Annotated in this window: 56 protein-coding genes, 1 tRNA gene and 1 riboswitch (2 of these 58 cut by a window edge); of the genes, 29 read left to right on the top strand and 28 right to left on the bottom strand. The window is 71.7% G+C overall.

Features of this window, described 5'->3' with window-relative positions:
- Positions 1-256, bottom strand: partial view of a nicotinamidase gene (locus HZS56_RS06660; protein ID WP_216719762.1) — the 5' portion only. The gene continues 332 nt to the left of window position 1, outside the view; 256 of the gene's 588 nt are visible here — the first part of the coding sequence; the start codon lies at positions 254-256; the stop codon falls past the left edge of the window.
- Between the two features lie 95 nt (positions 257-351).
- Complete coding sequence (locus HZS56_RS06655; RefSeq protein WP_216719775.1) at positions 352-1722, bottom strand: nicotinate phosphoribosyltransferase; 1371 nt, start codon at positions 1720-1722, stop codon at positions 352-354.
- Positions 1723-1838: 116 nt separating this feature from the next.
- Here HZS56_RS06655 and clpS point away from each other — a divergent pair, with 116 nt between their 5' ends.
- The 7 genes from clpS (at position 1839) to HZS56_RS06625 (ending at position 6826) form a co-directional block, all read left to right on the top strand.
- The gene (clpS, locus tag HZS56_RS06650; RefSeq protein ID WP_216719761.1) at positions 1839-2156 is read left to right on the top strand and encodes an ATP-dependent Clp protease adapter ClpS; all 318 of its coding nucleotides are present in this window, start codon (positions 1839-1841) and stop codon (positions 2154-2156) included.
- 81 nt (positions 2157-2237) lie between these two features.
- Positions 2238-2846: a DUF2017 domain-containing protein gene (locus HZS56_RS06645; protein ID WP_216719760.1), complete on the top strand. Its 609-nt coding sequence runs from the start codon at positions 2238-2240 to the stop codon at positions 2844-2846.
- 400 nt (positions 2847-3246) lie between these two features.
- Positions 3247-4674, top strand: a complete 1428-nt coding sequence (locus HZS56_RS06640; RefSeq protein ID WP_216719759.1) for an amino acid permease — start codon at positions 3247-3249, stop codon at positions 4672-4674.
- 219 nt (positions 4675-4893) lie between these two features.
- Entirely contained in the window at positions 4894-5316 is a 423-nt protein-coding gene (locus HZS56_RS06635) for a M67 family metallopeptidase (protein ID WP_216719758.1), read from the top strand.
- A gap of 79 nt (positions 5317-5395) precedes the next feature.
- Positions 5396-5491, top strand: coding sequence for a putative leader peptide (locus HZS56_RS39040; protein ID WP_374201092.1), 96 nt, complete (start codon positions 5396-5398; stop codon positions 5489-5491).
- Positions 5492-5590: 99 nt separating this feature from the next.
- Positions 5591-5869: a MoaD/ThiS family protein gene (locus tag HZS56_RS06630; protein ID WP_216719757.1), complete on the top strand. Its 279-nt coding sequence runs from the start codon at positions 5591-5593 to the stop codon at positions 5867-5869.
- Between the two features lie 6 nt (positions 5870-5875).
- Positions 5876-6826 carry a PLP-dependent cysteine synthase family protein gene (locus HZS56_RS06625; protein ID WP_216719756.1) on the top strand — a complete coding sequence of 317 codons (951 nt, stop codon included), beginning with the start codon at positions 5876-5878 and terminating at the stop codon, positions 6824-6826.
- Between the two features lie 51 nt (positions 6827-6877).
- Here HZS56_RS06625 and HZS56_RS06620 read toward each other — a convergent pair whose 3' ends face one another.
- Positions 6878-7360 (bottom strand): type II toxin-antitoxin system PemK/MazF family toxin, encoded by a 483-nt coding sequence (locus HZS56_RS06620; RefSeq protein WP_216719755.1) that lies wholly within the window; start codon positions 7358-7360, stop codon positions 6878-6880.
- A gap of 203 nt (positions 7361-7563) precedes the next feature.
- Between HZS56_RS06620 and HZS56_RS06615 the strand changes: the two genes are divergently transcribed.
- The gene (locus HZS56_RS06615) at positions 7564-8316 is read left to right on the top strand and encodes an MBL fold metallo-hydrolase (RefSeq protein ID WP_216719754.1); all 753 of its coding nucleotides are present in this window, start codon (positions 7564-7566) and stop codon (positions 8314-8316) included.
- 123 nt (positions 8317-8439) lie between these two features.
- Here HZS56_RS06615 and HZS56_RS06610 read toward each other — a convergent pair whose 3' ends face one another.
- Entirely contained in the window at positions 8440-9705 is a 1266-nt protein-coding gene (locus HZS56_RS06610) for a PTS transporter subunit EIIC (RefSeq protein ID WP_216719753.1), read from the bottom strand.
- Positions 9706-9891: 186 nt separating this feature from the next.
- Positions 9892-11187 carry a PTS transporter subunit EIIC gene (locus tag HZS56_RS06605; RefSeq protein ID WP_216719752.1) on the bottom strand — a complete coding sequence of 432 codons (1296 nt, stop codon included), beginning with the start codon at positions 11185-11187 and terminating at the stop codon, positions 9892-9894.
- A 172-nt stretch (positions 11188-11359) separates the two neighbouring features.
- Here HZS56_RS06605 and HZS56_RS06600 point away from each other — a divergent pair, with 172 nt between their 5' ends.
- From HZS56_RS06600 to rdgB, 4 genes are all read left to right on the top strand, one after another.
- Positions 11360-11593 (top strand): PTS sugar transporter subunit IIB, encoded by a 234-nt coding sequence (locus HZS56_RS06600; RefSeq protein ID WP_216719751.1) that lies wholly within the window; start codon positions 11360-11362, stop codon positions 11591-11593.
- 123 nt (positions 11594-11716) lie between these two features.
- Complete coding sequence (rph, locus tag HZS56_RS06595) at positions 11717-12454, top strand: ribonuclease PH (RefSeq protein WP_216719750.1); 738 nt, start codon at positions 11717-11719, stop codon at positions 12452-12454.
- Positions 12455-12627: 173 nt separating this feature from the next.
- Entirely contained in the window at positions 12628-13035 is a 408-nt protein-coding gene (locus tag HZS56_RS06590; protein WP_216719749.1) for a hypothetical protein, read from the top strand.
- A gap of 73 nt (positions 13036-13108) precedes the next feature.
- Complete coding sequence (gene rdgB / locus HZS56_RS06585; protein ID WP_216719748.1) at positions 13109-13711, top strand: RdgB/HAM1 family non-canonical purine NTP pyrophosphatase; 603 nt, start codon at positions 13109-13111, stop codon at positions 13709-13711.
- A 54-nt stretch (positions 13712-13765) separates the two neighbouring features.
- Here the strand turns inward: rdgB and HZS56_RS06580 are convergent.
- The 4 genes from HZS56_RS06580 to bcp form a co-directional block, all read right to left on the bottom strand.
- Positions 13766-13849 (bottom strand) — tRNA-Leu (locus tag HZS56_RS06580).
- Positions 13815-14525, bottom strand: a complete 711-nt coding sequence (locus HZS56_RS06575; RefSeq protein WP_216719747.1) for an HNH endonuclease signature motif containing protein — start codon at positions 14523-14525, stop codon at positions 13815-13817. Before HZS56_RS06575 ends, HZS56_RS06580 begins: the two co-directional genes overlap by 35 nt.
- Positions 14522-15175, bottom strand: a complete 654-nt coding sequence (locus HZS56_RS06570; RefSeq protein ID WP_216719746.1) for an HNH endonuclease signature motif containing protein — start codon at positions 15173-15175, stop codon at positions 14522-14524. Before HZS56_RS06570 ends, HZS56_RS06575 begins: the two co-directional genes overlap by 4 nt.
- A 131-nt stretch (positions 15176-15306) precedes the next feature.
- A complete protein-coding gene (gene bcp, locus HZS56_RS06565) occupies positions 15307-15774 on the bottom strand; it encodes a thioredoxin-dependent thiol peroxidase (protein ID WP_216719745.1) in 468 nt (155 codons plus the stop codon).
- Between the two features lie 92 nt (positions 15775-15866).
- On the opposite strand from bcp, the gene HZS56_RS06560 reads away from it, so the two are divergent.
- The 3 genes from HZS56_RS06560 (at position 15867) to HZS56_RS06550 (ending at position 17071) form a co-directional block, all read left to right on the top strand.
- Positions 15867-16199, top strand: a complete 333-nt coding sequence (locus tag HZS56_RS06560) for a DUF3618 domain-containing protein (RefSeq protein ID WP_216719744.1) — start codon at positions 15867-15869, stop codon at positions 16197-16199.
- 77 nt (positions 16200-16276) lie between these two features.
- Complete coding sequence (locus tag HZS56_RS06555) at positions 16277-16579, top strand: GroES family chaperonin (RefSeq protein WP_167307483.1); 303 nt, start codon at positions 16277-16279, stop codon at positions 16577-16579.
- 72 nt (positions 16580-16651) lie between these two features.
- Positions 16652-16717: riboswitch (guanidine-III (ykkC-III) riboswitch) on the top strand.
- A gap of 33 nt (positions 16718-16750) precedes the next feature.
- Positions 16751-17071, top strand: coding sequence for a DMT family transporter (locus tag HZS56_RS06550; protein WP_216719742.1), 321 nt, complete (start codon positions 16751-16753; stop codon positions 17069-17071).
- Between the two features lie 13 nt (positions 17072-17084).
- On the opposite strand, the gene HZS56_RS06545 is transcribed toward HZS56_RS06550, so the two are convergent.
- Positions 17085-19589 carry a transglycosylase domain-containing protein gene (locus HZS56_RS06545; protein ID WP_216719741.1) on the bottom strand — a complete coding sequence of 835 codons (2505 nt, stop codon included), beginning with the start codon at positions 19587-19589 and terminating at the stop codon, positions 17085-17087.
- Positions 19590-19910: 321 nt separating this feature from the next.
- Between HZS56_RS06545 and HZS56_RS06540 the strand changes: the two genes are divergently transcribed.
- The 4 genes from HZS56_RS06540 to HZS56_RS06525 are packed head-to-tail and all read left to right on the top strand — an operon-like array spanning position 19911 to position 23581.
- Positions 19911-20717 (top strand): ABC transporter permease, encoded by an 807-nt coding sequence (locus tag HZS56_RS06540; protein ID WP_216719740.1) that lies wholly within the window; start codon positions 19911-19913, stop codon positions 20715-20717.
- A complete protein-coding gene (locus HZS56_RS06535) occupies positions 20710-21597 on the top strand; it encodes an ABC transporter permease (RefSeq protein WP_374201090.1) in 888 nt (295 codons plus the stop codon). The genes HZS56_RS06540 and HZS56_RS06535 overlap by 8 nt, the downstream gene beginning before the upstream one ends.
- A 16-nt stretch (positions 21598-21613) precedes the next feature.
- Positions 21614-22690, top strand: coding sequence for an ABC transporter ATP-binding protein (locus HZS56_RS06530; protein ID WP_374201089.1), 1077 nt, complete (start codon positions 21614-21616; stop codon positions 22688-22690).
- Between the two features lie 33 nt (positions 22691-22723).
- Positions 22724-23581 (top strand): DUF1707 SHOCT-like domain-containing protein, encoded by an 858-nt coding sequence (locus tag HZS56_RS06525; RefSeq protein WP_216719738.1) that lies wholly within the window; start codon positions 22724-22726, stop codon positions 23579-23581.
- 176 nt (positions 23582-23757) lie between these two features.
- On the opposite strand, the gene HZS56_RS06520 is transcribed toward HZS56_RS06525, so the two are convergent.
- The gene (locus HZS56_RS06520) at positions 23758-25053 is read right to left on the bottom strand and encodes a sulfatase-like hydrolase/transferase (protein WP_216719737.1); all 1296 of its coding nucleotides are present in this window, start codon (positions 25051-25053) and stop codon (positions 23758-23760) included.
- A 196-nt stretch (positions 25054-25249) separates the two neighbouring features.
- Here HZS56_RS06520 and HZS56_RS06515 point away from each other — a divergent pair, with 196 nt between their 5' ends.
- Complete coding sequence (locus HZS56_RS06515; protein ID WP_216719736.1) at positions 25250-26467, top strand: ROK family transcriptional regulator; 1218 nt, start codon at positions 25250-25252, stop codon at positions 26465-26467.
- Between the two features lie 28 nt (positions 26468-26495).
- On the opposite strand, the gene HZS56_RS06510 is transcribed toward HZS56_RS06515, so the two are convergent.
- Entirely contained in the window at positions 26496-27866 is a 1371-nt protein-coding gene (locus HZS56_RS06510) for an SGNH/GDSL hydrolase family protein (protein WP_216719735.1), read from the bottom strand.
- Between the two features lie 200 nt (positions 27867-28066).
- Here HZS56_RS06510 and HZS56_RS06505 point away from each other — a divergent pair, with 200 nt between their 5' ends.
- The 3 genes from HZS56_RS06505 (at position 28067) to HZS56_RS06495 (ending at position 31546) form a co-directional block, all read left to right on the top strand.
- Positions 28067-29491 carry a DUF445 domain-containing protein gene (locus HZS56_RS06505; protein ID WP_216719734.1) on the top strand — a complete coding sequence of 475 codons (1425 nt, stop codon included), beginning with the start codon at positions 28067-28069 and terminating at the stop codon, positions 29489-29491.
- A gap of 110 nt (positions 29492-29601) precedes the next feature.
- A complete protein-coding gene (locus HZS56_RS06500) occupies positions 29602-31128 on the top strand; it encodes an MFS transporter (protein ID WP_216719733.1) in 1527 nt (508 codons plus the stop codon).
- A 58-nt stretch (positions 31129-31186) separates the two neighbouring features.
- Positions 31187-31546, top strand: coding sequence for a VOC family protein (locus tag HZS56_RS06495; protein ID WP_216719732.1), 360 nt, complete (start codon positions 31187-31189; stop codon positions 31544-31546).
- Positions 31547-31631: 85 nt separating this feature from the next.
- Here HZS56_RS06495 and HZS56_RS06490 read toward each other — a convergent pair whose 3' ends face one another.
- The gene (locus HZS56_RS06490) at positions 31632-31934 is read right to left on the bottom strand and encodes a hypothetical protein (protein ID WP_216719731.1); all 303 of its coding nucleotides are present in this window, start codon (positions 31932-31934) and stop codon (positions 31632-31634) included.
- A gap of 244 nt (positions 31935-32178) precedes the next feature.
- Here HZS56_RS06490 and HZS56_RS06485 point away from each other — a divergent pair, with 244 nt between their 5' ends.
- Positions 32179-33060, top strand: coding sequence for an alpha/beta fold hydrolase (locus HZS56_RS06485; RefSeq protein WP_216719730.1), 882 nt, complete (start codon positions 32179-32181; stop codon positions 33058-33060).
- Between the two features lie 114 nt (positions 33061-33174).
- Positions 33175-33648, top strand: a complete 474-nt coding sequence (locus HZS56_RS06480) for a carboxymuconolactone decarboxylase family protein (protein ID WP_216719729.1) — start codon at positions 33175-33177, stop codon at positions 33646-33648.
- A gap of 58 nt (positions 33649-33706) precedes the next feature.
- On the opposite strand, the gene HZS56_RS06475 is transcribed toward HZS56_RS06480, so the two are convergent.
- The 7 genes from HZS56_RS06475 to HZS56_RS06445 all read right to left on the bottom strand — a co-directional run bounded on the left by HZS56_RS06475 (position 33707) and on the right by HZS56_RS06445 (position 40692).
- Positions 33707-34936, bottom strand: coding sequence for a cytochrome P450 family protein (locus tag HZS56_RS06475; protein ID WP_216719728.1), 1230 nt, complete (start codon positions 34934-34936; stop codon positions 33707-33709).
- On the bottom strand, positions 34933-36201 hold the full coding sequence (locus tag HZS56_RS06470) for a cytochrome P450 (protein ID WP_216719727.1): 1269 nt from the start codon (positions 36199-36201) through the stop codon (positions 34933-34935). Before HZS56_RS06470 ends, HZS56_RS06475 begins: the two co-directional genes overlap by 4 nt.
- Positions 36198-36827: a GTP-binding protein gene (locus HZS56_RS06465; protein ID WP_374201088.1), complete on the bottom strand. Its 630-nt coding sequence runs from the start codon at positions 36825-36827 to the stop codon at positions 36198-36200. The genes HZS56_RS06470 and HZS56_RS06465 overlap by 4 nt, the downstream gene beginning before the upstream one ends.
- Positions 36805-37158: a DUF742 domain-containing protein gene (locus tag HZS56_RS06460; RefSeq protein ID WP_216719726.1), complete on the bottom strand. Its 354-nt coding sequence runs from the start codon at positions 37156-37158 to the stop codon at positions 36805-36807. Before HZS56_RS06460 ends, HZS56_RS06465 begins: the two co-directional genes overlap by 23 nt.
- The gene (locus HZS56_RS06455; RefSeq protein WP_031038921.1) at positions 37155-37577 is read right to left on the bottom strand and encodes a roadblock/LC7 domain-containing protein; all 423 of its coding nucleotides are present in this window, start codon (positions 37575-37577) and stop codon (positions 37155-37157) included. Before HZS56_RS06455 ends, HZS56_RS06460 begins: the two co-directional genes overlap by 4 nt.
- A 2-nt stretch (positions 37578-37579) precedes the next feature.
- Positions 37580-39469: an ATP-binding protein gene (locus HZS56_RS06450; RefSeq protein ID WP_216719725.1), complete on the bottom strand. Its 1890-nt coding sequence runs from the start codon at positions 39467-39469 to the stop codon at positions 37580-37582.
- A 530-nt stretch (positions 39470-39999) separates the two neighbouring features.
- Positions 40000-40692 (bottom strand): TetR/AcrR family transcriptional regulator, encoded by a 693-nt coding sequence (locus HZS56_RS06445; RefSeq protein WP_216719724.1) that lies wholly within the window; start codon positions 40690-40692, stop codon positions 40000-40002.
- Positions 40693-40945: 253 nt separating this feature from the next.
- Here HZS56_RS06445 and HZS56_RS06440 point away from each other — a divergent pair, with 253 nt between their 5' ends.
- The gene (locus tag HZS56_RS06440; protein WP_216719723.1) at positions 40946-41827 is read left to right on the top strand and encodes an NmrA family NAD(P)-binding protein; all 882 of its coding nucleotides are present in this window, start codon (positions 40946-40948) and stop codon (positions 41825-41827) included.
- 30 nt (positions 41828-41857) lie between these two features.
- On the opposite strand, the gene HZS56_RS06435 is transcribed toward HZS56_RS06440, so the two are convergent.
- On the bottom strand, positions 41858-43492 hold the full coding sequence (locus tag HZS56_RS06435) for a hypothetical protein (protein WP_216719722.1): 1635 nt from the start codon (positions 43490-43492) through the stop codon (positions 41858-41860).
- A 197-nt stretch (positions 43493-43689) separates the two neighbouring features.
- Entirely contained in the window at positions 43690-44361 is a 672-nt protein-coding gene (locus HZS56_RS06430; RefSeq protein WP_216719721.1) for a type 1 periplasmic-binding domain-containing protein, read from the bottom strand.
- Between the two features lie 326 nt (positions 44362-44687).
- Between HZS56_RS06430 and HZS56_RS06425 the strand changes: the two genes are divergently transcribed.
- Together HZS56_RS06425 and HZS56_RS06420 are read left to right on the top strand one after the other, a co-directional pair.
- The gene (locus tag HZS56_RS06425; protein ID WP_216719720.1) at positions 44688-46661 is read left to right on the top strand and encodes a purple acid phosphatase family protein; all 1974 of its coding nucleotides are present in this window, start codon (positions 44688-44690) and stop codon (positions 46659-46661) included.
- 77 nt (positions 46662-46738) lie between these two features.
- A complete protein-coding gene (locus HZS56_RS06420) occupies positions 46739-47818 on the top strand; it encodes a WxL protein peptidoglycan domain-containing protein (RefSeq protein ID WP_216719719.1) in 1080 nt (359 codons plus the stop codon).
- A 395-nt stretch (positions 47819-48213) separates the two neighbouring features.
- Here the strand turns inward: HZS56_RS06420 and HZS56_RS06415 are convergent, their stop codons facing one another.
- On the bottom strand, positions 48214-48426 hold the full coding sequence (locus tag HZS56_RS06415) for a hypothetical protein (protein WP_216719718.1): 213 nt from the start codon (positions 48424-48426) through the stop codon (positions 48214-48216).
- A gap of 248 nt (positions 48427-48674) precedes the next feature.
- On the opposite strand from HZS56_RS06415, the gene HZS56_RS06410 reads away from it, so the two are divergent.
- Complete coding sequence (locus HZS56_RS06410) at positions 48675-49496, top strand: CPBP family intramembrane glutamic endopeptidase (RefSeq protein WP_216719717.1); 822 nt, start codon at positions 48675-48677, stop codon at positions 49494-49496.
- A gap of 124 nt (positions 49497-49620) precedes the next feature.
- Here the strand turns inward: HZS56_RS06410 and HZS56_RS06405 are convergent, their stop codons facing one another.
- The 5 genes from HZS56_RS06405 to HZS56_RS06385 form a co-directional block, all read right to left on the bottom strand.
- The gene (locus HZS56_RS06405) at positions 49621-50586 is read right to left on the bottom strand and encodes an ATP-grasp domain-containing protein (protein ID WP_216719716.1); all 966 of its coding nucleotides are present in this window, start codon (positions 50584-50586) and stop codon (positions 49621-49623) included.
- Between the two features lie 32 nt (positions 50587-50618).
- Positions 50619-52076 carry a glutathionylspermidine synthase family protein gene (locus HZS56_RS06400; protein ID WP_216719715.1) on the bottom strand — a complete coding sequence of 486 codons (1458 nt, stop codon included), beginning with the start codon at positions 52074-52076 and terminating at the stop codon, positions 50619-50621.
- Between the two features lie 75 nt (positions 52077-52151).
- Positions 52152-53432, bottom strand: coding sequence for an MFS transporter (locus HZS56_RS06395; protein WP_216719714.1), 1281 nt, complete (start codon positions 53430-53432; stop codon positions 52152-52154).
- A 35-nt stretch (positions 53433-53467) separates the two neighbouring features.
- A complete protein-coding gene (locus HZS56_RS06390) occupies positions 53468-54193 on the bottom strand; it encodes a TfuA-like protein (protein ID WP_216719713.1) in 726 nt (241 codons plus the stop codon).
- Positions 54190-54484: the end of a YcaO-like family protein gene (locus tag HZS56_RS06385; RefSeq protein WP_216719712.1), read on the bottom strand. It continues 1085 nt past the right edge of the window; 295 of the gene's 1380 nt are visible here — the last part of the coding sequence; the start codon falls outside the window, past its right edge; its stop codon occupies positions 54190-54192. The genes HZS56_RS06390 and HZS56_RS06385 overlap by 4 nt, the downstream gene beginning before the upstream one ends.

Here is a 54484-nt window from a genome sequence, read left to right as displayed (position 1 = left end):
TCGGATGGAAGCCGACCCCCTCCGTACCGGCGACGCAGTGCGCCGGCCAGGAGTGGACGTAGTCCGGGTTGTCGGCGAAGTGGCCGCCCGGTGCCACGTGGTGGTCGCGGGTGGCCACGACGTGGCGGTAGCCGGCGGGCGCGTGCCCGATCAGCTCCGTGATGGCGGCGGCCACGTCGGCGCCGCCGGACACCGCGAGGCTGCCTCCCTCGCAGAAGTCGTTCTGCACGTCGACGACGATCAGGGCGCGGCGCATGGTCGGTGTCCTTCGGCTGGTCGGCTGTGGTGCGGGAGTGCAGGGGGTGGCTGGACGGACGGGGCCGGTTCGGGCCTTGCGAACCCGTACGCGCTTTAGTTACCCGAGCCCTCGTGCCAGTACTCCGTCGGAATGACTGGTTCCCCTCGGGAGAGCTGCGTGGCGGAGAGCGGGAGGTTTGCGCGGGCGGCCGCGTGCCGGTCCCGGACGGCGTCCAGCGGCTCCCGGGCGACCACCTCACCGCCCTTGACCAGCTGCACCAGGAGCTGCCGGTCGGACAGGGCGGCGGGCACCGGCCCGGTGCCGACGACCTCCGCCTCGGCGTACCCGTCCGCGTCCAGGCGCCGGGCCGCCCACTTGCGGCCGCCGACGGAGGTCTTGCCGCCGGTGGACTTCTTGGCCACCGGCACCAGCGGTGCCGCGTCGTCGCCGGAGCCGGCGGAACCCGCGGCGCCCGACTCCGCTCGCGCGACCAGCTTGTAGACCATCGAGGCCGTCGGGTGCCCGGACCCGGTCACCAGCTGCGTGCCGACGCCGTACGCGTCCACGGGCGCCGCCGCCAGCGAGGCGATGGCGTACTCGTCGAGGTCCGAGGTCACGACGATCCGCGTCCCGGTGGCGCCCAGCTCGTCCAGCTGCTGGCGCACCCGGTGGGCGACCAGGAGCAGGTCGCCGGAGTCGATGCGCACGGCGCCGAGACCGGGCCCGGCGACCTCCACGGCCGCACGGACGGCCTCGGCGACGTCGTAGGTGTCCACCAGGAGCGTGGTGTCCGGGCCGAGGGAGTCGACCTGGGCCCGGAAGGCGTCGCGCTCGTTGTCGTGCAGCAGGGTGAAGGCATGGGCGGAGGTGCCGACGGTGGGGATGTTGTAGCGGAAGCCGGCGGCCAGGTCGGAGGTGGTGGCGAAGCCGCCCACGTAGGCGGACCGGGCGGCGGCGACGGCGGCCAGCTCGTGGGTGCGGCGGGCGCCCATCTCGATCAGCGGGCGGCCCCCGGCGGCCGAGGACATCCGGGAGGCCGCGGCGGCGATCGCCGAGTCGTGGTTCAGGATGGAGAGGATCACCGTCTCCAGGAGCACGCACTCCCCGAAGGTCCCCTCGACCCGCAGGACGGGCGAGCCCGGGAAGTACACCTCGCCCTCGGGATAGCCCCAGATGTCGCCGCTGAAACGGTACTGCGCCAGCCAGTCCAGGGTCTCGGCGTCCACGATGCTCCGCTCGCGCAGGAAGCGCAGCACGTCGGCGTCAAAGCGGAAGTTCTCCACCGCGTCCAGGACCCGCCCGGTGCCGGCCAGGACGCCGTAGCGGCGCCCGTCGGGCAGCCGGCGCGTGAAGACCTCGAAGACGCTGCGCCGCCCGGCCGTGCCCGCCCTGAGGGCCGCCTGGAGCATGGTCAGCTCGTACTGGTCCGTGAAGAGCGCCGTGGAGGGAACGTCGACCGGCAGCCCCAGGTCCGCTGTGTGCATGGCGTCCGCTGTGTGCATGGCAGGATCGTACCCCCATTTCGTCACTCTGACGATTTAAGGTCGCCGTGGCGTGGCCCACAGGCCCGTTTGTGCGGGTGCCCCCCTGTGGTGGCAGCATGGGCCTTGTGACGGCAGCCGCACCCATGGAGATCGAGAAGACCGAGCCGGCGGAGGAGGTCTTCGCCGTACCCGAGCCCGACGTGCCCTGGGTGACGGTCGTGCACAACGACCCCGTCAACCTCATGAGCTACGTGACCTACGTCTTCCAGTCGTACTTCGGCTACTCCAAGGACAAGGCCACCAAGCTGATGATGGACGTCCACCACAAGGGCCGGGCCGTCGTCTCCAGCGGCTCGCGCGAGGAGATGGAGCGGGACGTCCAGGCCATGCACGGCTACGGTCTGTGGGCCACCCTCCAGCACGACCGGAATTGACCCGCGCCCGCCCACGCCCGCCCGCAGGACGGAAGCAGGCGGAAACAGACGGAAGCAGACGGAAGTAGCTGAATCGCCTCCATGTCAGGACAGTTCGAACCGCTCCCCGGCGGCGGCGCGGCCGTCGCTCTCGACGACGTCGAGATCTCCATCATCCGCTCGCTGGCCGTGCAGCTCCTGGAGCTGATCGGCCCGGGACCCGCCGAGGACGCCTCCGACGACCCGCTCGCCGAGCTGTTCGCCGAGGGGCCGAGCGAGCCGCCCTCCGACCCGGTGCTGCGCCGCCTGTTCCCGGACGCCTACGGCGACCCCGAGGGTGCCCCGCAGGCCCAGGAGGCCGAGGAGCAGCGGGCGTACTCCGCGGAGTTCCGCCGCTACACCGAGAACGACCTGCGGGCCGGCAAGCGGGAGGGCGCCCTCGCCGTGATCCGCGCGCTGGACGGGGTCGCCTCCGCGTCCGCCGGCGGGGGCGGAGCGGTGCTGAAGCTGTCGGCGGACGAGTCCCGGCAGTGGCTGGGCGCCCTGAACGACCTGCGCCTGGCGATCGGCTCCCGCCTGGAGATCGCCGACGAGGACGACACCGACCTGCTCTACCGGCTCCCGGACGACGACCCGCGCAAGCCGATGGTGATGGCGTACCTGTGGCTCGGCGGCCTCCAGGAGTCCCTCGTGGCGACGCTCATGGCCTGAGGCCGCCCGGTAGGGCCGGGGTCGTATCGGGGCGTACCGGGGTATGTCCCGAGGTCACCCGGTCACCCTCCGTGTCCGCTCAGCGGGACCTCAAATCCGGATAACGATCCCGTCAAACCCGTGCCCTTTTTTGCACACCGGGGGCGCCCTTTGTCCCCTTCTTCCTGTGGGACACGTCACCATCGGCCCCTGTGATCGACGTCGCCGGCGTGGTAAATCTTCACGACCGCCCGGCGAGCACCACCCGAATGTTCGGCCGGGTGCGCCACCGAGCCGGCGGACCGCCGGCCAGGCACCGAGCGGGATGTGAGGCCCGCTCAGCTCCATCATCCGGGGGGATCGAGACCCGATCCGCGGCCGAGTCAAGGCCCGGATCGGCATGGAGAAAGGCGCACCACACATGACCTCTGCGCAGGTCGACACGGACAAGGCCCCCGAAGAGGGCTACGAGCGCGGACTCAACAGCCGCCAGGTCCAGATGATCGCGATCGGCGGCGCCATCGGCGTCGGCCTCTTCCTGGGCGCCGGGGCCAACATCGCCAAGGCCGGCCCCAGCATCATCCTCATGTACGCCCTGGCGGGCGTGATCATCTTCTTCATCATGCGGGCCCTCGGCGAACTGCTCCTCTACCGGCCCGTCTCCGGCTCGTTCGCCGAGTACTCGCGCGAATTCCTCGGCCCCTTCTTCGGGTACTTCACCGGCTGGACGTACTGGCTGATGTGGGTGGTCACCGGCATGGCGGAACTCACCGCCGCCGCCATCTACATCCACTACTGGTTCCCGGACATCCCGCAGTGGGTGTCGGCCCTCGTCTTCCTGGTCCTGCTGTTCGTCGCCAACCTGATCTCGGTGAAGCTCTTCGGCGAGATCGAGTTCTGGTTCTCGATGGTCAAGGTCACCGCCATCATCGGCATGATCGTGATCGGCGTCGGTGTGCTCACCCTCGGCTTCAGCCAGGCCGGCGACACCGCCGCCGTCTCCAACCTGTGGGAGTTCGACGGCTTCTTCCCCAAGGGCATCGGCTCGTCCCTGATGACCCTCCAGGGCGTCATGTTCGCCTACCTCGCCGTCGAACTGGTCGGCGTCACCGCCGGCGAGTCCGAGAACCCGGAGAAGACCCTCCCGAAGGCGATCAACACCCTGCCCTGGCGCATCGCCCTCTTCTACGTCGGCGCGCTCACCGTCATCCTCGCCGTGGTCAAGTGGACCGAGTTCGGCGAGGGCGTGAGCCCCTTCGTGGAGGCCTTCGCGGTCATCGGCATCCCGGCCGGCGCCGGCATCGTCAACTTCGTCGTGCTCACCGCCGCCCTGTCGTCCTGCAACTCCGGCATGTACTCCACGGGCCGCATGCTGCGCACCCTCGCCGACAACGGCGAGGCACCCAGGATCTTCAACCGCCTCTCCTCGACCAAGACGCCCGCCTTCGGCATCGCCGTCTCGGTCGTCTTCATGGGCATCGGCGTCGTCCTGAACTACGTCGTCCCGGAGAAGGCCTTCGGCTACGTCACCTCGCTGGCCACTGCGGCCGGCATCTGGACGTGGCTGATGATCCTGATCAGCCACGTGCGCTACCGCCGCAAGGTCGTCGCGGGCCGGCTGCCCGCCTCCTCCTTCCCGGCGCCCGGCGGCTCCGTGTGCTCCTACATCGCCATCGCCTTCCTGCTCTTCGTCACCTGCCTCGTCGCCTACGACTCCGAGGCCCGCGTCTGCCTGTACGTCATGGCGGGCTGGGCCGTCGCCCTCGGCATCGGCTGGGCGGTGCTCAAGAGCCGCAACCCGGCGGTCACCGAGCGGCGCGGCGACCCGGAGTTCGAGCAGATCGGCTGACGCGCCGCCCGGCGCACCGCCCGACCGGCGCGTTTCTCGCGCGCCGGGGACGCCGGCCGCCGGGGGTGCTCGCGGCATCCCCGCGGCCGCCACTCAGGACGTCCGGCATACGGGCCGGTCCGTACCACCCCTCGGTACGGACCGGCCCCTGTGCCGCCCGCCGCCCCTCCCGCCTGACGCGCTGCCCGCGGCCCTTTTCGCTCTGCTTATCCTGGCCGCATGCTGACCATCACCCAGGCCCTGTACGACCAGATCGTCGCCCACGCGCGCGAGGACCACCCCGACGAGGCGTGCGGCGTGGTGGCCGGTCCGGTGGGCGAGGGCCGCCCCGAGCGGTTCATCCCGATGCTGAACGCCGCCCGCTCGCCCACGTTCTACGAGTTCGACTCGCAGGACCTGCTCAAGCTCTACCGCGAGATGGACGACCGCGACGAGGAGCCGGCGGTCATCTACCACTCGCACACCGCCACCGAGGCCTACCCCTCCCGCACCGACATCACCTACGCCAACGAGCCCGGTGCCCACTACGTCCTGGTCTCCACCGCGGACACCGACGGCGCCGGCGACTTCCAGTTCCGCTCGTTCCGGATCGTGGAGGGCGAGGTCACGGAGGAGGAGGTCGAGGTCGTCGAGGCGTACTGATCTCGAACAATGGACGAAAAGAGTCCATCAGATGAGATCACACTCCAGGAGCCGGACCGGGAATCGATACGATGAATGCATGGTTGTCCACGACGTGAGCGAGAAGGCGCCGGGCACGCTGCTCGTGGCGCGGCTGCACGTCGACCTGTGCAGGCTGAAAAGCGCCATCTGTTGATCGTCCGCTGCCGCCGTCGGCCGTGAGCCGCGGCGGGCTGCCGTGTGCCGCCGCGCGCCCACAGAACCCACCCCGAACTCCCGACAGGAGCCCTCAGCCATGGCCATCGAGGTCCGCATCCCGACCATCCTCCGCCAGTACACCGACGGTCAGAAGGCGGTGGAGGGCACCGGGGACACCCTCGCCAAGCTCTTCGCCGACCTCGAGACCCGGCACACGGGCATCCAGGCCCGCATCGTGGACGGGGACCAGCTGCGCCGCTTCGTCAACGTCTACCTGAACGACGAGGACGTCCGCTTCCTGGACGGCATCAACACCAAGCTCAGCGACGGCGACAACATCACGATCCTGCCGGCCGTGGCCGGCGGCATGGCCTGATCGCCGATGCGCTACGACTCTCCGCTGGCCGCGGTGGGCAACACCCCTCTGGTGCGCCTGCCGCGGCTGTCGCCGTCCGACGACGTCCGGATCTGGGCCAAGCTGGAGGACCGCAACCCGACCGGCTCCGTCAAGGACCGCCCCGCGCTCCACATGATCGAGCAGGCGGAGAAGGACGGCCGCCTCACCAAGGGCTGCACGATCCTGGAGCCGACCAGCGGCAACACCGGCATCTCCCTGGCCATGGCCGCCAGGCTCAAGGGCTACCGGATCGTCTGCGTGATGCCCGAGAACACCTCCCGGGAACGCCGGGACCTGCTCGCCATGTGGGGCGCGGAGATCATCTCCTCCCCGGCCGCGGGCGGCTCCAACACCGCCGTACGGGTCGCCAAGGAACTCTCCGCCGAGCACCCGGACTGGGTGATGCTCTACCAGTACGGCAACCCGGACAACGCGGGCGCCCACTACGCCGGCACCGGCCCCGAGATCCTCGCCGACCTGCCCTCCGTCACCCACTTCGTGGCCGGGCTCGGCACCACCGGCACCCTCATGGGCGTCGGCCGCTACCTGCGCGAGCACAAGCCCGACGTGAGGATCGTCGCCGCCGAGCCGCGCTACGACGACCTCGTCTACGGCCTGCGCAACCTCGACGAGGGCTTCGTGCCCGAGCTGTACGACGCCTCCGTGCTCACCACCCGCTTCTCGGTCGGCTCCGCCGACGCGGTCACCCGCACCCGTGAGCTGCTCCAGCAGGAGGGCATCTTCGCGGGCGTCTCCACCGGCGCCGCCCTGCACGCCGCGATCGGCGTCGGGAAGAAGGCGGTGAAGGCCGGCGAGAGCGCCGACATCGTCTTCGTCGTCGCCGACGGCGGCTGGAAGTACCTCTCCACCGGCGTCTACACGGCGCCCACCACCGAGGCGGCCATCGAGACCCTGCAAGGCCAGCTCTGGGCCTGAGGGAAACCCGAAGGGGGCCGGCTCCGGGCCCGGACGCAACCTGACGGAGCCCTACCGCGCGAGGTGACGGACCCGGTCCCACAGGGCCGGGTCCACCACCCCCACCCGGCGCCGGAAGTCACCCACCGGCACCCGGCGCAGCTCGTCGGTCTCCAGGAAACTCGTCCGCCCCCGCGCGTCCCCGACCGACCCCGGCGGCAGCGTGATCACACCGCTGCGGTCGTCCCGCCGCCGACTGGTGATCTTCGCCACCAGCACCCGCCGCCCGCGCACCGACAGCACCAGACACGGCCGGTCCTTCGCGCCGCCGGAGTCCTCGTACGGCACGTTCGCCCACCAGATCTCCGCGGGCCGCGGCCGCGGCACCCGCCCCCGCGGACCCGCCGGCCGCCCCGGCGGGCGCCGTCCGCCACCCGGGCGCCGTCCGCCACCCGGCCGGGAGGAGCGCCGCCCCCGCCCCCAGCCGTCGACGACCGTGGCGACGAGGGCGAGCAGAACCACCGCCGCGAAGGCGAGCCACCAGGACGCGTCCATACCGAGACGGTACCGGCGTGCACTCTCCCCGCGCGCCCCTTCCACGGCCCCGCGAGCCCCGGATCCAGCCGAACCGGTGACACCGCAGGTGAGTTCCCCCACAACGGCCCCTGGCGGAGGAGCGACCGAAGGTTTTGCGCCTTACGCTCGACGAACCGCACGACCCCCGTCTCTCCACACGCGCCAGCGGAGGTTTCTGCTTCATGAAGCTCACCGTCGTCGGCTGCTCGGGGTCGTTCCCGTCCGCGGAATCGGCCTGCTCGAGCTACCTCGTCGAGGCCGACGGCTTCCGGCTGCTTCTCGACATGGGCAACGGCGCCCTCGGCGAGCTGCAGCGCCACTGCGGTCTCTACGACCTCGACGCGATCTTCCTCAGCCATCTGCACGCCGACCACTGCATCGACATGTGCGCCTACTTCGTGGCGCGCTACTACCGGCACGACGGCGGCCGCTGCGCGCCCCTCCCGGTCTACGGACCCGAGGGCACCGAGCACCGGCTGACCACCGCCTACGCCGACACCCCCTCCGCCTCCTCCATGAGCGAGGTGTTCGACTTCCACACGGTCAAGCCGTCCACGTTCGAGGTCGGCCCCTTCACCGTGCACACCGAGCGGGTGGCCCACCCCGTGGAGGCCTACGCCGTCCGCGTCGAGCACGGCGGCCGCTCACTGACGTACTCCGGCGACACGGGAGTCACCCCCGTGCTGGACGAACTCGCCCGCGACAGCGACCTGTTCCTGTGCGAGGCCGCCTTCACGCACGGCAAGGAGGACATTCCCGACCTGCACCTCAACGGCCGCGAGGCGGGCCAGACCGCCGCCCGTGCCGGCGCCCGCCGCCTGGTCCTCACCCACATCCCGCCGTGGACCGACCCCGGGGCCAACCTGGCCGACGCGCGCGAGGTCTACGCCGGGCCGGTGGAAGTCGCCGCGGCGGGCGCGGTGTACGAGATCTGACCGGCCGCCACCGGAGAACAGAACGCCCGGACGACGCCCGGACAGCACGGAAGCCCCGGAGGGTGACACCTCCGGGGCTTCCGTGCTGTCCGGGCGCGGGGCCGTGTGCGGGTGGGCGGGTGGCTACTTGCCTTCCGCCTTCTGCAGTTCGGCCAGTTCCTCGTCCGACTCGCGGCCGGGCGTCGGCAGGTTGAACTTCATGATCGCGAACCGGAACACCACGTAGTAGACGGCCGCGAAGCACAGACCCACCAGTGCCAGGCCCCACGGGTTGTTCGCGATACCCAGGTTGAGGAAGAAGTCGACCGCGCCGGCCGAGAAGCCGAAGCCGTCCTTCATGCCCAGCGCCCAGGTCAGCGCCATCGAAACACCCGTGAGCACCGCGTGGATCGCGTACAGCACCGGCGCGATGAACATGAACGTGAACTCGATCGGCTCGGTCACACCGGTGACGAACGACGTCAGCGCGAGCGAGAACATCATGCCGCCCACGACCTTGCGGCGCTCGGGACGCGCACAGTGCACGATCGCCAGGCAGGCGGCCGGCAGCGCGAACATCATGATCGGGAAGAAGCCGGTCATGAACTGGCCCGCGGTCGGGTCCCCGGCCAGGAAGCGCGCGATGTCGCCGCTCTTGCCCTCGTACTCGCCCGCCTGGAACCAGGGGAAGGAGTTCAGCAGGTGGTGCATGCCGATCGGGATGAGCGCACGGTTGGCGACACCGAAGATGCCCGCGCCCGCGGCGCCCGAACCGACCAGCCACTCACCGAAGTTGTGCAGGCCCGTGCCGAGCACCGGCCAGATGTAGCCGAAGACGATGCCGAGGACCAGACCCGCGAAGGCCGACAGGATCGGCACCAGGCGGCGGCCGCCGAAGAAGCCCGCCCAGTCGGGCAGCTTGGTCCGGTAGAAGCGCTGGTACAGCAGCGCGACCACGAGCCCCATCACCACACCGCCGAGGACCTTGGCGTCCACGGGCGCGTCCGTCATGACGATCTTGCCGTCCACGACCTCGGCGACCTGCGGAAGGTTCTTGTCGGTGAACGTCGCCAGCACGTTCTTGAAGACGAGGTAGCCGACGACCGCCGCGAGCGCCGTGGAACCGTCCGACTTCTTCGCGAAGCCGATCGCGATGCCCACGGCGAACAGCAGCGGCATGTTGTCGAGGATGGCGTTGCCGCCGGCCGCCATGAACCCGGCTATCTTCGTCAGGAACGCGGGGAACTCGGGGCGGCCCAGCATGTCGTCGTTGCCGAGGCGCACCAGGAGGGCGGCCGCGGGCAGCACCGCGACCGGCAGCATCAGGCTGCGGCCGATGCGCTGCAGAACAGACATCACGCCGGCGCCCTTCTTCTTGTCGGCCGCGGGCGCGGCGCTGGGCGTGGTCACAACTTCCTCCATCATGGTGGTCTACACCACTCAGTGGTGTAGACCTGTTGTAGCACGATGAAGGCGGCGTAAGGAACCCGTAATTCCGCTACCGCCGCACTACGCGCAGTGCGCGCGCCGAAGGCCCCCGGACGACCGGTCGTCCGGGGGCCTTCGCAAGACCACACACCCAAGAATACGCGAGGACTACCCCTTCGCGACGTCCTCCACCTCCTCCTCGGGCTCCCGCCCCGGAGTCCTCAGGTCGAACCTCGTGATCGCGAACCGGAACACCGCGTAATACACCACCGCGAAGCACAACCCGACCGGCACGATCAGCCACGGCTTCGTCGCCAGATTCCAGTTGATGACGTAGTCGATCAGCCCCGCCGAGAAACTGAACCCGTCCTTCACCCCCAGCGCCCACGTCACCGCCATCGACACCCCCGTCAACACCACGTGCACCGCATACAGAAGCGGCGCGACGAAGAGGAACGAGTACTCCAACGGCTCCGTGATCCCCGTCACGAACGACGTCAGTGCCACCGACAGCATCAGACCGCCCACCTCCTTGCGGCGATGCGGCTTCGCACAGTGCGTGATCGCCAGCGCCGCCGCCGGCAGCGCGAACATCATGATCGGGAAGAAACCCGTCGTGAACTGACCCGCCTCCGGATCACCCGCCAGGAACATGTTGATGTCACCGTGCACCACCGAGCCGTCCGGCTTCGTGTACGAACCGAACTGGAACCACATCGGCACGTTCAAAAACTGATGCAGACCGATCACCAGCAACGCCCGGTTCGCCAGCCCATACACCCCCGCACCCCACGCACCGATCCCCGTCAACCAGTCACTGAAACTCTCCAGCGCGTCACCCACCGGCGGCCACACCCACAGACACAACGCCGCGAACACGATCGCCGTGAACGCCATGACGATCGGCACCAGACGGCGCCCGTTGAAGAACCCCAGCCAGTCCACCAGCCTCGTCCGGTGGAAACGCTGCCAGAAGTACGCCGTCAGCAACCCCATCACAATGCCGCCGAACACCCCCGGATTCTGGAAGACGAACGCCGTCACCTCACCATCACCACCGGACGGCCGGCACCCGACCTGCGGCACCGCCGTCGACCCCTCCGGACAGTCCTCCGGAAACTGCCGCAGCACGTTGTAGTAGACGAGGAACCCCGCCACCGCCGCCAGCGCCGTCGAACCGTCCGCCTTCCGCGCCATCCCGATGGCCACACCCACACAGAACAACAACGGCAACCCCAACGAACCGTCCAGCAGCGCACCACCCGCACCCGTCATCACCTTCGACACGGCCGACCAGCCCAGACCGTCGTCCCCGAACACATCCGGCTGCCCCAGCCGATTGAGAATCCCGGCAGCGGGCAGGACCGCGATGGGCAACTGAAGACTCCGCCCCATCTTCTGCAGCCCCTGGAACGCCCTGTTCCAGCGGACCCGGGCGGAACCGGCCGCACTGACGGAACTCATCCGGTCTCCCTCCGGTCGCCATCCGCCCGCCGGTACACTGGTGTAGACCACCAGTCGGCGGACGGCACCGCCGTCGTGACGCCATCATTCGGCACCCGCCGCATGACCGCTCGCGAAGATGGGCCAACTGTGGGTTACTGCGACAAAGCGGTTCGGACCAGGGAGAAACGACATGGCCAGCAAGGCTGAGAAGATCGTCGCCGGCCTCGGCGGCATCGACAACATCGAAGAGGTCGAAGGCTGCATCACCCGCCTCCGCACCGAGGTCAACGACCCCGAGCTGGTCAACGAAGCCGCCCTCAAAGCCGCCGGCGCCCACGGCGTCGTCAAGATGGGCACCGCCATCCAGGTCGTCATCGGCACCGACGCCGACCCGATCGCCACCGAAATCGAAGACATGATGTAGAACCCACCCCGGCCCCCACCCCCGCCCGCCCGCCGCGGCCCACACCCCCACCCAAGGGGCCTTCCCCACCGCACTTCCACAGCGGGAAAGGCCCCTTCCACACGGGCCGCTAGGCTGCCCCGCATGTCACGAATCGACGGCCGCACCCCCCAACAGCTCCGCCCCGTCACCATCGAACGCGGCTGGAGCAAGCACGCCGAAGGCTCCGTCCTCGTCTCCTTCGGCGACACCAAAGTCCTCTGCAACGCCTCCGTCACCGAAGGCGTCCCCCGCTGGCGCAAAGGCAGCGGCGAAGGCTGGGTCACCGCCGAATACGCCATGCTCCCCCGCGCCACCAACACCCGAGGCGACCGCGAGTCCGTCAAAGGCCGCATCGGCGGCCGCACCCACGAGATCAGCCGCCTCATCGGCCGCTCCCTGCGCGCCGTCATCGACTACAAGGAACTCGGCGAGAACACCGTCGTCCTCGACTGCGACGTCCTCCAAGCCGACGGCGGCACCCGCACCGCCGCCATCACCGGCGCCTACGTCGCCCTCGCCGACGCGCTCACCTGGGCCCGCACCAAAAAACTCATCAGGGCCAGCCGCAAGCCGCTCACCGGCACCGTCTCCGCCGTCTCCGTCGGCATCGTCGACGGCAACCCCCTCCTCGACCTCTGCTACGAGGAAGACGTGCGCGCCGACACCGACATGAACGTCGTCTGCACCGGCGACGGCCGCTTCGTCGAAGTCCAGGGCACCGCCGAAGCCGAACCCTTCGCCCGCGACGAACTCAACACCCTCCTCGACCTCGCCGCCGTCGGCTGCACCGAACTGGCCGACCTCCAGCGCAAGGCACTCGACACCGCCCTCGAAAGGTAAACGGCACGCCAAAGGGGCATCAAGGAAAGGGCCCCACCGGCGCAACTCACCGGCCCGGGACCGCGTCCCTAGCAGTACAGCGACACCACGGGCGTACGGCACCACCCGCCGTACGCCCGGCGCCGCACCGCACCCGGGCCACCCGGCCCTGTCCCAGGGGAGGACCGAGACCCATGGCCGTGAGCCGCCACCGCAGCCATCGCCGCACCGCCACCGCAGCCGCCACCCTGGCGGCCGTCGCCCTGACGGTCGGCCTCACCACCGGCTGCGACGCCGTCGACAAGGCACTCGACTGCGTCCGCACGGCCGACGCCATCGCCGACAGCGTCACCGAACTCCAGCAGGCCGTCGAAAGCGCCTCCGACGACCCGACCCAGCTGGAGGAGTCCCTCGACTCCATAGACAACAACCTCGGCAAAATCGGCGACAAGACCGACAACGCCGACGTCAACGAAGCCGTCGACGACCTCGGCAAGGCCGTCGACAACGTCCGCACCTCCGTCGAGAACGGCGACACCACCCCCGACCTCAGCCCCGTCACCGACGCGGCCGGCGAACTCACCAAGGTCTGCACACCATAGGAGGACGGACCGCAGAAGGGCCGCACAAGGGCCGCACAAGGGAAGGGCCCGCGAGGTCCGGAATACTGACCCCATGACCCGCCTCATCCTCGCCACCCGCAACGCCGGCAAGATCACCGAACTGAAGGCCATCCTCGCCGACGCGGACCTGCCCCACGACCTCGTCGGCGCGGACGCCTACCCCGAGATCCCCGACGTCAAGGAGACCGGCGTCACCTTCGCCGAGAACGCCCTCCTCAAGGCCCACGCCCTCGCCCGCGCCACCGGCCTCCCCGCCGTCGCCGACGACTCCGGCCTCTGCGTCGACGTCCTGAACGGCGCGCCGGGCATCTTCTCGGCCCGCTGGTCCGGCCGCCACGGCGACGACAAGGCCAACCTCGACCTCCTCCTCGCCCAGCTCTCCGACATCCCCGCCGAACACCGGGCCGCCCACTTCGCCTGCGCGGCAGCCCTGGCCCTCCCCGACGGCACGGAACACGTGGTCGAGGGCCAACTCCGAGGCACCCTCCGCCACGCCCCCGCCGGCACGGGAGGCTTCGGCTACGACCCGATCCTCCAGCCGGACGGCGAGACACGGACCTGCGCGGAACTGACGGCGGAGGAGAAGAACGCCATCAGCCACCGGGGGAAGGCGTTCAGGGCGCTGGTGCCGGCGGTACGGGAGCTGGTGGGCTGAGGCGCCCACGACAAACGGCCTGCGCATCCTCTTTGGATTTGCAGGCCGTTCCCGTGCGGCGGAAGGGATTCGAACCCTCAAGCCCGGTCAGGGGCCACAGATCCTAAGTCTGCTGCGTCGCCGTTGCGCCACCGCCGCCAGCGTCTGCCATGGTACCGGGAGTCGCACGTTGCCTTGAGCGTCCCCTGCACCAGGTGCTGGTCGTCGCGTGACAGTTCGGACACAGCAACTGCAGATTCTCGCGCCGGTTGTCACTCCGATCCCCGTTGACGTGATCGACCTCCAGGGTCATCGGCTTTCCGAGCCACTCCGTCCCGATGCCGCACTCGACGCACTTCTCGGGCACGCCGATCTCGCGGAGTGCACGGCGGAGTGGTGCAGTTCGAGTTCGATTGCCGTCGTCCCGCTTGACCAGAACCTCCTCGGGCTTCTTGGCCAACGTCGGGCGGGATTTGCCGCGCTGATGTGCCTGCCCCAAGAAGTGAGTGGTGGTCAGGCCCTCTTCGTCGACCCACTGACGCAAGAGTGCGCGTTGGCTGCCGTTGTCCGGGCGCTGCAGACGGCGAAGGGTCTCTGCGATCGAGGATGACTCGCTGACCGCAGCGCTCAACTCGCTCGACGAGGGGCGGGGTCGCTTACCCCCGGGCCTGAAGTGCGAGATGTTGATTCCGAAGTGAGCGAAGCGGCGGGTGAGGTAGCGACGCAAGGTGGCGTAGGGCTGGGTGCCAAAGAAGGCGATGACCTCGTCGACGTCGGAACACTGAGCGGCAGCTTCCATGAGCCGCTCGCGGGAGTACTGGACGCTGGTGCTCATGAGGACGCTCCCTTGGCGCGCCCTTTGCCTCGTCCTCGGTACTCGTCCGTCGTTGAATGGCAGTTGGGGCACAGGAACCGAAGGTTTCGGATGCGGTTGTCTCGCCAGTTGCCGTCGATGTGATCGACTTCAAGCGGGAGCGGTCGACCGCGCCAGGTCGTCTGCACGCCGCAGAGGCTGCACTGCTCTGGAACGCCGAGTGTCCCCATAGCCCAGCGAAGACGGTCGCTGTGGACGCGCCGGGCTGCAGCGGGCGCCTGCTCGACGAGCAGGGCCTCGGGGGTTCGCGGGCGGCGCGACTCGCCGCGCCGGGACGGCACCCGGAAGTGCGACACATCGATGCCGTACGCCTTGATCCGACGACTGATGTGAGTGTGGTGTCCGCCGACGGCGTCCAGTCCCAGATGCCGCAGTACCTCGTACATGTTCGTCGAGGCCGAGACCGCTTCTTGAAGGATCTCTCTGGTCCACTTCACCCCCTCGCGCTGGAAGTGCGACACATCCACCCCGAGCTTCTTCATTCGCCCCAGCACATACCGCCGCGTCGAACTCTTCGGATCCACCCCCAACCGCACCAGCGCCTCCGACAGCGTCCGTGCCCCCCGAGCGGCCTCCTCCAGCCGCTCCCGGCTGTACGCACTCGACCCCATCACGCCCCTCCGTTTCCGGCCGCGTGTTCGCGGCCTCGTACGGAGTAACGAACCGGTTATCGGACAGTCACGTGCGATATGCGGAAGGGCCCGTACCGGAAAGGTCCGGTGCGGGCCCCGTCGGAGGGGACTCAGATGCCCAGGTCTTTGATGATCTTGGCTACGTGGCCCGTGGCGCGGACGTTGTAGAGGGCGCGTTCGACCTTGCCCTCCTCGTCGACCACGATCGTGGAGCGGATGACGCCCTGGTAGGTGCGGCCGTAGTTCTTCTTCTCGCCGTAGGCGCTGTACGCCTCCAGGACCTGCTTGTCCGGGTCGGACAGGAGGGTGACCCGGAGGGACTCGGTGTCGCGGAACTTGGCGAGCTTCTCCGGCTTGTCGGGGGAGATGCCGATCACGTCGTACCCGGCGCCCGCCAGCAGGTCGAGGTTGTCCGTGAAGTCGCAGGCCTGCTTCGTGCAGCCGGGGGTAAGGGCGGCAGGGTAGAAGTAGACGACGACCTTGCGGCCCTTGTGGTCGGACAGGGACACCTCGTTGCCGTCGGCGTCCGGGAGGGTGAAGGCCGGGGCCGGGTCCCCGGGCTGGAGTCGCTCGCTCATCGGGACAGCGTAACGGGGGGTCCTGACCGTGCGGAGAGGCCAGTAGCTGACAGACTGTCCAGGACAGTGACGTGAGACTTCGGAGGCGTACGGTGGCGGACACGTCGGACATCAGAACCCCGGCGCAGATCGAGGCGGACATCAGGCGCCGTCGCGAGGTGCTGGCCGAGACGCTGGACGAGATCGGGATGCGGGTGCACCCGAAGACGATCGTGGACGACGCGAAGGCCAAGGTCGCCTCCAGCGTCGATCACACCCTCGGGCGGGCGTACGTCCAGGCCAATCGGGTGGTCAGCGATGTGAAGGCGCAGTTCGTGGACGAGGAGGGCTCGCCCCGCCTGGAGCGGGTCGTGCCCGTCGCGCTCGTCGTCGTCGGCGTCGTGGGCCTGGTCGCGCTGGGCCGGACCCGGCGGCGCAGGGGCTGAGCGGGTCCAGGTAGGTTCGGGGCGTGAGTGACAGGAAGAACGAGCACGACGTGGCGGACGACAAGCTGCCCATCCGGATGCTGCACGACCGGGTGCTGGTGCGCCAGGACACGGGTGAGGGCGAGCGGCGTTCCGGTGGCGGCATCCTGATCCCCGCGACGGCGGCGGTCGGCAAGCGGCTGGCCTGGGCGGAGGTCGTCGCCGTGGGGCAGAACGTACGGACCGTGGAGCCGGGCGACCGGGTGCTGTACGACCCGGAGGACCGTGCGGAGGTCGAGGTGCGGGGTGTGGGGTACGTGCTCATGCGTGAGCGTGATCTGCATGCCGTGGCCGCGGACCGGTTCGAGGGGTCGGAGGACTCGACGGGCCTGTACCTGTAGCGCCTTGGGGCAGTAGGTGGGGAAAGGGCTGGTGACCGGTGTCACCAGCCCTTTTGGCTTGGCTCCGGTCCGGTTTTGCTACTTTGGGGGACCCCGACGAGACGCGCCGTACCGGGCCCAAGGAAAAGACGACGCACCGCCGTTCTCAGTTCGTTCACGGAGGTGCCTGTCATGGCGTGGGTTCTGCTTGTCGTCGCCGGTCTGCTGGAGGTGGGCTGGTCGATCGGGATGAAGTACACCGACGGGTTCACGCGGTTGTGGCCGAGTGTGTTCACCGGTGCGGGGATCGTGGTGAGCATGATGCTGCTGTCGTACGCGGCGCGGACGCTGCCGATCGGTACTGCCTACGGCGTGTGGGTGGGGATCGGTGCGGCGGGGGCGGCGGTGCTCGGCATGGTGGTGCTGGGTGAGCCGGTGACCGCCGCCCGGATCTTCTTCATCTGTCTGCTGCTGGTCGCTGTCGTGGGGTTGAAGGCGACCTCGGGTCACTGAGGGTCGTTGGCGGTCACTGACGCCGGGGCGGGGTGCCGGGGAGGCCGGCGACGGTGCCCGCGGTGGTGTCGGAGTCGTCGCCGCCGCCTGGGCCCCCGTCGCCGCCTTCGGTGCCTCCGCCGTTGGACGAGTCGTCCTGGCCTCCTCCTGCGCCTGGGCCGGGGTCGGTGCTGGGGCCGCCGTTGGTGGGGGTGCCGCCGCCGGTCGTCGGGGGGCCGCTCTCCTCGCCGCCGGTGTCGCCGGGCGGGGTGCTGCTGTCGCCGCCGGTGTCGCCGGGGGTTTCGGAGCCGGTGTCGTCCTGGTCGCCGGTGGAGCCGGTGGAGTCGCCGTCCGGGTCGCTGCTGCCGCTCTCGTCGCCGTCGCCCGGTTCGCCGGAGGAGTCGGCGGAGGGGGGTGCGGTGACGTCGGCGCCGGACTGGAGCTGGAGGTCGAAGTCGGAGACGGGTTCGCCCTCGAGGGCCTTGCGGGTGTACTGGCCCCAGATTTCGGCGGGTGCGCCGCCGCCGTTGATGCGGTCGAGGCCCATCACGCCGTATAGGGACTTGTGGGCGGCGGTCTTGGGGTCCTGGCCCATGACGGCGACGACGGTGGACAGTTCTGGGGTGTAGCCGGCGAACCAGGCGGCGGTGTCCTCCTCGGCGGTGCCGGTCTTGCCGGCGGCGGGGCGGCCGGCGGTCTGGGCGGCGGTGGCGGTGCCCTGTTCGACGACGCTGCGCAGGACGGAGGTGGTGGTGTCGGCGGACTCGCGGCTGACGGCCTGGCGCTCGCGGCGCTCGGGCAGGTCGACCTCGTGCTTGCCGTCCTTCATGACCTTCTCGACGGGGGTGTACGTGCTGTGCCGGCCGTGGTTGGCGATGGTCGCGTAGGCCTCCGCCATGTCGAGGGGGCTGGCGGTGGCGACGCCGAGGGCGATGGAGGGGGAGGCGGTCAGTTCGGGGGTGTCGGAGGCGAGGCCGAGGTCGATCGCGGTCTGTTTGACCTTGTCGGAGCCGACGTCGACGGCCATCTGGGCGTAGACGGCGTTGATGGACTTGTCGGTGGCCTCGCGGACGGTGACGTCGCCGTAGTCGCGGTGGTCCTCGTTCTCGGGGGCGTAGCGGTCGCCGGTCCAGCCCTGGACGGGGCGTTCGCTGGTGCCGTCGTAGCGGGTGTTGGGGTTGATGGTGCGGCCGTCCTGGGTCTCGGAGTGGTTCTCGACGGCGGAGGTGAAGACGAAGGGTTTGAAGGTGGAGCCGACCTGGTAGTCGCGGCGGGTGGCGCCGGGTGTGTACTGCTTGACGTAGTCGATGCCGTTGTACATCGCGACGATCTTGCCGGTCTTCGGGTCGACGGAGGCGCCGCCGGCGCGGACGTAGGTGTCGGCCTTGCGTTCCTTCTGGTCCAGCTGGGACATCAGCTTGTCGTCGACGGCCTTGACGAAGGCGTCCTGTTTGTCCTTCTGGAGGGTGGTGGTGATGCGGTAGCCGCCGCGGTCGAGTTCTTCCTCGTCGACGATGTCGTGGTCGATCAGGTACCTCTTGACGATGTTGACGAGGTAGCCGCGCTGGCCGGACATGCCGGTGGAGACGGTGGACTGCTTCGGCTGGGGGAACTCGGCGGCGGCCCGGTCGGCGCGGCTGATCCAGCCCTTGTCGGCCATGCCGTTCATGACGTAGGCCCAGCGGTTCTCGGCGGCGGCCTTGTTCTCGGGGTGGGCGACGACGTCGTACTGGCTGGGGGCGTTGAGCAGGGAGGCGAGGTAGGCGCCCTGGGCGGCGGTGAGGTCTTTGGCGTCGACGCCGAAGTAGGCCTGGGCGGCGGCCTGGATGCCGTAGGCGCCGCGGCCGAAGAAGCTGGTGTTGAGGTAGCCCTCGAGGATCTCGTTCTTGCTCTTCTCGCGGTCGAGCTTGATCGAGATGAAGAACTCCTTGACCTTGCGGGTGACGGTCTGTTCCTGGGCGAGGTAGTAGTTCTTGACGTACTGCTGGGTGATGGTGGAGCCGGACTGCTTGCCCTTGCCGGTGGCGGTCTTCCAGCCGGCGCGGACCATGGCGGCGGGGTCGATGGCGGACTCGGTGTAGAAGTCGCGGTCCTCGGCGGCGAGGACGGCGTGCTGGGCGTCCTTGGAGATGCGGGCGAGGCCGACGCTCTCGCGGTTGACCTCGCCGTCGCGGGCGAGGACGCTGCCGTCGGCGTAGAGGTAGACGTTGCTCTGTTTGGTGGCGAGGGCGTTGGCGGCGGGGATCTGTACCAGGTGGTAGCCGAGGAAGAAGCCGCCGACCAGCAGCAGGAGGCCGAGGACGCAGGTGCCGAGCACGATGCGCCAGGTGGGGATCAGCCGGCGCCATCCGGTGCGCCTGGGCCGCTTCTGCTTCCCGGGCTTCCCGGGCTTTCCGGAGTTCGCGGAGTTCCCGGGCTTTCCGGGGGTTCCGGGTTGTCCGGGGTGTCCCGTCCCGCCCGGCTGCCCCGCGCCGGCCGCCTGTGGCTTTCTCGGCGCCCAGCCCTGGTGCGGCTGCTGCGGCTGCGGCTCGTCGCTCATGTCGTGCACGGACTCCTGTTTCACTGCGGTTCGGATGTCGCTGCGTATCGAGTGCTGCGCATCGGATGCACTGCGTACGGTTTTCGCATCGTACGGTTTTCGCGGCGTACGCTCCGGTCTCGTACGGCCTTCTGGTCTCGTACGGCCTTGTGCGCCTTGGTGACCCTCTGAGGGCTTCTCACACTTCTGGGGCCTCTGAAGAAGACTCTCGCACCGGGGGTTCCGTTCCCGCTGGACGGCACACCAGTGAAAATTGCGTGGCACCGGTGGTCCGCCCCGCACTAGGCTCCTGCGCTTCGGTGCCGGTCGGAGGGTGGGGCTGTGGGAGCGGGATCGTGGCGGTTGTACGTCGCCGTCGCGGCGGGCGGTTTCCGACGGTACGCGACGTATCGGGTGGCGACGGCCGCCGGGGTGTTCACGAACACCGTCTTCGGGCTGATCCTCGTCTACACCTATCTGGCCCTGTGGGACGAGAAACCGCAGCTCGGAGGGTACGACCAGGCGCAGGCCACGACCTACGTGTGGCTGGGGCAGGCGCTGCTGGCCGCGCTGGCGATCGGCGGCGGTGGTATGGAGAACGAGCTGATGGAGCGCATCCGTACGGGTGACATCGCCGTCGATCTGTACCGGCCGGCCGACCTCCAGCTGCGGTGGCTGGCGGAGGACGTGGGGCGGGCGCTGTTCCAGCTGCTGGGGCGCGGGGTGGTGCCGTTCGTCTTCGGGGCGCTGTTCTTCCCGGTGGCGCTGCCGAGCCGGGTGTCCGTGTGGGCGGCGTTCCTGCTGGCGGTGGCGCTGGCGATGCTGGTGGGTTTCGCGCTGCGCTATCTGGTGGCGCTGTCGGCGTTCTGGCTGCTCGACGGCACGGGGGTGGCGCAGATGGCGTGGATCGCGGGACTGTTCGGCTCGGGGATGCTGCTGCCGCTGAACGTGTTCCCGGGGGCGTTCGGGGAGGTCGTACGGGTGCTGCCGTGGTCGGCGCTGTTGCAGGGTCCTGCCGATGTGCTGCTGGGGGAGGCGGATCCCGTGGGCGTCTTCGCCTTCCAGGCGGCCTGGGCGGTGGTGCTGCTCGGGGCGGGGCGGCTGGTGCAGTCGGCGGCGACGCGACGGGTGGTGGTGCAGGGTGGCTGAGACGGCCCACGTGACAGGCGCGGCGGACGAGGCCGACCCGGCCGGGGGGATCTCCTGGGAGCCGCGGCGCGGGCGTCTCGGGGAGGGGCTGCGGGCGTACGGGCTGATCGCCGGGATGTGGATCAGGTCGACGATGGCGTACCGGACGTCGTTCCTGCTGACGGCGTTCGGGAACTTCGCGATGACCGCGCTGGACTTCGTGGCGATCCTGCTGATGTTCTCCCGGGTGGACGCGCTGGGTGGCTGGTCGCTGCCGGAGGTGGCGTTCCTGTACGGGCTGTCCGGGGTGTCCTTCGGTCTCGCGGACCTGGCGATCGGCTCGATGGAGCGGCTGGGGCAGCGGGTGCGGGACGGCACGCTGGACACGCTGCTGGTGCGTCCGGTGCCGGTGCTGGCGCAGGTGGCGGGGGACCGGTTCGGGCTGCGCCGGCTGGGCCGGGTCGCGCAGGGACTGCTGGTGCTGGGGTACGCGCTGGTGGTCCTCGACGTCGACTGGACGGTGGCGAAGGTGCTGCTGGTGCCGGTGGCGCTGCTCAGCGGGGCGGGGATCTTCTGCGCGGTGTTCGTGGCGGCGGGGGCCTTCCAGTTCGCGGCGCAGGACGCCTCGGAGGTGGCGAACGCCTTCACCTACGGCGGTACGACGATGCTCCAGTACCCGCCGGCGGTGTTCGCGCTGGACCTGGTGCGCGGGGCGACCTTCGTGGTGCCGCTGGCCTTCGTGAACTGGCTGCCGGCGGGCTATGTGCTGGACCGGCCCTATCCGCTGGACCTGCCGGGGTGGGTGGCGTTCACGCCGCCGCTCGCGGCCGCGGCCTGCTGCGCGCTGGCGGGTCTCGCCTGGCGGGCGGGTCTTCGTTCGTACCGGAGTACGGGGAGCTGACGGGAAGTTGAGGGAGATGGCGGAGTCCGAGACGGAGACGGATACGGAGAGGGAGAGGGAAACGGAGAGGGAGAGGGAAGCGGGGGCGGAGACGGCGGCGGGGGCGGAGACGGGGGCCGTGCCGGGTGCCCGGGCCTTCATCGAGCTGGACGGCGTCGAGAAGGTCTTCGACGTGCGCAGGAGGACCGGGTTCCTGAGGCGGGAGCGGCGGCAGGTGCGGGCCGTGGACGGGCTGTCGTTCACCGTGTCGCGCGGCGAGATGGTCGGCTACATCGGCCCGAACGGCGCCGGGAAGTCGACGACGATCAAGATGCTCACCGGCATCCTGACGCCCAGCGGCGGCCGGCTGCGGGTCGCCGGGATCGATCCGTCCCGGGAGCGGACCCGGCTGGCGCACCGCATCGGTGTCGTCTTCGGGCAGCGCACGACGCTGTGGTGGGACCTGCCGCTGATCGACTCCTACCGGCTGATGCACCGCATGTACCGCATCCCGGACGCCCGTTACCGCGAGAACCTGGACCGCTGTGTCGAACTCCTGCAGCTGGGCGAGCTGTTGGACGTCCCGGTGCGGCAGCTGTCGCTCGGCCAGCGGATGCGCGGGGACATCGCGGCGGCGCTGCTGCACGACCCGGACGTGCTGTACCTGGACGAGCCGACGATCGGGCTCGACGTCGTCTCCAAGGCCAAGGTGCGGGGCTTTCTGCGGGACTTGAACGCGGAGCGCGGCACTACGGTGCTGCTGACCACGCACGACCTCCAGGACATCGAGCAGCTGTGCTCGCGGGTGATGGTCATCGACCACGGGCGGCTGATGTACGACGGTCCGCTGGACGGGCTGCACGAGGCGGGGGAGAGCGAACGGACCCTGGTGGTGGACCTGGAGCGGGAGTTGCCGCCGATCGAGGCGCCGGAGCCGGCGCGGGTGGTGCGGGTGGAGGGGCCGCGGCAGTGGCTGGCGTTCCCGGCCTCGGCGTCGGCTGCGGGGCTGGTGGCACGGGTGGCGGAACGGTATCCGCTGGTGGACCTGTCCGTGCGGGAGCCGGACATCGAAGCGGTGATCGCCAGGATGTACGCGGAACGTGCCGGTGCGTAGTGCCCGGCGCGGTGACCTCGTAGGCTGCTGTCCATGACCGACGACTCCCCGGAACTCCGCGCCTCCGACGCCGACCGTGAACGAGTCGCCGAGGTGCTGCGTGACGCCCTCGCGGAGGGCCGCCTGGACATGGCCGAGTTCGAGCAGCGCCTGGACGCCACGTACAGCGCGCGGACCTACGGTGAGCTGGCGCCGATCACCCGGGACCTGCCGGTCGGCGGGGGGAGCGTGGCGCCCGAGGTGTCGATGACGAAGGAGCCGGCGGCGGCCGGGGACTGGGCGGGCCGGATCACGGGCGGCGAGCCCTCGTCGACGTGGGCGGTCGCGGTGATGTCCGGCTTCCAGCGCAAGGGGCGCTGGACGGTGCCGAAGCGGTTCACGTCCTTCGCGTTCTGGGGCGGCGGCGAGATCGACCTGCGCGAGGCGGACTTCGCGGACGGCGAGGTCGTGATCAACTGCATCGCGATCATGGGCGGGATGCAGGTGATCGTGCCGCCCGGCGTCGAGGTGGTCGTGCGCGGCCTCGGCATCATGGGCGGCTTCGACCACCGCGAGGAGGGCGTGCCCGGCGACCCGGGTGCTCCGCGCGTGGTGGTGACCGGGTTCGCCTTCTGGGGCGGTGTCGGCGTCGAGCGCAAGCTGACCCGGGCGGAGAAGCTGCGGATCAAGGAGGAGCGGCGGCAGGAGAAGCTGGAGCGCCGCCAGGAGCGGGACCGGGACCGGGAACGGGACCGAGGGGTGGAGCGCGGCTCGGGCCGCAAGCAGCTGGACGCCTCCCGCCGCGGCCACGACGACGCCCTGCACGACCTGCTCGGCGACGACCGCTCCCGCGAGCGCGAGCTGCAACGGGAGCGGGACCGCCGGGACCGCCGCCGCGACGACCCGCACTAAGTGACCGACCGCATTGGGTGATCGACCACGCTGTGCGATCGACCGTGCTGGGTGATCGACCACGCTGGGTGATCGACCTGCAAGGCTGTGCACGCGGCTGATCGGTGGGTGGCCGCCGGGCGGGCGGGGCAAGCGGCGCGGGCCGCCCGGCAGGCGGGGGCGGGTCGGCGCGCGGGTCAGGCGGCGGAGCGGGCCGCCCACGCGGTCAGTTCCTCGCGCATCCGGCCGAAGCGCTCGGGGTGGGCCGCCGACAGGTCGTGCTGTTCGCCGGGGTCCTCCCGGAGGTCGTAGAGCCCCTCGGGCACGACGACCTCGGCCTCCAGGCTGTCGCAGGCGTCCAGCACGATCTTCCACCGGCCGTGGCGCCCCGCCAGCTGGTCGTTGTGCTTCCAGAACAGCCACCGGTCGGGCCCCGTCTCGCCGGCGGCCAGCAGCGGCAGGACGGAGGAGCCGTCGATCGTCTCGTCCGCCGGCGGCGTCCCGTCCACCGCGTCCAGGACCGTGGGCACGACGTCCGCCATGAAGCCGACGAGGTCGCTGGAGTGCCCGGCGGGCAGCCGGGCGGGCCACGAGATCATGGTCGGGACCCGGATGCCGCCCTCGAGCAGTGAGCCCTTGTGGCCGCGCAGGCCGCCGGCCGAGCCGCCGTTGTAGGAGACCTCCTCGCCGTTCAGCCAGTTGCGCTCCTCGACCGAGGGCCCGTTGTCGGAGGAGAAGAAGACGATCGTGTTCTCCCGCAGGCCCAGCGAGTCGAGTGTGCCGAGGATGTGGGCGATGCCGTCGTCCATGGCCTTGACCATCGCCGCCATCATCTGCCGTCCCTCCGGGAGATGGGCGAACTGCGCGACGTACTCCTCGGGGGCGTGCATCGGGTAGTGCGGCGCGTTGAACGGCACATAGCAGAAGAACGGGCGCTCGGCGTTGCGCTCGATGAAGTCGCCGGCGCGTTGCGCGATGACGGTGGTGAGGTACTCGCCGTTGAGCCAGACCTCGTCCTCGCCCTCCCACAGGTCGTGCAGCGGGTTGTGCTCGCCGCCCCAGTAGTAGATGTGCGAGTAGTAGTCGACGCAGCCGGCGAGGAAGCCGAAGTGCTCGTCGAAGCCGCGCTTCAGCGGCCCGTAGGCGGGGTCGACGCCGAGGTGCCACTTGCCGAAGATGCCGGTGGCGTAGCCCCGTTCGCCGAGCGCGCCCGCGAGCGTCGGCTGCGGCGGCAGGCCCGCGGTGTGCCGGGTGCCGCCGAGGATCGACTCGACGCCGGCGTGCGCGGGGTGCCGCCCGGTGAGCAGCGACGCCCGTGACGGTGAGCAGACCGGGGAGTTGGAGTACCACTGCGGCAGGCGGACACCGGAGGCGGCGAGCCCGTCGAGGGCCGGCGTGTCGAGGTCCTCGGCGCCGAAGCAGCCCAGGTCGCCCCAGCCCAGGTCGTCGGCGTAGATGATGACGACGTTCGGTCGGCCGGTGTTCGCAGTCATGCCTGGCTCACCCTCTGCTCTCTCCTCGCGGCTCATTCCTCGACGCTGCCGGCGGCCAGGACGGCCGGACTTCGCTCCCGGGCGACTCCGCTCCCGCACGGTGGTCAACTGGCGGGCACGCTAACACAATCAAATTGATTTACGGTATGAGAAGTCCATTAGGATCCCTCCTGCGACAGGACTCGGGAGGTGCGGCATGGAGCGGCGGGGGTCGAACCTTCCGCGGGTGGGCGACTACAACCAGCTGCTCGTGCTGGACCTGGTACGGCGCGGTCCGGGCATCAGCCGGGTGGAGCTGTCGCAGCGCACCGGCCTGACCGCGCAGACCGTCTCCAACATCTGCCGGCGCCTGGTCGGCGCGGGACTGATCGAGGAGGCCGGCCGCCGGGAGGCCGACACCGGGGCGCGCCGGACGGTGTTCCAGGTGGTGGCCGGCGGCCAGTACTCGGTCGGCCTGCACATCGACCCCGCCCGCACGACCCTGGTGCTGATGAACCTCGCGGGCGAGGTGGAGGACCGCACCTCGATACCCACCCCCACCACCGAAGGACCCGAGGACGCGCTGGAGGCGATCGTCGACGCGGTCGGCGCCCTGGTGCGCCGGGCCGGCGTCCCGCTGCCGCGGGTCTCCGGGGTCGGTGTCTCCACGCCCGGACCGGTGAAGGCCGACGCCGTCGTGGGGCCGCCCAACCTGCGGGGCTGGGGGGTGGTGCGGCTGCGGGAGGAGCTGGAGCGGCGCATGGGGCTGCCGGTGGTGCTGGAGAAGGACACCATCGCCGCCGCCACGGGCGAGCTGTGGGCGGGCGGCGGCGCCCTGTCGGACTTCGCGTTCCTCTACCTCGGGACCGGCATCGGCGCGGGCATCGTCCTGGACGGCGAGGTCAAGCGCGGCTCCTCCGACAACCTCGGCGAGATAGGGCACCTCAGCGGCGACGCCGACGGCCCCCGGTGTCCGTGCGGGGGCCGCGGCTGCGTCGCGATCACCTCGGCGCCCGTCCACCTCGTCTCCGCCGCCGTCGACGCGGGGACGCTGCCGCCCGTGGACCTCGACGACTTCCTGAGCGTGGAGCGGGCACTGGGCCGGCTCTGCGCCCTGGCCGACGCGGGCGACGAGCGCGCCGACGCCATCGTGAGCAGGTCGGCCCGCGCCATCGCCCGTGTCGCGGGCAACCTCGCCAACATCCTCGACCTGGGCACCGTCGTGCTCGGCGGCCCCAACTGGCCCGCCCTGGCCCCCACCTACCTCAGGGTCGTGCCGCCGATCACCGCGTCCCTGCTGACGGTGAGCGAGGTGCACGGCGTGGACGTACGGGGCACCACGCTCGGCGAGGACGGCGGCGCCATCGGAGCGGCCTGCCTCGTCATGTCCTCCGTGGCCTCGGCCCGCTCCGACCACCTGCTGCTGCCGCGCTGAGCGCGCCGCACCGGCCCGGGACCCGGGCTCACGCCTCGACGGGCGCCGCGCCCTTCAGCAGGTCCAGGTCGAGGACCTCGCCCATCCGCGCGTACCCCTTGTCGCTGGGGTGCAGGTGGTCGCCGCTGTCGTAGTCGGAGCGCAGCCGGCGCGGGTCGTAGGCGTCGCGCAGGGCCTTGTCGAAGTCGACGACCGCGTCGAAGACGCCGCCCGAGCGGATCTCCTCGTTGACCTCCTGGCGCATCGCCTCGCGTGCGTCCGTGTACCCGCGGTAGCCGCCGAACGGCATGATCGTCGCGCCGACGGCCTTCAGGCCCCTCGCGTGCGCCTGGTCGACCAGGGCGCGCAGCCCGTCGACGATGCTCTCGCGGTCGGCCAGCTCCGGGCTGTGCAGGATGTCGTTGACGCCGAGGACGATGACGACGACCTTGGCGTTGGTGCGTTCCAGGACGTCCCGTTCGAACCGGCTGAGCCCGCTCGGGTTGTCGGCGGGCCGGCCCGTCCTGCCGGTCAGGATGCGGTTGCCGCTGATGCCCTGGTTGACGACGCCGTAGCGGGGCGTGCCGCGCCCGGCCTCGGCCGCCTCGTGCAGCCGCCGGGCGAGGACGTCGGGCCAGCGGTGGTTGGCGTTCGGCTCGGAGCCGAAGCCGTCGGTGATCGAGTCGCCGAACGCGACGACGGTGCCCTTCGCCTCGTGGCTCAGCACGTCGAGGGCGGTCAGGTACCGCCAGTACGGCGTCTCGGCGGTGTACGCGGCGGCCGTGGCGTCGACCGTGCGGTCGCCGTCGGCGAGGTAGCTGGTCTGCTGGGCGTACGGGTGGTAGGTGACCGGTCCCGACGGCGTCGGGGAGAACGTGGTGACCAGGACGTCCGAGCCGAACGGCACGGCCAGGCGGGCGGCGTCGCTCATCACCTGGCCGCCCGCCGGGATGATCACCCTGGGGCTGCCGCGGAAGGTGAGCCGCCGCATGGTGTCGGCGACCGCGGCGGCCGTCTCCGGTCCCGCGGCCAGGGCGACCGAGGCGTGCGTGACGGTCAGCGGCGACTGTCCGTACAGGTTGGACAGGGTGATGCGCACGCTGGCGCCGCCGACGCTCGTGTGGACGACGTTGCGCACCGAGCGGCCGGCCATGCCGGTGGTCTCGGTGCCCGGCTCGGCCGCGGCCGGCGAGGCGGACCAGGAGCCCACCCAGGCGCCCGTGGAGGCGGGAGCGGCGTCGTTCCGCGAGGCGCGGCCGCCGCCGTCGGCGCCCGACGCGCGCATCTCGCTGCCGTCGTCCCTGGAGACGGTGGCGTAAATGGCCGCGGAGATCGCCACTATCAGGGTGACGATCGCCGCGAGCAGGGCACGGTGCTTGCTGTGGGGTGCCCCCGCACCCGCGTCACGACCCGGGGTCATGCTGTGCTGTTCTCCTCGGGCGAAGGGGAGCCCCGAGGCTCCGGTCCGATGAACCCATGATGAGGCATGGGCGGAGGAAAGGCCGCAGGAGCCCCGCGCGTTCCCCCCGGCGGGACAGACGCCGGGAACTTGTGTTCCGTTCCAGGAGTCGGTCAGGAAGGGACACTGTGTGAGGTACGTATCAGCGAACGGTGGAGCGGATGGAACGGGAGAAGGCGGAACTGCCCGGAGGTCCCGGGAGAACCGGGGCGGACGGCACGGGGCCGGGCACGGAGCCCGACGCGGAGCCGGGCACGGAGCCGGGCACGGAGCCGGGTACGGGCGCCGGTGACCCCGCGGCCGGGGTGGTCCGCGACCGTGCGATGACGTCCTTCAGCCCCGCCGACGAGGTCAAGCGCCGCGGCGTGCGGCGCATGAAGCTCACCGCCACCGGCCTGCTGCTGTTCGTCGCCCTGGTCTACGTCCTTGCCGAGTGGGCCGCCCACCGGGGTGCGGGCGCCTGGGCGGGCTACGTGTCGGCCGCCGCCGAGGCCGGCATGGTCGGCGCGCTCGCCGACTGGTTCGCGGTCACCGCCCTCTTCCGGCACCCGCTGGGCCTGCCCATCCCGCACACCGCGATCATCCCGAAGAAGAAGGACCAGCTCGGCGTCTCCCTGGGCGAGTTCGTCGGCGAGAACTTCCTCTCCGAGGACGTCGTACGGCGCCGGCTGCGCTCCGTCGGCATCGGCAGCCGGCTCGGCGCCTGGCTCGCCGTGCCCGAGCACGCCGACCGGGTGACGGCCGAGCTGTCCGCCGCCCTGCGCGGCGCCCTCACCGTGCTGCGCGACTCCGACGTCCAGGCGGTGGTCGGCGAGGCCATCACGCGCCGGGCCGACGCCCAGGAGATCGCCCCCGGCATCGGCAAGATGCTGGACCGGGTCGTCGCCGACGGCGGCCACCGGCGCGCCGTCGACCTGGTCGTCTCCCGCGCCCACGACTGGCTGATCCTGCACGGCGACTCCGTGATGGACGCCGTGCAGGGCGGGGCACCCGGATGGACGCCCCGCTTCGTGGACCGGCGGGTCGGCGAGCGGGTCTACAAGGAGCTGCTGCGCTTCGTCACCGAGATGCGCGACATGCCCGCCCACCCGGCGCGCGGCGCCCTCGACCGCTTCCTCACCGACTTCGCCTCCGACCTCCAGTCCGACACGGAGACCCGCGCGCGCGTGGAGCGGCTGAAGACCGAGGTGCTGGGCCGCGGCGAGGTCCAGGACCTGATCGCGTCCGCCTGGACGGCCGTACGGTCCATGATCGTCTCGGCGGCCGAGGACGAGCGCAGCGAGCTGCGGCTGAGGGTCCGCGCCTCGCTGCTGTCCCTGGGCGCCCGGATGTCCTCCGACGCCAAGGTGCGGGCCAAGGTCGACGGCTGGGTGGAGGGCGCCGCGGTGTACGTGGTGACCACCTACCGCAAGGAGATCACCTCGCTGATCACGGACACCGTGGCGAGCTGGGACGCCGAGCACACCACGAAGAAGATCGAGGCCAACATCGGCCGCGACCTGCAGTTCATCCGGATCAACGGCACGGTGGTCGGCTCCCTGGCCGGGCTGCTGATCTACACGGTCTCCCGCATGCTGGGGGCGTAGGGCCCCCGCTCCCGAGCGGTGCGGGCGGCCCTCGGGCCTGCCGGGCACGGCGGGCGTGTTCCTTCCGGTGCAGGGCACACGGGAGGCGTTCGCTCGACGGAGAGGAAGCCATGACAGGAGCAGAGCCGCCGGCGCCGGTGCCCGCCTCCACCGGAACCGTCACCACCGCCGTCCCGGCCCGCCTGGACCGGCTGCCCTGGTCACGGTGGCACTGGATGGTCGTCATCGGCCTGGGCACCGTCTGGATCCTGGACGGCCTCGAGGTCACGATCGTCGGCAACGTCGCCGGACGGATCGCCGAGGACGGCAGCGGTCTGGACATCAGCTCCGCCCAGATCACCGGCCTCGCCGCCGCGCTCTACGTGGCGGGCGCCTGTTCCGGTGCCCTGTTCTTCGGCTGGCTCACCGACCGCCACGGCCGCAAGAAGCTCTTCATCACCACCCTGGTGGTCTATCTGGCGGCGACGGCCCTGACCGCGGTCTCCTTCGAGTCCTGGTGGTTCTTCCTCTTCCGCTTCCTCACCGGCTTCGGCATCGGCGGCGAGTACGCGGCCATCAACTCCGCGATCGACGAGCTGATCCCGTCCCACTACCGGGGCCGGGTCGACCTCATCATCAACGGCAGCTACTGGCTGGGCGCGATCGGCGGCGCCCTGCTGTCCATCGTGATGCTGGACACCGACATCTTCGCCAAGGACCTCGGCTGGCGGCTCAGCTTCGCCCTCGGCGTGGTCCTGGGCCTGGTGGTGCTGCTGGTGCGGCGGCACGTCCCGGAGAGTCCACGCTGGCAGTACATCCACGGCCAGGGGGAGAAGGCCGACCGGCTCGTCACCTCCGTCGAACGGGAGATCGAGCGCGAGAAGGGCGAGAGACTGCCGCCGCCGGCCGGTGAGATCACCATCCACCAGCGCAAGAGCATCGGCTTCGGCCTGATCGCCAGGACCGTCTTCGGCCGCTACCCGCGCCGCGCGATCCTCGGCCTCTCCCTCTTCATCGGCCAGGCCTTCCTCTACAACGCCATCACCTTCGGCTTCGGCACCATCCTCATCACCTTCTTCGACGTGCCGACCGGCAGCACCGGCTACTACTTCGCCGTCATCGCCGCGGGCAACTTCTGCGGCCCGCTGCTCCTCGGCCACCTCTTCGACACGGTCGGCCGCCGGATCATGATCTCCGGCACCTATCTGCTCTCCGGGGTCCTGCTCTTCGCCACGGCCTGGCTCTTCGACAGCGGCTCGCTCACCGCGACGACCATGACGGCCTGCTGGTGCGTGGTGCTGTTCTTCGCCTCGGCCGGTGCCTCCAGCGCCTACCTCACCGTCTCCGAGATCTTCCCGATGGAGACCCGGGCCATGGCCATCGCCTTCTTCTACGCCCTCGGCACCGCCGCCGGCGGCATCAGCGGCCCGCTGCTCTTCGCCGACCTGACCGAGTCCGGCGTGGTCGGCGACACGGTGCTGGCCTTCCAGATCGGCGCCGGGCTGATGTGCGCGGCCGGGCTGGTGGCGGCGTTCCTCGCGGTGAAGGCGGAACGCCGCGCGCTGGAGGACATCGCCGAGCCGCTGTCGACGGCGGCGCCGGGGGCTGCGGGAACGGGGGCTGCGGGAACCGCGGGATCCGGCGGGCCGAGCGCGTAGCGTCACACAGGCCGGCCGGTCGGCCCGGCACAGACGGCGAGGAGTCGAGGAGTCTTCGATGAGCATCCGCAGGATCGTCCCCAACATCCATGTCGAGGCCGAGGAGCAGTGGAACACCAGCCGTGACTTCTACGGCCTGCTCGGCTTCGAGGAGGTCATGGACATGGGCTGGGTGACGACCCTGGCGTCCCCGTCCAACCCCACGGCCCAGATCAGCCTGTTCACCGAGGAACGCACCGCGCCCGTCGTCCCCGACCTGAGCGTGGAGGTCGAGGACGTCGACGAGGTCCACGCGGCGGTGGTCGCGGCGGGCGCCGAGATCGTACGGGAGCTGCGGGACGAGGACTGGGGCGTGCGGCGCTTCTTCGTACGGGATCCGAACGGCCGCGTGATCAACGTACTGACGCACAAGTCGTGACGCGCGAGAGGTGACGCCCAGGTCGTGACGCGCGAGACGTACAAGGCGTACCAGGCGTGAGGTGCGCGTCGGGCCCCGGGAGGGTTCAGGCCCGTCGGTCGGCGACCGCCCACGAGGCCAGCGCGACCGCGCCGGCGACGCCGAAGACCGCGGGCCAGGCGCCCACCTTCTTGGCCAGCGGGTGGGACCCGGCGAACCCGGCGACGTACGCGGCGGTCAGCGCGCCCGCGGCCGGGCCGCCCGCCCGCCGCCGCCACTGCTGCGCGGCGGCCGCCCCCGCCACCGCGAGCACGGCCCCGCCGAGCTGCCGCTTCTTCGTCCAGCGGGCCACGCCGTACCCGCCGACGAGACCACCCGCGGCGATCGCCGCACTGGGAACCCTGGCCATCTCTGCCTCCTGCCGCGCACACGCCGTGCGCACCGATTGCCGGTACCGAGGCTAATCCTCGCCGCGCCCGGCGCACGCGCCGGGGTGAGCACCCCTCACGGGCCCCCACCGCACCCCACCGGTGCGCGGGAGCCACCCGATCGGCCGAACACCGCGCCCCGGCCGTGACGGTTCCGGGTACCCGTCCGGTTGGGGTGGGGGACGGGGCGGGGGAACGGACGGGACGCGAGGAAGCGGGAGACCGATGAGCACGGACAGCCCCGGCACGGACCGGGCCCGGCCCCGGCAGGTCGTCGTGGACGGGGCCCGCGTGGCCTGCTGGGAGTACGGGCCGCCCGACGCCGAGCCCGTCGTCCTCCTGCACGGCTACCCGGCCGACCACCACTGCTGGCGCCACCAGGTCCCGCCCCTGTCGGCCCGCCACCGCGTCGTCGCCCCCGACCTCCTCGGCTGGGGCGCCTCGGACCGCCCCCTGCACCTGGCCTTCGACTACGACACGGAGGTCGCCCGGCTCGCCCGGCTCCTCGACGCGCTGGGCCTGGACTCGGTCAACCTGTTCGGCCACGACTACGGCGGCTTCCTCGCCCTCGGCCTCGCCGAGACCCGGCCCGCGCGGGTGCGGCGGCTGGCCGTCCTCAACAGCCGCGCCCAGGGCACCTTCACCCGCCGCTGGTACACCCTCTTCAGCCTCATGGGCGTCGCCGGACGCAGCCCGCTGCTCCGCCGCCCCGCGGCACACCTGCCGTACGCCGCGCTGCACCGCCGGGCCTTCGCGCCGCTGGTGCGCGCGGGACGGCTCGAACCGCGGGTCCTGGACGGCTACGTCGACTGGATGGCGACGTCCGTGGGCCGCCGCTGGCTGCTGCACTACTTCGCCGACTACCGCACCCCGCCCCGCCCCGGGCTGCGCCGCGGCCTGCCCGGCGTCTCCTGCCCGACGGCGGTCGTCTGGGGCCGCGCCGACCCGTACCTGAGCCCGAAGATCGCGACCGAACTGGCCGCCGCCGTGCCCGGCGCCGAGCTGACGATGCTGGACGGCACCGGGCACTGGGTGATGGACGAACGCCCCGCAGAGGTGACGGCGGCGCTGCTCCGGTTGCTGGAGCGGACCCCTGCGAACGGGTGAGACGCAGGTCACATGCGTGGCGCGTCGCGGCCTGTCACATCTGCTGCCCCCTGCTCCGTCGTAGCTGTGTACGGAAAACGGAAAAGCGAAACGCCGACAACGGAGGAGAGCACCATGGAAGCGCGTCTGAACCTGTTCACCGACCCGCTCGCCGGCAAGGTCCTGCGGCACATCAACTCGGCGGGCAAGGCCGTGGGCGACTCGACACTGCCGGCCGCGACCCAGGAGCTGGTCAAGATCCGCGCCAGCCAGATCAACGGCTGCGGCTTCTGCCTCGACATGCACACCAAGGACGCCGCGAAGGCCGGGGAGACCGCGCTGCGCCTGAACCTGGTCGCGGCCTGGCGGGAGGCCACGGTCTTCACCGCCGCCGAGCGCGCCGCCCTCGAACTGACCGAGCAGGGCACCCGGATCGCCGACGCGCCCGGCGGCGTCACCGACGAGGCCTGGGCGAACGCCGCCGAGCACTACGACGAGGAGCAGCTCACCGCCCTGGTGGGGCTGATCGCCGTCATCAACACCTACAACCGCCTGAACGTCATCACCCGGCAGCCGGCGGGCGGCTACGAGCCGGGAATGTTCGGCTGACACCCCCCCGGCTTCCGGCCGGGGACGGGACCGCGCTCCCGGCCCCACCCCCCGCCGGTCAGCCGGCGTGCAGCAGGACCGGGAGCCGCTGGTGGCCGTTGCTGATCAGCGACGGCACCGGCGGCAGCTCCCGCTCCGGGTCGGCGAGCCGGATGTCCGGGAAGCGTTCGAACAGGCTCCGCAGCGCGAGCACGACCTCCATGCGGGCCAGCGGCGCGCCCAGGCAGAAGTGGACGCCGTGGCCGAAGGCCAGGTGCTCCTTGACCGTGCGCGTCGCGTCGAAGGTGTCGGCGTCCCGGTGCCAGTCCGGGTGCCGGTTGGCCGCGGCGTACGAGGCGAGGATGGCCTCCCCGCGGGCGATGGTGCGCCCGTCGGGCAGGGGGATGTCCGTGACGGCGTACCGCAGCGGCAGGTGCTTGACCGCAGGCTCGTGGCGCAGCGTCTCCTCGACGACGTCGCCCCAGGTGACCTCGCCCTTGCGGACCAGGGCGAGCTGGTCGGGGCGGGTCAGCAGGGTGTGCACGGCCTGGTCGATGACGTTGACGGTGGTCTCGTACCCGGCGCTGATCATCAGCAGCAGCGTGTCGCGCAGTTCCTCGGGCGACAGGCGCTCGCCGTCCCCCTCGTCGTCGCGCGCGGCGATGAGCAGGGACGTCATGTCGTCGCCGGGGGTCTCGCGCTTGGCGGCGATGAGCTGGTCCAGGACCCCGTACAGGCGGGCGGTGTTGGCCTGCGCCTCGGCCTGGCTCAGCGTGGTGTCGAAGACGCCGTCGACCAGGGCCCGGAAGCCGTCGCGGCGGTCCTCCGGCACCCCCATGAGGTGGCCGATCACCGCGATGGGCAGTGGGTAGGCCAGCTCCTGGCGCAGGTCGACGGCCGTGCCCGCGGGCAGGGCGGCGATGCGGTCGACGAGCCGGGTCACGATCGCCTCGACGGCGGGCCGCATCGCCTCTATTCGCCGGGCGCTGAAGGCGGGTGCCACCAGCCGGCGCAGCTTGCGGTGGTTCGCCCCGTACGCGGTGAACATGTTCTCCACCGCCACCCACAGGGCCAGCGGCCAGGTGGCGACGACCTCGCCGAAGGCCGGCCAGTGCGCCCGCGCGTCCTTGGAGACGTCGGGGCTGGTGAGGAGCTGTTTGAGGAACGCGGGGTCACTGACCGACCAGGCCTGCACGCCGAGGACGTCCACGCGCGTGGCCGCGCCGCCCTCGCGCAGGGCACGGTGCTCGGCGTGGTGTCCGGCGCCGGAGGGGTCGAGGACGAGGACGGGCTGCTGCTGCGTCGTCATGGCCTGGCTCCTTGGTGTGCGGCTTGGTGTGCGTCTCGGTGCACGGCGGGGAACGTGACGGGCAGGGACTCCAGGGCCCGGTGGAACGGCCCGGGGCGCCACGTGAGTTCGGCGAGGGGACGGGCCAGGTCGGTCCGCGGCAGCGCGTCCAGCAGGTGGGTGACCGCGGTCTCCGCGATGAGGTAGGCGTGCGAGCGGGCCGGGCAGGTGTGCGGGCCGGTGCTCCAGGCCAGGTGGGCGCGGTTGCCGGCGTGGCTGCCCGCGGGCATGCCCTCGGTGAGCGCCGGGTCGTTGTTGGCGGCCGACATGGAGATCACCACCGGCTGGTCGGCCGGCAGCAGCACGCCCTCCACGTCGACGGGGTACGGCGGGTAGGAGATGCAGTAGTTCATCATCGGCGGGTCGGTGTAGAGGACCGCGTCGAGCGCGTCGCGCACGGTGGAGAGACCGGCGTGCAGGTCCGCGGAGAACTCCTCGTCGGTGAGGATCTTCAGGATCGTGTTGCTGATCAGGTTGGTCAGCGGCTCGATCCCGGCGCCGTAGAGCGTGACGAGCTGCTGGCCCATCTCCTCGTCGGTCAGGTCGGCGGGGTGCTGGGCCAGCCGGGACGTGATGTCGTCGCCGGGGTGGAGCCGGCGCAGCGCCACGAGGTCGGACACGGCCTGGGAGAGGATCCGGTTGCCCTCCCCGGCGTTGGTCGTGTCGAAGATCTTCGCCATGCCGTCGGCGATGCGCTGCCCGATCTCGTCCGGGCAGCCGAGCAGTGCGCTGAGCACGCTGAAGGCGATGGGGAAGGAGTACTGCGTGAGCAGGTCGGCCGATCCGGCGGCGCGGAACCCGTCGATGGCACCGTCGGCGACCTTCTCCACCAGCGCCCGCAGCCCGTGCTGGTCGACCCGGTCGAGGGCGTGGACGTTCGCGCCGCGGTAGCGGGCGTGTTCGGCGCCGCCGGAGCGCAGCGCGTTGGGCCGCCACTCCATCATCGGCCGCACCGGGCAGGTGGCCGGGATCAGTTTCTCCCAGGCGCGCGGGTCGGCCGGGAAGTGCAGCGGGTCGTTGAGGATGCGGCGTGCCTGGTAGTAGCCGATCACCAGGGTCGCCGGGACTCCCGGCGCGAGGTCGACGGGGACCAGCGGGCCGTGGGTGCGCCGCAGGTACCGGTAGGCGGCGTGCGGGTCGGCGGCGAACTCCGGGGCGTACAGGGCGAACCGGCCCGTCGGAGCGGTCGGCGCGGTCGGCGCGGACTCGGCGGGGGGCAACGTCATCGGCGGGACTCCATGAGGGCGGCTGAACGGTGCTCGGAGAGGTACTCCGTGAGCGTGATCAGGGCGTGCAGGGAGGACGTGCGGTCGCGGGCGTCGCAGACCGTCAGGGGGGTGCCGGGGTCGAGGGCGAGCGCCTCGCGCAGCTCTTCCTCGGGGTAACCCGGGGCGCCGGGGAAGGTGTTGATGGCGACGGCGTACGGGATGCGCGCGCCGTCCAGCAGGCCGAGGGCGTCGTGGGAGGCGTCGAGGTCGCGGGTGTCGGCCAGCACGAGGCAGCCGAGGGCGCCCTCGGCCAGGTCCTCCCACAGCGGCTGGAAACGGGACTGCCCCGGCAGCCCGAACAGGTACAGCGCGATCCGGCCGCCCGCCATGTGGATGCGGCCGAAGTCCATCGCCACGGTGGTCGTCGTCTTGTACGGGGCGCGGCGCAGGTCGTCGACACCGGCGCTGGCCTGCGTGATCGGCTCCTCCATCCGCAGCGGCCGTACCTCCGAGACGCTGCCGATCAGTGTCGTCTTGCCGACGCCGAAGCCGCCCGCGACCACGATCTTGGCCGACCGGGTCACCGTGGCCGGGACGTAGGTGACGGACGGGTCGGACCGGTCAGACCATGGAGCGGAGTCCACGGAGTACCTCCTGGAGCAGGTCGAAGTCGGGCTGGTCCTCGGCGGCGGGGACGGGGCTCGTGAGGTGGCCGGAGTCCATCAGCGAGGAGACGAGGATGCGCACCGTGGAGGGCGGCAGTTCCAGCGCGGCGGCGATGTCGGCGACGGCCAGGCCGCCGTCCGCGCCGGCGAAGAGCCGCATCACCCGGCGGGCGTCCGGGGGGAGGGTGTCCGTGGGGCCGGTCGCGGCGATGACCACGCTCTCCAGGCGCACGTCGTCGCGTGCGCGGATCCGGCCCTGAGTACGGACGTAGGGCCGGACCATGTCGGGGTCGCGCCGCGGCCCGCTCATACCGGTGAGCCGCCGTCCGTGACCGGGACGCGCTCCTCCGTGGCCAGTTCGTGTCCGACCCGGGTGGCGAGCCGCACCATGTGGTGGGAGATCAGGCCGACGTCGGCGTCGGGTCCGGTGGTGCACACCGACAGCATGGTGTTCTTCGCGGCGGTGGTGGTCAGGCCGATGCAGCCGACCGACTCGATCAGCAGCTGTCGCATGCCCGCCCCGCCGGTGAACTCGTCCCAGGCCTTGCCCGCCGCCCGCAGCGCCGCCGTCAGCGCGGCGAACTTCTCCCCGTCGTCCTGGCCGATCGTCTCGGTGCGGGCCTTCAGCAGGCCGTCGCTGCTCATCAGCACGGCGTAGCGGACGCCCTCGACGGTGCCGAGTTCCTGGTCGAGCAGCCAGCCGAGGCTGTTGGTGTGTGTGTCTTGCACGGTCAGTGTCCTTCGTCGTGAGCGGCGTCGCGGCCGGCGGTGTGCGTGGCGTCGGTGCCGGCGGGCCCGGTGGCGTCCCCCTGCCGGCCGCGCCGCGTCCCCGCCGCCCAGGCCGCGGCGACGGCGGGCCGGCCGGGCTCGGTGGCGTCGGGCGCGGCGGGTCGGCGCGCGGGTGCGGGGGCGGTGGAGCGCCTGCGGACGGTCAGACCGCTGGCGGTGGTGGCCGCGGGGCCGGTGGCCGCGGAGGTGCCGGCCCCGGGGGTGGCGGGCCCGGGTGCGGGCTCGGTGGAGGCGGACGCGGAGGCGGAAGCGGTCGGTGCCGTGGCCGGGGCGGGGTGTGCGTCGGCCGGCCCGTGGACGGACTCGTAGCCGTGGTCCCGTTCGTGCTCCGGCTGCCGGTGCGCCGACTCCTGTGCGGACTCCGCGCGCTCGTAGGCCGGTTCCCGTGTGAACTCCGGACGCTCGTAGGCCGAGGCCGGTTCCCGTGTGAACCCGGGGCGCTCGTGTGCCGGTTCCTGCTCCTCCACGGGCCCGGCTACGGCCTCCGGTGCGGGACCGGCGGCCGCGGGCTCCGCCGCGAAGGGGGCCGAGGACTGCGCCGCCGGGGCGGGTGCGGGTACCGGCGGGGCCGGCTCGTCGACCGGTGCCGACGGTGCGGGGACGATGCCGGCGGGGGCGCCGTCCGGCGTGACGGAGGACGCGCCGGAGGACGCGACGGCGGGCCGGTCGGCCGCGTGGACCGCGGGGTGGGCCGCCGAAGGGTCGACGAGCAGGTTCTTCGGCAGGACGACCATGGCCCGGGTTCCCTGGTAGATGTTCGGCGCGGTCAGCTCGACACGGAAGCCGTAACTCTCCGCCAGCAGGGAGGCCACGCGCAGCCCGGTCTGGGGGTGCGCGCCGAGGCGGGTGATGTCGTCCCGCTGCTCGCCGGACATCACGTCGCTGGCCCACAGCAGCCGCTCGTCGTCCATGCGCAGCCCGGCGTCGTCCACGATCAGGAAGCAGGCGTGGTGCCCCTGTTCGAGCGAGACGTGGACACTGGCGGCCGGCGGCGAGTACCGCAGCGCGTTGTCCAGCAGTACGGCGACCGCGTGCACGACGCCCTCCACCGCGCGCCCCTCGACGACCACGGCACCCATCTCGGGGTGCTTGATCCGCTCGTACCCCTCGATCCGGCCCATGGCCGCGCGCACGATGTCGGTCAGCGTGGTGGCGGGCCAGCGCCGCGACAGCTTGTCCCCGGCGAGCACGGCGTATCCCGACGCGGTGAGCAGCATCTGCTGCGCGAGGTGGTCGATCTCCACCAGCGTCGCGTACGCCTCGTCGGAGATGTGCCGCCGTACGCCCTGGCTGACGGTCCGGCCGAGCCGTGCCGAACGCGCCACGACGTTGTTGGCGAAGCCGCGTACGGCGGCCCGTGCCACGCCGACGGACTCCTGGCGGACCTGCTCGATCTGCCGTTCGGTGTCCTGCCGCACCTGCGCGACCTGCTGCTCGGCGTCCTGCCGCACCTGGTCGGCGGTGTTCGCCGCGACCCGGTCGGCGGCCGCCCGCTCCTGAGTCCGTACGGCGTCCACCGCCGAGGCCACGGTGGCGGGCACGGCACGCAGCCGCTCGGCCAGCGGTGTCCCGTCGAGCGCGGCCGGCACCATGAGCCCGGCCTCGGGGGCCGCGCCGCCCTGCCCGCCCTTCGCGGTGGCCGGGATCACGGTGGCGGACAGGTGCCCCACGCACTGCTCGGCCGCGACGAGTTGCAGGGTGAGCCGGTCGGCGTGCTCGCGCAGCTGGTCGGCCCGGCGCCGGGCCTGGTCGCCCGTGCGCCTGAATCGCCAGGCGGCCCCGACCGCGGCCACCGCCAGCAACGCGGTGACGGTCAGAATCAGTTCAGTCATCAGGTCCTCACGGATCGGAAGCCGTCGGTGTGGGGGAGGCGGCCGAGGCGGGGCGGCGCGAGGGGCGGGTGGCGCCCGGCCCGGCGGGGGCTCTCAACAGGCCGGAGCGGACCGGTGTCTACGGGGGCCGCCACGTGCCGCGGGACCGGCGACGCGGACGGCGGTGAGGGCGCACGACATGGAACTCCAAGGACACGCGAGGGCCTGTGCGAGCAGGGGTGACGACGACGCGGACTCGAAGCGGCGCAGGACCGCGCAGCCCAAGCCGCCCCGAACTCCCGTATCCGCGACCGGCGTTCGGCGTACGGGAACGGACCATACCCCTTGTGCTCACTCGTCGTGTCAGCCTCGTGACCATGCGGCGGAACCGCAAGCGGAATGGCGCGAAAAATACCCGGATGGCGGCAGAACCCCGATGGCTGAAAAGGGCGTTGGCCTTCCGGGCGACAGCCTGCTAGGCGGCGCGGACAAAGGGGGAATCCGCCCGCGCCAGGTCCGATCGCGGGTGCGAGGAACGACCGCGTGTGTGATCAGCCGCCGTCGGCGAGACGCCCCAGCCACTCCGTCAGCAGTCGCTGTTCCGCGTCGCTGAGCGGTGACTGCTCGGGAAGGGCGGCGCGCAGGGCGCGGGCCGCCCCGGCCGGACCGGAGTCGCGTACGGCCGGCTGTTCGACGGTGACGGCGGCGACCATGGACTCCCGCAGGGTGGCGAACAGGGCCGGATCACGCCGCTCTTCGGGCAGCGACAGCCAGGTGAGCACCGCGCCGCGCGCCGTGGCGTGGATGATCTGGGCCGCGAGTTCCTCGCCCACGCGGAGCCAGCCGCCGGCGGCCAGGCGCCGGATCCGGCCCATCAGGACCCCCATGCCGGTCCGGAAGGCGGCCGACTCCGTCCTGGTGGGTTCGGTGTACATCAGCGTGTACAGCGCGGGATGGGCCAGCCCGAACTCGACGGCGACGTCCCAGCCCGCCCGCAGGTCGGCGATGGGGTCCGGCGGGTCGGGGTCGACGCGCTTGGAGGCGAGGAAGGTCGCGAAGCCGTGTTCGGCCACCGCGTCCAGCAGCCCTTCCTTGTCGCCGAAGAGCCGGTAGATCGCGGGCGGCTGGAGCCCTGCCGCCTCGGCGACCGCACGCGTGGTGACCGCGTCGCGCCCCCCGCGCGCCAGCAGGCCGATGGCGGCCTCGATGACCCGCTGCCGGGTCTGGTCGGAACGAGATGGCATGTATCGACGATATCGCGTTCTTGTGTTCGTCGGAATTATCGGTGTTACCGTGTAAGTGTTTCCGCTGGAAACTCCACTGGAAACGGTCCGTCCGGACCAGTGGAAACAGACGCCTGGGCGACAGCTCTCCGAGCGGCAGACCGCTTGGGCGAAAGACCGCTGAGTACGGACCTCTGAGCACCAGGCCACTGAGCATCAGGCCACTGAGCAACAGACCACCGAGCCACTAGATCCCCGAGTACTGGAGCAGAACATGATCATCGTGACCGGAGCCACCGGAAAGCTGGGGCAGCAGATCGTCGAGCACCTGCTCACCCGCGTCCCGGCCGACCGGGTCGGCGTCAGCGTCCGCGACCCGCAGAAGCCGCGGGCGCGGGCCTTCGCCGACCGTGGCGTACGAGTGCGGCAGGGCAGCTTCACGGACGCCGGGAGCCTCGCCCACGCCTTCGAGGGCGCCTCCCAGATCCTTGTCGTATCGGCGGACAGGATGGGCCAGGAGTGCGTCGACCTGCACCGCACCGCGATCGGGGCGGCCGTCGCGGCGGGGGCCCGCCGCATCCTCTACACCAGCCAGATGGGGGCCGGCGAGGCGTCGCACTTCCAGGCGTGCCGCGACCACGCGGCCACCGAGGCGATCCTGCGCGACAGCGGAGTCCCCCACACCTCACTGCGCAACGGCTTCTACGCCGCCAGCGCGGTGAACTTCCTCGACCGCGCCCTGCCGAACGGCGAGATCGTGCTCCCCGCGGACGGGCCGGTCGCCTGGACCGCGCACGCCGACCTCGCCGAGGCGACCGCCGCCGTCCTGGCCGACGAGGGCCGCTTCGAGGGCCCCACCCCGCCCCTCACCGCGTCGAGCGCCCTCGCCTTCGACGACATCGCGGAGATCGCCACGGAGCTGACGGGCCGCACCTTCACCAGGACCACCGCACCGGACGGCGCCTTCCGGGACCAGCTGGTCGGCCACGGCGTCCCCGAGATCTACGCCGACCAGGTCCTGGGCATCTTCGCGGCCGCCCGCGCGGGGGAGTTCTCGGTGACCGACCCGACGCTGGCCCGGTTGCTGGGCCGCGAGCCGGCCGGTGTGCGGGACGTCCTGCGGGACGCACTGCGCGAACGGACGTCCGCCGCCTGATCCGGCCGGGGTGGCGGTGCCCCCGCCCCGTCACCCCGAGGCCAGCAGCTCGGTGATCTCCTTGATCCAGGCGTCCTTCTGCTTGGGGTCGTTGAGGCTCTCCACCCACTTCGCGTCGTCCACCTTGTGCTGCTTGGGTCCCGCCTTCAGGGCGATGAGCAGGGACATGCCGGACTGCCGCATCTCCTCCGTGTTCTTGCCGCTCCCCGGGATGTCGGGGCCCGCCGCCAGCGAGTAGATCTCGTGTGCGACGAACCGGCGCTCGCCCTTCGACACCTTCTGCCAGAACTTCAGGGCGTGCCCCAGCGATTCGCTGCGGGACCTGGCCTCCGGGGTCTCGCCCTCCAGTGCCCAGCGCTCGGGGTGGTGGGCCTCCTCGTAGCGCTTCGTGACGGCGCGCAGCGCCTTGTACAGGGTGACGCCGAGGATCAGACCGCCGCCGGCCCCGGCGAGGCCCCAGCCGACCGGGTTGCTCGCCAGTACGCTGCCCGCCATCACGGCGTTCGCCAGCGTCACGGCGCCCGCTCCGGCCTTGAGGGGCTCGCTCAGCGCGCCGCCGGCCGACTCCTTGGCGATCTTGTTGATCTGCTTCTGCTTCACGAACTTCTGGGCGGAGCCCAGCCGCTGCACGTTCTTGCCGGCCTGGTCGTAGGTCTGGGCGGCTTCACGGGCGCCGCTCATGGCCTCCGCGGCGCCGTCGAGGGCGTCGGAGACACCGGTCAGTCCGTCGGGGTTGTCCTCGCGCCAGTACGAGTCCAGGCTGACGTAGGCCCGCGCCGCCGCCCAGTTGGCCTCGATCCGCTGTCTGTCCAGCTCGGCCAGGGACTCCGCGTGGACGACCTCGGGGTCGCCCATAGCCTTCACCTTCTTCAGCTTGCCGATCGCTCCGCCGATGCGGAAACCCGAGCGGATGCCCTTCGCCATGCCGACGGCGGTGCTGGTGACACCGCTCGCCTCGGCCGCCATGGCGGCGTCCGCGGCGTGCTGCACCTTGGTCGCCTCCTTGGCGATGGCGGCGGCGTAGTTCCCCGAACTCGCGGCACCGACGACCGTGTCGGCCCCCTTGACGTCGGCCCTCCGGGCGTTCGTGTGGTGCTTGACCCCGGTCGGGTTCGCCTGGGCCGCCTTCCTGGACTTGTGCCAGTCGAGGGCGTTGACCGCGGTGCCGGGAAGCTCCGTGGCGAGGTTCATTCCCGCGGCCGAGGTCCCGGAGACGGCGGCGGAGTCCTTGAGGACCGCGTCGCCGGAGGCGGAGGCCTGCTGGGTCATGCCGGCGTTGCCGGGGGTCTGCACGCCCTTGACCCAGGTGTCGATGGTGTCCAGGTTCTTCTTGAGCCGGTCGAGGAGCCCGGAGATCCGGTCGCGGTAGTTCTTCTTCGACTTCGTCTTCGCCCCGGCGGATCCGCCGCCGTTCTCCGGCGCCTTCCCCTTGTCCGGCGCCCTGTCCGCCGCCTTGTCCGCTGCCTTCCCCGTGCCCTGGCCCCGGGCACGCTGCACCGCCGCGGTCGCGGCCCGGTTGCCGGCCTTGGCCTGGAGTCCGAGGAGGACGTGCTCCGCCGGGTTTCTGGACGGGCTCCCGGTCCGGCTCCCCTCCCGGCGCTCCCGGGCCGACGTCAGGGCGACCGCGGAGGGGCGCTCGGGGGTGCGGTGGACAGGGGCGCTCATGGAAATTACCTCTCCTGCTGCCGGACCGGGCGAGGCGAAGGTAGCCAGGCATGATCAACACCAGGGGCGCGGCAGGGAAACTCCCGGCGGACACCGCGGAACACGCCGGGTGCGAAGCTCCCCCGCTTCCCGCTGCCCAGTCGGCGGGACGCGGCAGGACGCAGGCGGCAGGCGGCCGGAGAGCCGGCCCCGGCCGGCTAGAAGTCGTCCATCCACACCACGATCCCCGTCCGCCCCGACAGCACCGCCGCCGTCCCCGCCCGTACCGCCGCCGCGCAGCGCTCCGGGGTGAAGGACGCGGCGTCGTAGGCGGAGGGCGTGCCGAGGCCCTCGCCGCGGAAGGAGGCGCCGGTCCAGTCGACGGCCGTGACGTTCTCCGTGGGCTCGGCCAACTCCGCGCCGACGACGAGGAACTGCTGGTCGAGATGGTTCGGGGTGACGTTGACGAGCGGGTCGACGAGGTCGTCGCCGGCGCTGACGATCAGGTCGGCGTCCGTGTCCATGGCCCGCGTGAGGGCCGGTACGAGGTCGGAGGCGCCGGCCGCGGTCACGGTCTCCAGGTCGACGTCCTGCTCCTCGGCCCACTCCTCGACCGCCGCCACCACCGTCCGGGTGGGCCGCGCGTCGCCCGCCGTCACCAGGGTCACGCGGTACCCGTCGGAGGGCCGCACGCCGTCCCAGGAACCCGGCTGCGGCGTGATGGTGGACTCCGGCGCGGGGGTGGTCCCCGGGGCGACGAACCCCGCCCCCAGCCGGCCCACGGCGGAGGGTGCCGGACGCGACGGCGACCCGTCGTCGCCCGAGCCGCATCCGGTGAGCAGAACGGCGGCCGCGGTCAGGGCGGCGGCGGCCAGGTACGGGCGGCGCAAGGGATCGTCCCTCCGGAGGTGTGGTGGCAGCGGTAGACGGTGGAAGCGGTACGGGGGCGCTGTGCCCCGGCGCTGCTCATCCTGCGCCGCCGGTTCCGCGCATCTCCAACGCCGGACCCCCGAACGCCCACATGTTCGTACACGGTTCGCCGGCCGGTCCCCTCCGGTTCACCGCGGGCCCCGGAGCCGCGCCCGCGACCAGGACAAGCTCCGATGTTCAACCATCTCCAAGGCCGCGTTCGCCCGGTCTTCACCTCTCCCGGAGAGCTTGACGATCTCCACAGCACGCACACAAGTGCACGGAAGAGCGGAAGAAACGACACTTCATGAGATCCATATCCTCAGCACGGGCCGGCCGGTCCGTGCGTCGCCGCATGGCCACCGGCGCCACCGCGGCCGTCCTCGGACTCACCGTGTCCCTGGGCGGCGCACTCACGGTTCCCGCGGCCGCGGCCGAGTCCGCCACCCTGACCGGCATCGTCCTCGGCGTCGGCGCCAACGAGACCCAGCGCACCGTCAGCTGGTACTCCTCCGCCGACACCGCCCAGAAGATCCAGGTCGCCCCCACCGCCCGGCTGACCGGCGGCGCCTTCCCCGCCGACGCGGCCACCTTCGACGCCCTGGGCGCCGCGAACACGGTGAACGGCGGCCACCACCGCAACGCCACCATCACCGGCCTCAAGGAGAACACCGCCTACTCCTACCGGGTCGGCAGCGAGGGCAACTGGTCGTCCACGTACGCCTTCCGGACGCAGGACTTCGAGGGCGAGTACGACTTCCTCTTCTTCGGCGACCCGCAGATCGGGTCCTCCGGCAACGTTGCCAAGGACACCGCCGGCTGGAAGGACACCCTGGACGTCGCCTACAAGGCGAACCCGGACGCCGAACTCCTCGTCTCCGCGGGCGACCAGGTCGAGAGCGCCGGCAACGAGACCCAGTGGGACGGCTTCCTCGCCCCCGACCAGCTCCGCCAGTACCCGGTCGCCGCCACCATCGGCAACCACGACGTCGGCAGCAAGGCGTACGAGCAGCACTTCGCCATGCCGAACACGGACCGCTCCGGCGAGTACTACGCCAACGGCGACCCGGACTCCAACACGTCCGGCGGCAACTACTGGTACATCTACAAGGATGTGCTGTTCATCGACATCAACAGCAACAGCTACGCCACCTCGCAGGGCGGCGGCGGTGACGCGGCGCACGCCAAGTACATCTCCGACGTCGTCAACCAGCACGGCGACGAGGCGAAGTGGAAGGTGCTCGTCTTCCACCACTCGATCTACTCGCCCGCCTCGCACGCCAAGGACAAGGACAACAAGGCGCGCCGGGCCGACCTGCCGGCCACCATCTCGAAGCTGGGCGTCGACGTGGTCCTCCAGGGCCACGACCACAGCTACTCCCGCAGCTACGAGATCAAGAACGGCGAGAGGGCGAACCCGGACGAGAAGCCCGGCCAGGGCGACATCTACCCGGGCCCCGGCGGCGTCCTCTACGTCACCGCCAACTCGGCCTCCGGCTCGAAGTACTACGACATCACCAAGCCCGACGACAGCGGCACCAGCGGCTCGGGCAACGGCGCGGACCCCAGCGACCCGGACCGCTACTGGTACAACTCGGTGCAGAACCAGGAGCACGTCCGCTCCTACATGAAGGTCCAGGTCAAGAACGACAAGCTCGTCGTGGAGAACCTCCGCAGCGGCACCTGCGCGGCCCCCAACGCCTCCGTCGAGAACGGCAACTGGTGCAACAACACCAGCAAGGACCAGCCGGTCGGCTCGGTCGTCGACAAGTTCACCATCCACCCGCACCACGGTGACGGCCAGCAGCTCCAGGTCGACGTGCCCGAGCCGGCGCCGGGCGAGTTCGGCTGGACCATCGACGGCTACAACGGCCTGGTCGACCTGGGCACCGCCAAGGAGGCCGGCGGCGACCACTTCACCGCCAACGGCAAGATCAACCCGATCGTCGTCTCCGACACCCGCCGCTCGCTCTCCCCGTGGTCGGTGTCGGCCAACGTGAGCGACTTCAAGGACGCCGACAAGACGTTCTCCGGCTCCTACCTGGGCTGGTCGCCGTACGTCCTCGACCCGGGCGCCGGTGCCAAGGCGGGCGCGTCCGTGGCCTCCGGCTACGACGACGAGGGCAAGGGCCTGTCCGTCTCCCGCGGTCTGGGCTCCGCCGAGCAGGGCCACGCCCGCGGCAAGGCCAAGCTGGGCGCCGGCCTCGACCTCAAGATCCCGGACACCGTCGGCAAGGGCGGTTACCGCGCGACCCTCACCATCACCGCGCTGAGCAGCTGACCCGACTCCCGTCACCCCGGCGGGGCGGGACCGGCCGACCGGGCCGCCCGCCCCGCCCCCTCCAGGAGAACCCCGACATGCACACCCGCGCACCCCACCGCCGCCCCCCGGCCACGACCTTGCTGCTGGTCCTGCTGCCGGCCCTCCTGGCGGCCCTGGCGTTCACCGGTCTCACCCCCGCCCCCGCCCGCGCGGCCGACGGCGAGGTCACCTGGACCGTGCGGACGGCCTCCAACTCCTACGGCGACGACCGCTCCAGCTTCAGCTACGGCGTCAACCCCGGCGGCGAGGTCGAGGACGCCATGGTCGTCGCCAACCGCGGCAAGACCGACCTCACCCTCGCGGTCTACGCCGCCGACGGCTACACCACCGAGAAGGGCCAACTCGACCTCCTCACCCACGGCGAGAAGTCCACCGGCGTCGGCACCTGGCTGAAGGCCGGCCGCGACACCGTCAAGGTCGCCCCGGGCAAGACCGCCGAGATCCCCTTCACCGTCGCCGTCCCCGACAACGCCACCCCCGGCGACTACGTCGGCGGCATCCTCACCTCCCTGCGGCAGCCCGGCGACACCGAGGGCATCGCCGTCGACCGCCGCCTCGGCATCCGCGTCAAGCTGCGGGTGAGCGGCGCCCTGAAGCCCACGCTCGCCGTCGAGGACCTGCACGTCGACTACGGCGGCACCGCCAACCCCTTCGGCCGGGGCGACGCCACCGTCACCTACACCCTCCACAACACCGGCAACGCCCTCCTGTCCGGCACCCAGAACGTCACCCTCACCGGCCCCTTCGGATGGCTGAGCACCGACGCCGGCAAGATCGCCGCCCCGCCGGAGCTGCTCCCCGGAGAGAAGTGGAAGGTGCGGATCCCGGTGCACGACGTCACCCCGGCCTTCCGCCTCACCGCCGAGGCGACGGTCACCCCCGTCATCACCGACGCGGCCGGCTCCGAGACCTCCCTGAAGCCGGTCCGCGCCACCACCACCGGCTGGGCGGTGCCGTGGGCCCTCCTGCTGCTCCTCGCCCTCGTCGCGGCCGCCGCCGTGGCCACGTACGTCCTGCGCCGCCGCAACCGGGCCCGCCGCAAGTCCCGCGAGGACGCCCGCGTACAGGAGGCCGTCGAACAGGCCCTGCGCGACCGGGCCGAACAGTCGGCCTGACGCCGCGGAGCCCGGGCGCCGGACGGCACGCCCGGACCACACACGGCACGCGACCATTGCCGTCCTGCCGTACGTTCGTCCGGTCGTACGTTCGTCCCGCCGCGCACGGCGAGTACCGCACTACGCTGGTTCTCAGCCGCACGGGGCACGGGTGCTCGGGGGCGTGGGGGCGCGGAGAGAGGCGGGGAACACGCCCACCGGGAGTACCTGCGCCTCGCCGGCCAGGTCGAGCGGCTGAGCCGGATGCCGGGTGCGGCGATCACCGGCGACCAGGCGGCCGAGGCCGCGGCACGGCTCCGGGACCTCGCGGCGCGGTTGTCCGTCTGAGGGAACCGGAGAGGGCCTGAGGGGACCGGAGAGGCCTGAGGCTCAGGGGACCGATCCCCGCGGGACCGTCACCCGCTCCGCACCGACCAGACCTCCGGGCCGCCGCCCCGCCACTCGATCAGCTCGGACGTCTCCACGTCGACGTCCTCAAGACCGGCCCGCCGCAGGAATTCCGCCACGTCACGCAGCCCGTGCGCGAGGCCCAGGATCTCGCCGTCCGCACGGACCCGCCGACCGCCGCCCGGCGACGGCCGGCCCACCACTACAGGACGCCTGGCCATGCCCCCAGGATCCGCCCGTTCCCGCGCATCCGCACCCCGCGCGTACGACGACGAGGTCCGGAGAGGGAAGGTGGAGCGTCGTCCTCCGTCGTGACGGGCTCCGCGGTGTGCCGCGGCCGCACGCCGTGCCACCGGCCACGCCGGCCCCGTTCGTCACCGGTGTGGAGCAACCGGCGCTGCGGGCGGTCCCGGCTCCTACGAGGATCGGGGGTTCCCTGCACCATGCACCGATCCGGAGGGGTGGCCGAATGACCGACCTGCGTGCGCCTACGAACGAGGGCACAGCGGTACGGACGGGCCCAGGCCCGCTGCCGGCCGTCCTGGTGGTGGCCGTGTGCCTGGCCGTCGGACAGGGCATCGGCTGGCTGGTCGTGAACCGGTCCGGCGTGGAACGCGCCTCGCACGCCGGCCTGGTGGTCCAGTGCTTCGCGGCCTTCGTCCCGACGCTGGCCCTCATCGGCGTGTGGACCACCGTCCGGGAGCGGCGCCCCTTCTCGTCCCTGGGCTTCGCGGGACCCGGGGCCGCCCGGAAGGCCCTGCTGGGCGCCGGCGCGGCCGTCGTCGCGCTCCTGGTGCTCAACATCGGCGCCGGCGCCGTGGGCGGCGGCGCGCGGGACGCCGGCCAGGGCAGTCCTGCCGCCCTGGGCACCGCCGTGCTGCTCCTCGTCGCGTTCACGGTGCAGGCGTCCACCGAAGAGGTGCTCTTCCGCGGCTTCCTCCTGCCGAGAACGACGGCGCGCTGGGGCGTCACGGCCGGTGTGCTGGGCAGCTCCCTCCTCTTCGCGTGCGCCCACCTGGCGAACCCCGACGCCCCCGCCGCGTACATCCTGATGACGTTCATGCTGGGCTGCGCCCTGGCCCTCTGGGCCCTCGCCGACGGCGCTCTCTGGCGCACCTGCGCCTTCCACACGGTGTGGAACTTCCTGCCGAACGTCACGGCCGACGGCTCGGACGAGAACGCGTCGGCCGACTTCGACGGGGCGACACTGGGCGTCGCCGTCGTCGTCCTGGCCGCCGTGATCGCGTACGCGTTCCGGTCGTACCGGCGAAGCCTCACGACCCGCGGGTGAGGCCCCGCCGGTGACGCCCCGCCGGTGACGTCCTGCGGGTGACGCTCCGCCGGTGACGCGGTGCCGGTGCCGTTCGGGTCCGCCGACGCGCGAGCGGCACCGTGAACACCGGCCCCGGCGGCCCCTACCGCTGCGGCCCGTGTGCCACGGCCGCGGAGACCACTCGGGCGTGCTCCCGCGTGATGCCGTCCTCGGTCAGGTCGAAGTCGGTGCCCTCCAAGGGGCGCCAGAGGGTGGCCGTGGGGTTGACCTCGATGACCACCGGGCCGTCCGGACCCTCGACGAGGTCGACGGTCGCCACGTCGAGCCCCAGCGCGGCCGTCGCGGCGAGCGCCGCGTGCTCGAACCGGGGCAGGGACTCGACGCGCGCGGTGGCGTAGGGGTGCAGGAGGTGGCGCACGCTGCCGTCGGAGGACGTGCTGACATGCGTGACCGCGGCGGCCACGGTGCCGCCCATGACGGTCAGCCGTACGTCACGCCCCGGGTTCGGGACGTAGGGCTGGGCGCACAGGACGCCGTGGTGCTCCAGGAGGTGCCAGGCCGTGATCTCCTCGCGGGTGCCGAGCAGTTCACCGTCCGCGTGCCCGACCCCCTTGGGGCGCATGCGGACCACGTCGATCGAGGCGTGGCCGTGGACCGGCTTCAGGACGATCTCGCCCCAGTCGCGCATGCACTGGCCGACGTGGTCCACCGAGTGGACGAGCCGGGTGTCCGGCACGGGTATGCCGGCCGCGTGGAGCGTCTGGGCCTGGCGCATCTTGTTCTCGGTGGTCCGCAGCGCCGTCGCCCGGTTGATCAGGCGGACACCGCAGTCCTCGAGGTGGTCGAACGAGTCGTAGAGCAGCGCGACGGACCCGGCCGTGTGGCGGGTGAGGACCTGGGACCGGATCACCATGGCGTCGGGGAGGCCGGACTCGCGCCCGGACCGGAGCAGTGTGTCGCGGGAGAGGCCGAAGCGGAGCTGCTCCCAGTCCACGACCTCGGCGCGGACGTCCCGCTCGGCGAGGGACTGCCGGAGCGCGGCGACCTCCCACGCCGGGTCGGACGCGTCCTCCCAGCGGTCGACGATCCAGACCGTCGGTACGGGCATGGTTCCTCCGTGAGTCGTCCGGCCGTACGTCTTCATGCGTGGCCGGGGGAGCGGCGGACCTCGACGGGCAGCAGCACTCCGCGGCGCCCGATGTTGGTGACCGGGTCGTAGGAGGCACGGCACTGGAATCCGACCGCCTTCCCGCCGAACAGGTAGACGTCCAGCCCGTGCATCATGTCGCCGCCGCCGGTCGCTCCGGAGGCGGCGACGCGGCGGACGGACAGCGGCAGGTAGTCCTGGACCACGTGGTCCCGGGTGCGCGCGGCCCGGCCGAGCAGCGACTGCCAGGTGCGGGCGTCGGTCCAGCGGCCCACCAGCACGCCCTCGCCGCGGGTGAGGTGACGCGGTTTGAGGACCAGCCGCGTACGGGCCTCGGCGGCGAAGTCCAGGAGGGCGACCGTCGCACCGTCCGGGCCCGTGGTCTCGCGCTGCTCGACGACGCGGGTCCAGGGCACGTGCCGCTCGACGACGGCCCGTTCGGCGTGCGGGAGCCCCAGGACGTCCGCGAAGCGTTCGTCGCCGAGAAGGGCGAGTACGGCCTTGTCCTCCAGGACGCACTGCGAGATCAGCGGGTTCAGGCAGCAGACCGCGCCGTCGGCGGCCGCCCGCAGCTGGGCGGCCGCCGACTCCTCGCGGACCAGGTCCAGTTGGTCGAGCTTGTGGTAGGCCAGGTCGACCGCGGAGCCCCGCCAGGTGAGGCGGCCCCCGCGGTACTTCAGCTCGGCCGCCTCGACGCGTTCCGCCCGCAGGCCGTGTTCGCGGAACTGGGCCAGCATCCAGTCGACCTCGTTGGTGAAGCGGCCGTGCAGGTTCACCACCACGGCGAACCCGGCCTGTCGGCCGAACTGCTCGTGGTGGCTCCGCAGCAGCTGCTCGGTGAACGCGTACCGGTTCGTCTCCAGTTCCTGCGGAACCGACCGCCCCGGGCCGTCGCCCCGGGCGGGGCCGCACTCCTGTCGCCACAGGCGGGCCGTGATCCCGTTCTGGATCACTCCGCCCGGGCACGCGGTGTTCGTCTCCATGATCCGGTAGGTGCCGTCGCGGCCCGTGACGCCGTCGAACCGGCAGATGCGTGCGGCCGGCCGCAACCGGACCGGCGGTGTCAGCAGCCGGGAGTACGGCAGGTAGTGAGGGAAGTGGCGGCGCACCTCCGCACTGGCCAGGTAGGCGTCGACCACCCGGTCCAGTACCCGGTGCAGGGCTTCGGCGGCCGAGGTGACGCGGCCGGCCTGCGCCTCGTCGAGGACCAGCGGCTGCGGTGAGACGGGGTAGGCGCGTCCTTCGAAGTGCACGCCCGCTTCGGAGAGCCGTTTGGCCAGTCGCGTCTCGGCGTTGAGCGCTGCCTCCCGGCCCGCGGCGGCGGTACGCGGTGCACGGTTCGGATCCGGCCCGGGAACGGCGGACGACCGTCCGGGCACAGCGGACGGCCGCTCGGGAACGGCGGACGGTCCTTCGGGAACGGCGGACGGTCCTTCGGGAACAGCGGGCATGCGTCGTCACTCCTCATTTTCCGGCGGTTCCCGGCGGGTAGGGCGTGCCGGGGCCGTCGTCCTCCCCGGGAGCGGTCATGGGGCGGGCCTGCCTTCCTCCGCGGCCACGTCGTCGTGCGGGGAAGGCCTCCCACCGGCGTCCGGTCCGTGCCGCACGGACCAGACGAGCAGGGGAAGACAGGCGCAGGACACCCCGACCGCGCCGACCACGAGGGCGGTCCTCGCCGACCAGGCCGAACCGATCGCCCCGCCCAGCAGCCCGCCGAGCGGCATCGTGCCCCACACCAGGAAACGGATGCTGGCGTTCATCCGCCCGAGCAGCTCGGGCGGACAGATCCGCTGCCGGAGACTGAGCTGGGCGACGTTGTAGACGGTGGCACCGCCCGCCATCACGAAGTACCCGAGGCCCGCCAGGACGAAGGTGGAGGCGTCGTCGGCCACCGCGATCAGCAGCGCGAAGGGCGCGGTGAAGGCGGAGGCCACCCAGATGACCCGCTCCTCACCGAGGAGCTTCGCCCAGAGCCGGGCGCTCATGGCCCCGCCGACGCTTCCGCAGGCACCCAGGGCGAAATAGAGGCCGACGTGTCCCGCGGTCAGCCCCAGGTCCCGGACGAACCGCACCGCGATCACGGACTGGATCACCAGGGCGAACAGGTTGAACCACCCCGTGCCGAGCGCGACGGCCCTCAGCAGCGGGGTCCTCAGTACGTATCCGAGCCCTTCGGCCATCTCCCGCCGCATCCGCGGGCGCACCCGCACCGCGGTGCCGCCCCCCTCCCGGCCCCGGATACGCAGGAGGAAGCCCGTCGACAGGGCGAAGCACCCGGCGAGCACCGCAGGCAGGGCCTTCGCCCCGACCAGCGAGAGGACGAGTCCGGCGGCCGTCGGCGCCGCGACCTGGGCGACGGACTGGGTGGCGGCGATCCGGGCATTGCCCGGTATCAGGGCCTCCGGGCGCACGATGCGCGGCACATAGCTCTGGTGGGCGACGTCGAACAGGACGGTGGCGGTGCCCACGAGGAGGGCCGTCGAGTAGAGCTGGGTGAGGGTCAGCAGCCCGGTCAGGGCACCGGCGGCCAGGACGGCCAGCAGCGCACACCGGCACACGTCCGCCCACACCATGACGGTCCGCAGCCGGGGAGCACGGTCCACCAGAACACCGGCCGGCAGACCCACCAGCAGGAACGCCGACGTGGCGAAGCTGTTGACGACCCCGACCTCGAACGTCGACGGGTCCAGCAGTTCGAGCGCCACCAGCGGCAGCCCGAACGTCGCCGCCTGCGCCGCGAACTGGCTGGCGGCGTCGCCCAGCCAGAAGCGGCGGAAGTCGCTGTTCTCCCTGAGGATCCCGGCCACGGCGCCGCCCTCAGTGCTCGCCCTGGGCGGCCACCTCAGGGCTCGCCCTGCGCGGCCAGGAAGCACTCCCACGCGTTGGTGCGCACGAAGTCCGGCGCCGGTACGGGGTCGGGGAGCCGGGACGCCTGGCACGCCCGCAGCGCCTGCACGGCGTCGTCGCGCTTCAGGTCCGGCTTCCGTTCCGCCAGGAAGGCCCTGAGCCCGGCCAGTTCGGTCTCCCGCACCTCGGTGGCCGCCGCGCGCAGCAGGCTCTCCCAGGTGCGTTCCGGGTAGTACATGGACGTGCCGACCGCGACGATCCCCGCCGCGGCCGCCGGGCCGATCCGCTGCTCGGCCTCGGCGGTCTCCAGGGCGGCGCGGACGTTCACCATGGGCTCGGACACGGCCCGGAACCCGTGCTCCTCGTCCTCGTGCGCCACGGCGACCTCGTCGTCGCCGTCGAGTACTCCGTCCCGGAAACGCGCGAAGACGCCGCCGACTCCGGTCATGCCGTAGGGGTGGAGTTCGGCCGCCCTGAGCGCGCCCATGCTCGCCGCTCCGACGACCCGCACCCCCTCGGACAGGGCGAACAGGATCTCCTTGTGCCACACGGCGGGTACGTGCTCGAAGTACCCGTCGACGAGGACGAGCAGACGGCAGCCGTCGCGCACGCCGCGATGGACGTCGCCCAGCGCGGCGGGCGGGCGCAGGTCGGCCCGGGGCAGTATCGCCCGGGCGTCGGCATGCCCCAGTGTGGGGCCGAGGAACACCCGGGTGCTCACCTCTGCCCTCCCCGGGACGCGCGGGCGCCCGGCGCGGCCGCTCCGGCCGGGCCCTCGAAGCCGGGTACGAGGATCTTGACGACGGGAATCCCGAGACCGGGGCGGGTGAGGTCCACCAGCACCACCTGCTCCGCACCGGCCCGCGACAGCGCCCCGACGGCCGCCCCGGCTTCGTCGAGGAGGCTGCGCGGGGCGGGCTCGGCCCTGAAGTCCTCCGTTTCCCCGATGCCGGCCAGTTCGGCCGCGGCCTCGCTCACCAGAGCGGGATCGGACGACGCGGCGAACTCCTCG

This window comes from Streptomyces mayonensis, from assembly GCF_018982965.1.
In the GTDB taxonomy this organism is placed as follows: Bacteria; Actinomycetota; Actinomycetes; order Streptomycetales; family Streptomycetaceae; genus Streptomyces; species Streptomyces mayonensis.
This window is presented reverse-complemented; position numbering and strand designations above follow the sequence as displayed.

What these genes read in the sequence shown, in the direction of transcription:
- HZS56_RS39040 (WP_374201092.1), top strand. Translation starts at nt 5,396, where the DNA reads ATGGTTGTCCACGACGTGAGCGAGAAGGCGCCGGGCACGCTGCTCGTG.
- HZS56_RS06615 (WP_216719754.1), top strand. Translation starts at nt 7,564, where the DNA reads ATGAAGCTCACCGTCGTCGGCTGCTCGGGGTCGTTCCCGTCCGCGGAA.
- HZS56_RS06555 (WP_167307483.1), top strand. Translation starts at nt 16,277, where the DNA reads ATGCTGCACGACCGGGTGCTGGTGCGCCAGGACACGGGTGAGGGCGAG.
- HZS56_RS06570 (WP_216719746.1), bottom strand. Translation starts at nt 15,175, where the DNA reads ATGGGGTCGAGTGCGTACAGCCGGGAGCGGCTGGAGGAGGCCGCTCGG.
- HZS56_RS06410 (WP_216719717.1), top strand. Translation starts at nt 48,675, where the DNA reads ATGACCGACCTGCGTGCGCCTACGAACGAGGGCACAGCGGTACGGACG.
- HZS56_RS06490 (WP_216719731.1), bottom strand. Translation starts at nt 31,934, where the DNA reads ATGGCCAGGGTTCCCAGTGCGGCGATCGCCGCGGGTGGTCTCGTCGGC.
- rph (WP_216719750.1), top strand. Translation starts at nt 11,717, where the DNA reads ATGTCACGAATCGACGGCCGCACCCCCCAACAGCTCCGCCCCGTCACC.
- HZS56_RS06500 (WP_216719733.1), top strand. Translation starts at nt 29,602, where the DNA reads ATGACAGGAGCAGAGCCGCCGGCGCCGGTGCCCGCCTCCACCGGAACC.
- HZS56_RS06495 (WP_216719732.1), top strand. Translation starts at nt 31,187, where the DNA reads ATGAGCATCCGCAGGATCGTCCCCAACATCCATGTCGAGGCCGAGGAG.
- clpS (WP_216719761.1), top strand. Translation starts at nt 1,839, where the DNA reads ATGGGCCTTGTGACGGCAGCCGCACCCATGGAGATCGAGAAGACCGAG.
- HZS56_RS06605 (WP_216719752.1), bottom strand. Translation starts at nt 11,187, where the DNA reads ATGAGTTCCGTCAGTGCGGCCGGTTCCGCCCGGGTCCGCTGGAACAGG.
- HZS56_RS06530 (WP_374201089.1), top strand. Translation starts at nt 21,614, where the DNA reads ATGGCGGAGTCCGAGACGGAGACGGATACGGAGAGGGAGAGGGAAACG.
- HZS56_RS06620 (WP_216719755.1), bottom strand. Translation starts at nt 7,360, where the DNA reads ATGGACGCGTCCTGGTGGCTCGCCTTCGCGGCGGTGGTTCTGCTCGCC.
- HZS56_RS06600 (WP_216719751.1), top strand. Translation starts at nt 11,360, where the DNA reads ATGGCCAGCAAGGCTGAGAAGATCGTCGCCGGCCTCGGCGGCATCGAC.
- HZS56_RS06445 (WP_216719724.1), bottom strand. Translation starts at nt 40,692, where the DNA reads ATGCCATCTCGTTCCGACCAGACCCGGCAGCGGGTCATCGAGGCCGCC.
- HZS56_RS06525 (WP_216719738.1), top strand. Translation starts at nt 22,724, where the DNA reads ATGACCGACGACTCCCCGGAACTCCGCGCCTCCGACGCCGACCGTGAA.
- HZS56_RS06635 (WP_216719758.1), top strand. Translation starts at nt 4,894, where the DNA reads ATGCTGACCATCACCCAGGCCCTGTACGACCAGATCGTCGCCCACGCG.
- HZS56_RS06640 (WP_216719759.1), top strand. Translation starts at nt 3,247, where the DNA reads ATGACCTCTGCGCAGGTCGACACGGACAAGGCCCCCGAAGAGGGCTAC.
- HZS56_RS06550 (WP_216719742.1), top strand. Translation starts at nt 16,751, where the DNA reads ATGGCGTGGGTTCTGCTTGTCGTCGCCGGTCTGCTGGAGGTGGGCTGG.
- HZS56_RS06405 (WP_216719716.1), bottom strand. Translation starts at nt 50,586, where the DNA reads ATGCCCGTACCGACGGTCTGGATCGTCGACCGCTGGGAGGACGCGTCC.
- HZS56_RS06545 (WP_216719741.1), bottom strand. Translation starts at nt 19,589, where the DNA reads ATGAGCGACGAGCCGCAGCCGCAGCAGCCGCACCAGGGCTGGGCGCCG.
- HZS56_RS06460 (WP_216719726.1), bottom strand. Translation starts at nt 37,158, where the DNA reads ATGAGCGGGCCGCGGCGCGACCCCGACATGGTCCGGCCCTACGTCCGT.
- HZS56_RS06435 (WP_216719722.1), bottom strand. Translation starts at nt 43,492, where the DNA reads ATGAGCGCCCCTGTCCACCGCACCCCCGAGCGCCCCTCCGCGGTCGCC.
- HZS56_RS06400 (WP_216719715.1), bottom strand. Translation starts at nt 52,076, where the DNA reads ATGCCCGCTGTTCCCGAAGGACCGTCCGCCGTTCCCGAAGGACCGTCC.
- HZS56_RS06625 (WP_216719756.1), top strand. Translation starts at nt 5,876, where the DNA reads ATGCGCTACGACTCTCCGCTGGCCGCGGTGGGCAACACCCCTCTGGTG.
- HZS56_RS06420 (WP_216719719.1), top strand. Translation starts at nt 46,739, where the DNA reads ATGCACACCCGCGCACCCCACCGCCGCCCCCCGGCCACGACCTTGCTG.
- HZS56_RS06590 (WP_216719749.1), top strand. Translation starts at nt 12,628, where the DNA reads ATGGCCGTGAGCCGCCACCGCAGCCATCGCCGCACCGCCACCGCAGCC.
- HZS56_RS06630 (WP_216719757.1), top strand. Translation starts at nt 5,591, where the DNA reads ATGGCCATCGAGGTCCGCATCCCGACCATCCTCCGCCAGTACACCGAC.
- HZS56_RS06415 (WP_216719718.1), bottom strand. Translation starts at nt 48,426, where the DNA reads ATGGCCAGGCGTCCTGTAGTGGTGGGCCGGCCGTCGCCGGGCGGCGGT.
- HZS56_RS06645 (WP_216719760.1), top strand. Translation starts at nt 2,238, where the DNA reads ATGTCAGGACAGTTCGAACCGCTCCCCGGCGGCGGCGCGGCCGTCGCT.
- HZS56_RS06515 (WP_216719736.1), top strand. Translation starts at nt 25,250, where the DNA reads ATGGAGCGGCGGGGGTCGAACCTTCCGCGGGTGGGCGACTACAACCAG.
- HZS56_RS06480 (WP_216719729.1), top strand. Translation starts at nt 33,175, where the DNA reads ATGGAAGCGCGTCTGAACCTGTTCACCGACCCGCTCGCCGGCAAGGTC.
- HZS56_RS06520 (WP_216719737.1), bottom strand. Translation starts at nt 25,053, where the DNA reads ATGACTGCGAACACCGGCCGACCGAACGTCGTCATCATCTACGCCGAC.
- HZS56_RS06575 (WP_216719747.1), bottom strand. Translation starts at nt 14,525, where the DNA reads ATGAGCACCAGCGTCCAGTACTCCCGCGAGCGGCTCATGGAAGCTGCC.
- HZS56_RS06510 (WP_216719735.1), bottom strand. Translation starts at nt 27,866, where the DNA reads ATGACCCCGGGTCGTGACGCGGGTGCGGGGGCACCCCACAGCAAGCAC.
- HZS56_RS06485 (WP_216719730.1), top strand. Translation starts at nt 32,179, where the DNA reads ATGAGCACGGACAGCCCCGGCACGGACCGGGCCCGGCCCCGGCAGGTC.
- bcp (WP_216719745.1), bottom strand. Translation starts at nt 15,774, where the DNA reads ATGAGCGAGCGACTCCAGCCCGGGGACCCGGCCCCGGCCTTCACCCTC.
- HZS56_RS06425 (WP_216719720.1), top strand. Translation starts at nt 44,688, where the DNA reads ATGAGATCCATATCCTCAGCACGGGCCGGCCGGTCCGTGCGTCGCCGC.
- HZS56_RS06450 (WP_216719725.1), bottom strand. Translation starts at nt 39,469, where the DNA reads ATGACTGAACTGATTCTGACCGTCACCGCGTTGCTGGCGGTGGCCGCG.
- HZS56_RS06475 (WP_216719728.1), bottom strand. Translation starts at nt 34,936, where the DNA reads ATGACGACGCAGCAGCAGCCCGTCCTCGTCCTCGACCCCTCCGGCGCC.
- HZS56_RS06505 (WP_216719734.1), top strand. Translation starts at nt 28,067, where the DNA reads ATGGAACGGGAGAAGGCGGAACTGCCCGGAGGTCCCGGGAGAACCGGG.
- HZS56_RS06655 (WP_216719775.1), bottom strand. Translation starts at nt 1,722, where the DNA reads ATGCACACAGCGGACCTGGGGCTGCCGGTCGACGTTCCCTCCACGGCG.
- HZS56_RS06440 (WP_216719723.1), top strand. Translation starts at nt 40,946, where the DNA reads ATGATCATCGTGACCGGAGCCACCGGAAAGCTGGGGCAGCAGATCGTC.
- rdgB (WP_216719748.1), top strand. Translation starts at nt 13,109, where the DNA reads ATGACCCGCCTCATCCTCGCCACCCGCAACGCCGGCAAGATCACCGAA.
- HZS56_RS06470 (WP_216719727.1), bottom strand. Translation starts at nt 36,201, where the DNA reads ATGACGTTGCCCCCCGCCGAGTCCGCGCCGACCGCGCCGACCGCTCCG.